Here is a 55,945-nt window from a genome sequence, read left to right on the forward strand (position 1 = left end):
CGTGCGCACGATCCTGGCGCTGGCCAAGAGCCTGGACCTGCAGGTGGTGGCCGAGGGGGTGGAGACCACCGGGCAGCTGAGCTTCTTGCGGCTGCACGGCTGCGAGGGGTTCCAGGGCTATCTGTTTGGCCGGCCCGGGCCGATCGAAGCCTTCGCGTTCGAACACGATCTGCCGCCCCCGGGCCGCGCCCCGGCCCCTGCGGGAGGCGAAGCGCCATGAGCACGGCCGCCGTGTTGTGGGTGGACAGCGATACCCAGCATGCAGCCGCCGCACGCCACTGGATGGCGCAGCGGCATCCCGGCTGGCGGGTGGTGCACAGCCCCACGCCCGAAGCCGCCGCGGCGCCGCTCGCGTCCGAGGCCTGGCGGGCCGTGGTGCTGTGCTTGCGGCCCGGGGCGCTGGAGCTGCCCAGCATGCTGGAGCTGTGCGCGGGACGCCCCGTGCTGCTGTGCCTGGAGCCCGCCCAGGAAGCCCTGGCTGCACGCGCCTTTCGCTACGGCCTGGGGGACTACGTGCTGCGCGCGGCGGATGGCGTGTCGCACCTGGGAGAGTTGCTGCACCGGCTGGAGGCGCTGACGGGCCGCCCGCCGGCGGCTTCGGGGCAGGCCGGCGGCATGGTCGACGCGCGGATCTGGCACGAGGCCCTGAAGCTGTTCCAGGAACAGCGCGCAGCCCTGCAGGCCACGCTGGGCAGCATGAGCCAGGGAATTTTCAAGACCGGGCCGGACGGCCGCGTCACCGTGTACAACCCGCGCGTGCTGGAGTTGCTGGAGCTGCCCGAATCGCTGATGGCCACGCGGCCCACGCTGGCCGAACTCACGCGCTTCCAGGCGGAGCGGGGCGATTTCGGCGAAGGCTACCGCCTGGTGGACGCGCGCGGACACGACTACGTGGCCGGCGGGGCCCGAGATCCGGCACCGGCCGTGTACTGGCGCACCACGCCGCAGGGCCACACGTTTGAAGTGCGCACCACCACGCTGCCCGAGGGCGGACTGGTGCGCACCTTCACCGATGTCACCGACTACGTGCGCGTGGAAGACGAGCTGCGCGAGAGCGAAGCGCGGTTTCGCTCGCTCTCCGACCTGTCATCCGACTGGTACTGGGAGCACGATGCCGAGGGGCGCTTCATGCAGCTGGCCGGCGACCTGAGCGTCAACGGCATCCCGCTGTCGAGCGTGATGGGCCGCACCCGCTGGGAGATCGGCGCCATGAACATGACCGAGGCCGACTGGGCCGCCCACCGTGCCGTGCTGCAGGCGCGCCAGCCGTTTCGCGACCTGGAGCTGCAGCGCCAGCGGCCCGACGGCAGCATGCACTGGATCTCGGTCAGCGGCGTGCCCGTGATCGCTGCGGACGGGACCTTGCGCGGTTACCGCGGGGTCGGCCGGGACATTACCGAGCGCAAGCAGGCGGAGAGCCAAATCGAGCGCCTGGCGTTCTACGACGCCCTCACCGGCCTGCCCAACCGGCGGCTGCTGGTGGACCGCCTGCAGCACGCCATGGCGGCCGCGGCGCGCTCGGGGGCGCAGGGCGCCCTGCTGTTCATCGACCTGGACAACTTCAAGGACCTGAACGACACCCTGGGCCACGACACCGGCGACAAGCTGCTGGTGCAGGCCGCCCAGCGCCTCAAGGGCTGCGTGCGCGAAAGCGACACGGTGGCCCGCTTTGGCGGCGACGAGTTCGTGGTGCTGGTGGAGGGCCTGAGCGGCGAAGACCCGCAGGCCAGCGCCGAGGCCGCGCTGGTGGCCAGCCACATCGCCACCATGCTGGGCAAGCCCTATGCCCTGGGCGATGCCAGCCACCACAGCACCCCCAGCATCGGCATCGCGCTGTTCGGCCAGCAGCTGTGCAGCGTGGACGAACTGCTCAAGCACGCCGATCTGGCGATGTACCAGGCCAAGGCGGCGGGCCGCAACACCCAGCGCTTCTTCGACCCCGACATGCAGGCCGCCGTGAGTGCGCGCTCCGCCCTGGAGGCCGATCTGCGCCGCGGCCTGCAGGAGCAGGAACTGGCCCTGTACTACCAGCCCGTGGTGGACGGCAAGGGCCGCTTGCTGGGCGCCGAGGCGCTGGTGCGCTGGATGCACCCGCGCCGCGGCATGGTGTCGCCCGCGGAGTTCATTCCGCTGGCCGAACAAACGGGGCTCATCCTGCCGCTGGGCCAGTGGGTGCTGGAGGCTGCTTGCCGGCAGCTGGTGGCCTGGTCGCGCAGCTCGCTCACGCGGCAGTTCTTCCTGTCGGTGAACGTGAGTGTGCGGCAGTTCCGCCAGCCCGACTTCGTGGAGCAGGTGCTGGGCACCCTGCACGCCAGCGGAGCCAACCCCGAGCGGCTGAAGCTGGAGCTGACCGAAAGCCTCCTGCTGGCCGATGTGGAGGACGTGATCTCGCGCATGGAGCACCTGGGGCGCTACGGCGTGGGCTTCTCGCTGGACGACTTCGGCACGGGCTACTCGTCGCTGAGCTACCTCAAACGCCTGCCGCTGCACCAGCTCAAGATCGACCAGAGCTTCGTGCGCGACCTGCAGACCGACCCCAACGACGCGGCCATCGTGCGCACCATCCTGGCCCTGGCCGACAGCCTGGACCTGGCCGTGGTGGCTGAAGGCGTGGAGACCACGGGCCAGCTCGACTTCCTCCAGCGGCATGGGTGCCAGGCGTTCCAGGGCTACCTGTTTGGGCGCCCCATGCCGGCCGACGTGCTGGAGCGTGCCTTGCGCCCGGCGCTGTAAGAGCCTGTTCACAATCTCGCAGGGGTCGCGTTGGAGCGCAATCGGGACGAGTGGATGCGGCGGACGCGCCGCATGGGCTCATGCCCATGCAAGCAGCCGGGGCGTCCAATCGCCCGATTTCGCTCCAACCCTTCGGGCAGTGGTCTTTGCGGGCGGTCTGCGGCGTTGCGGCGCTTGCCAATAGCCGAGCTATTGGCTGCGCACCGCGCCTTGCACGCCACCCGCAAAGACGGCTGCGCGACTCCTGGGAGATTGTGAACAGGCTCTAAGAGCCTGTTCAAGAATTGCCGCACTTGCTGCGCCATGGCAAAAAGCCCGGCACGCTGGCGCTGCACAATCGGCGCATGACGCTTCCCTGCCGCCGCTCCCTTGCCCTTCTCTTGTGCGTGCCGCCCCGACCGCCACGGCGACCTGGGGCTGCGGTGCGGCGCTTGCCGGCCCGCGCGCCGCGCGTCGCGGGGGGCCGGCCATGAAGAAGCAGGTGCTGATTGCCGGCGGCGGCATTGGCGGCTTGGCTGCCGCGCTGGGCGCGTCCCGGGCAGGGTGGGACGTGCGCCTGTATGAACGTGCCGCGGTCATCAGCGAAGTGGGGGCGGGCGTGCAGATCGGGCCGAACGTGGTGCGCCGGCTGCAGGCCTGGGGGTTGCAGCAGGCCTTGCAGGCCGTGGCGGCATTCCCCGGCCGGCTGCAGGTGCGCAACGCCGTCAGCGGCCGTGAGCTGGGTGTGCTCCCGCTGGGTTCCGCGGCGGTCGAGCGCTACGGCGCGGCCTACGCCACCATCCACCGCGCAGACCTGCAGGGGCTGCTGCTGCAAGCCGTGCGCGACGGCACTCAAACACAGCTGCACCTGGACCACACCCTGGAAGCATTTGCCGAAGACGACGGGGTCGTCACCGTGCGCACCAGCCGGGGCAAGGCGGTGGAGGGCGACGCGCTCATCGGTGCCGACGGGCTGTGGAGCCGCACGCGCACCCAGCTGCTGGGCGCGGTGCCCCCGCGCGTCTCGGGCCACCTGGCCTACCGCGCCATGGTGCCGCAGGCCGCGCTGCCCCAGGCCCTGCGCACCACCCAGGTCACCGCTTGGCTGGGGCCGCGCCTGCACGCGGTGCAATACCCCGTGCGACGGGGCGAGCTGCAGAACCTGGTGGTCATCGTGCAGGGCCCGGCGCCGCAGGACCTGCAGAACTGGGACCACAGCGCGAATGCCGCCGACCTGGAGCGGGCGCTGCAGGGCACCTGCGCGGCGCTGCAGGACGTCGTGCGCAGCGTGAACCCGGCGGCTGGCGGGCCGGGCTGGCGGCTGTGGCCGCTGTGCGACCGCTCGCCGGTGCGCAGCGCCGATGAGATGGCGCAGGGGCTGGTGGCCCTGCTGGGCGATGCGGCCCATCCCATGCGCCCCTACCTTGCGCAGGGCGCGGGCATGGCCATCGAGGACGCCGCCGAGCTGCAGCGGGCGCTGTCCATGCACGACCTGGAAGTGCCGCTGCGCCTGCGCCGCTATGCCCTCAACCGCTGGCAGCGCAATGCCCGCGTGCAGGCGCGCTCCATCCGCAACGGGCGCATCTTCCATGCCACCGGCCCCGTGCGGTGGGGGCGCGACGCGTCGCTGCGGGTGCTGGGCGAGCGGCTGCTGGATGTGCCGTGGCTGTACCGGGGCGACGGGGCCGCTGCCAGCGCGTTGTAGCAACGCATCGCTGCGACGTCTTTTTTTTGAGGCTGCGTTTTGCACCGGCGAACAGCCAAGCGCCGCGGCCGCCGGGGCCGGCGCGCGTGTGTGCAGCGCAGCATCGCGGCGTGGCGCCGTGGATTCCCGGTGTTTGAACTTGTGCAGTGTGCCACGCTCTACCTCCTTGTGTGCAATGCGCTGAAAAGGCCTCTGCAGCGCCCGCGATTTGGGCTGTTCAACCCGGGCCCGTGGTGCTACAAAAGCTGAACCGGTAGCGATTCCGAATGCAACGCCACGGCCTGTTCCCGGCATGTCCGGTCGGGCCGTTACAGGAGGTTGGTATGGATGCCATCAGCAACTTCGCTGCGCGCTACGCCCGCAGCCGCGAAGAGGAAATGTCGATCGACGAGTACCTCGCCGAGTGCAAGCGCGATCCGATGGCCTACGCCACGGCCGCCCAGCGCATGCTGGCCGCCATCGGCGAGCCCGAGGCGGTGGACACGCGCAACGACCCGCGCCTGTCGCGCATCTTTGCCAACAAGGTCATCAAGCGCTACCCGGCCTTCGCCGAGTTCTACGGCATGGAGGACTCCATCGAGCAGGTGGTGAGCTTCTTCCGCCACGCCGCCCAGGGGCTGGAGGAACGCAAGCAGATCCTCTACCTGCTGGGGCCCGTGGGCGGCGGCAAAAGCTCCATTGCCGAGCGGCTCAAGTACCTGATGCAGAAAGTGCCGTTTTATGCGCTCAAGGGCTCGCCGGTGAACGAATCGCCGCTGGGCCTGTTCGATGCCATCGAGGACGGCCCGGTGCTGGAGGAGCAGTTCGGCATTCCGCGCCGCTACCTGCAGCGCGTGCTCTCGCCCTGGGCCGTGAAACGGCTGGACGAGTTTGGCGGCGACATCCGGCAGTTCCGGGTGGTCAAGCGCTATCCCAGCGTGCTCAAGCAGGTTGGCATTGCCAAGACCGAGCCGGGCGATGAGAACAACCAGGACATCTCCAGCCTGGTGGGCAAGGTGGACATCCGCAAGCTAGAAAGCTTTGCGCAGGACGACACCGATGCTTACAGCTACAGCGGCGGCCTGTGCCTGGCCAACCAGGGGCTGCTGGAATTCGTGGAGATGTTCAAGGCGCCCATCAAGGTGCTGCACCCGCTGCTCACCGCTACGCAGGAGGGCAATTACAAGGGCACGGAGGGCTTTGGCGCCATTCCGTTCGACGGCGTGGTGCTGGCCCACAGCAACGAGAGCGAATGGAAGGCGTTTCGCAACAACAAGAACAACGAGGCGTTCCTGGACCGCATCTACATCGTCAAGGTGCCTTACTGCCTGCGCGTGAGCGAGGAAACCCGCATCTACGAGAAGCTGATCCGCGAATCGTCCCTGGGGGCGGCCAAGTGCGCGCCCGGCACGCTCACGATGATGGCCCAGTTCTCGGTGCTCACCCGCCTGAAGGAGCCCGAGAATTCCAGCATCTTCAGCAAGATGCAGGTGTACGACGGCGAAAGCCTGAAAGACACCGACCCGCGCGCCAAGAGCTACCAGGAGTACCGCGACTACGCGGGTGTGGATGAAGGCATGACGGGCATCTCGACCCGCTTTGCGTTCAAGATTTTGTCCAAGGTATTCAACTTCGACAGCGCCGAAGTAGCCGCCAACCCCGTGCACCTCATGTACGTGCTGGAGCAGCAGATCGAGCGCGAGCAGTTCCCCGCCGAGCTGGAGACCAAGTACACCAGTTTCATCAAGGAATACCTCTCGCCGCGCTACGCCGAGTTCATCGGCAAGGAAATCCAGACCGCCTACCTGGAGAGCTACAGCGAGTACGGGCAGAACATCTTCGACCGCTACGTGACGTATGCGGACTACTGGATCCAGGACAACGAGTACCGCGACACCGACACCGGCGAGGTGTTCGACCGCAGCGCGCTCAACGCCGAGCTGGAGAAGATCGAGAAACCCGCAGGCATTGCCAACCCCAAGGATTTCCGCAACGAGATCGTCAACTTCGTGCTGCGGGCGCGCGCCAACAACCAGGGCAAGAACCCGAGCTGGACCAGCTACGAGAAGCTGCGCCTGGTGATCGAGAAAAAGATGTTCTCCAACACCGAAGAGCTGCTGCCGGTCATCAGCTTCAACGCCAAGGCCAGCGCCGAAGAGGCGCGCAAGCACGAGGACTTTGTGACCCGCATGGTGGACAAGGGCTACACGCCCAAGCAGGTGCGCCTGCTCTCCGAGTGGTATCTGCGCGTGCGCAAGAGCAGCTAGAGATATGGTGCAACCCCCTGGGGCGCTGCGCGCCTCGGCACCGCCGCTGGAAGCGGCTGCTCTTCGGGCACGTCCAAGCCTGCGCAGGCAGGCTTGGAGCCGCGGCCCTCAGCCCCTTCTCTCGGATGGCTGCGCCATCCGGGAAGGGGGACGCAGCCGGCGCGGCGGGGCGGCCCTTGCGCGGCTGCCCGCACGGGGCCGGGGGGCGAGCGGCGGCAGAGGGGTGTGGCCACACGAGGGCTGAAAAATGGCATTGCAGATCATCGACCGCCGGCTCGCAGGCAAGAACAAATCGGTGGGCAACCGCGAGCGTTTTGTTCGGCGCTACAAGGAGCAGATCGCGGACGCGGTGCGCCGCGCGGTCTCGCAGCGCGATATCCGCAACATCGAGCAGGCCGAGAACATCACCATCCCCAAAAAGGACATCAGCGAGCCTTCGTTCCACCACGGCCAGGGCGGCATCCGCGACACGGTGCACCCGGGCAACACCGACCACGTGCGCGGGGACCGCATCCAGCGGCCGCAGGGCGGGGCAGGGGGGCGCGGCTCGCAGGCCAGCGACAGCGGCGAAGGGGAGGACGACTTCACCTTCACGCTGACCAAGGAAGAGTTCATGCAGATCTTCTTTGAGGACCTGGCGCTGCCGCACCTGCTGCGCACGCACATCGGCGAGAACCCGCAGTGGAAGTCGCGCCGCGCCGGCTACAGCCAGGACGGCACGCCCAACAACCTGGCGGTGGTGCGCACCATGCGCGGCGCGTTGGGGCGGCGCATTGCGCTGGGCAAGGCGCCGTTCCACGAACTGCAGGCATTGCAGGCCCAACTGGATGCGCTGCTGGCGCAGGATGACGGCACCAGCGAAGTGGTCGCGGAACTGCAGCGGCGCATTGCCCGCTTGCGCGAGCGCCTGGGCCGCATCCCGTTCCTCGACCCCATCGACCTGCGCTTTCGCGCCCGCACCGCTGTGCCGGTGCCCAGCAGCCAGGCGGTGATGTTCTGCGTGATGGACGTCTCAGGCTCCATGGACGAGGCGCGCAAGGACTTGGCCAAGCGCTTTTTCATCCTGCTGTACCTGTTCCTCACCCGGCACTACGAGACGATCGACATCGTGTTCATCCGGCACCACACGCAGGCCGCCGAAGTGAGCGAGGACCAGTTTTTCCACTCCACCGAAAGCGGCGGCACCGTGGTCAGCAGCGCGCTGGTGCTGCTGGACCAGGTCATCCGCGCGCGCTACCCCGTGGCCGACTGGAACATCTATGTCGCCCAGGCCAGCGACGGGGACAACTTCTCCAACGACAGCGGCAACTGCCGCAACCTGCTGGTGGACAAGATCCTGCCGCTGGTGCGCTACTTTGCTTATGTGCAGGTGGCCGAGGAGGAGCAGAACCTGTGGCAGGAATACGCCCAGCTGCTGCCGCTGCACCCGCACTTTGCCATGCGCAAGGTGGCGCAGCCCAGCGACATCTACCCGGTGTTCCGAGAGCTGTTCAAGAAGGAAGGGGTGCAGCCATGACCGACCCCAGGGCCCGCAGCATGGCCCACGACGCGGGCCACGACATGGTCCGTTATCCCGTGCTGGAGCGCCGCATCCGCGACAATCCCTGGAAAACCGCCGCCGTGGGCGAGCGCCGCCACCGCGCCGTGCCCATGCAGCCCCTGCCGGCCGGGCAGCGTCCCGCCGCGCCGTTGCCCGACCCGAGCGACTGGACCTTCGAGCTGATCGAGCGCTACCACGCCGCCATCGCTGCCACGGCAGAGCGCTTCGGCCTCGACACCTACCCCAACCAGCTGGAGATCATCACCGCCGAGCAGATGATGGACGCCTACGCCAGCGTGGGCATGCCGGTGAACTACCGGCACTGGAGCTACGGCAAGGAGTTTTTGGCCACCGAGCGGCGCTACCGGCGCGGGCACATGGGGCTGGCGTATGAAATCGTCATCAACGCCAACCCCTGCATCAGCTATCTGATGGAGGAAAACACCACGGCCATGCAGGCGCTGGTGATTGCCCACGCCGCCTACGGGCACAACAGCTTCTTCAAGGGCAACTACCTGTTCCGCATGTGGACGGACGCGTCCAGCATCATTGACTACCTGGTGTATGCCAAGGACTACATCGCCCAGTGCGAGGAGCGCCACGGCCTGGCCGAGGTGGAAAAGCTGCTCGACTCCTGCCACGCGCTGGCCAACTTTGGTGTGGACCGCTACCGCCGCCCGGCCAAGAAAAGCCTGGCCCGCGAGCGGCTGGAGCGTGCGCAGCGCGAGGCCTACGCGCAGCAGCAGGTGAACGAGTTGTGGCGCACGCTGCCCACCCGCCCCGGCAAGGAAGACGCGGCGCAGGAACTGGAGCGCTTTCCCAGGGAGCCGCAGGAAAACATCCTCTACTTCATCGAAAAAAACGCGCCCTTGCTGGAGCCGTGGCAGCGCGAGGTGGTGCGCATCGTGCGCAAGATTGCCCAGTATTTCTACCCCCAGCGCCAGACGCAGGTGATGAACGAGGGCTGGGCCACCTTCTGGCACTACACCTTGCTCAACACCCTGTACGACGATGGCTACCTGAGCGACGGGGCCATGATCGAATGGCTGGGCTCGCACACCAATGTCATCTACCAGCCGCCCGCGGGGCACCGGGCTTACAGCGGCATCAACCCCTACGCGCTGGGCTTTGCCATGTACCGCGACATCCAGCGTGTCTGCCAGAACCCCACGGCGGAAGACCGGCGCTGGTTCCCGGAGATTGCAGGCGCACCCTGGCTGCCCACCCTGGACCACGCCATGCGCAACTTCAAGGACGAGAGCTTCATCGGCCAGTACCTGAGCCCGCAGCTCATGCGCGACATGCGGCTGTTCGCCATCCATGACGACGTGGCCCGGCCGGACCTGCAGGTCAGCGCCATCCACGACGAGGACGGCTACCGCAGCCTGCGCCAGACCTTGTCGCAACAGTACGACCTGGGCACCCGCGAGCCCAACATCCAGGTGTGGAACGTGAATCTGCGCGGCGACCGCAGCCTGACCCTGCGCCACACGCAGTACCAGGGCCGCCCGCTGGCCGAGGACACGCTGGAAGTGCTCAGGCACGTGGCGCGCCTGTGGGGCTTTGGCGTGCAGATCGAGACGGTGGACGCCGATGACAACCATCCCGTGCTGCTGCACCAGGTGCCTGCTGCGGCAGGGTGATGCGGCGCCTTTGGTGGCTTTAAGTTTGCTACTATTTTGATAGCTGCTTGCTCTTTATCCATAAGCGCTTGCGGGCATTTTGATCCAAATTCAGCAGCTATCGCGGCGGCCAGGACTGTTTTCGCTGGGGGAGCGCTGGGAGGCGCCTGGCAGCGGTGGCCTTGGCCGTTGTGCCCGCCCCGCACCCGCATGCTGCCAAAGGCCGCCCTGCCAGATGGCCCGGCGGATGGGCAGGGACTCAGGGTATGTCCTGATCTGCACGCATGGGGTGCCCCACGCGTCGCGGTGGTCGGCCGCGCAGGCCCTTGTTGTGGGTTTTGCTGAGCGCAATCGCTGCCAAATTCTTGAATTCCATCTACCCACAGGTGCAATAACCCGCCCAGCTTGGGGCGTCGGGCCGTCATCACCCTGCCACCGGACGGCGGCACGATTTAGAGAGCGCTCTCAACGTGGGGATCACCCCAATCGACGCAGCCAGGGCCGTGGGGCACCCTGACGGACAGGGCCTTGCCAGCCGCTGTGACCGGTGTTTCGAAAGATGGCAAGGTTTGTGCTTTGAGCCTTGGCGGCCGCAGCCCCTGTCCCAGGGTGGTGCCCCGGGGCGGCGAGGGCTGTGAACAGCTAGGCAATTGGATGGGCCGCGATGCGGCGGCCCTCAGGAGTGACGGATGAAAACGACGTTTGGGCTGGTTTCCGGTGCGGTGGCAACGACGCTGTGGTTGACGGGCTGTGCCAGCCAGCCGCCTGTAATGCAATCCTTTGCCGAGCCGGCCGACCGCGCAAGCATGCAGTTCGCGTGCGGCAACGGTGAAAAGGTGGAGATGCAGTTCTATCCTGACCAGGGCCTGGGCGTGCTGCGCCGCCGCGGCTGGACGGTGGACCTGCCCAAGCGCACCGTGGACACCGGATATGCCTACAGCAACGGCCCGACCACCGTGGTGGGCAAGGGCAACGAGCTCACGATCCAGATTGGCCACCTGGCACCGATCTGGTGCCGCAGCAGCAGCCCCATGATGGTGGCGGGCGCGGTGCCCGCGCAGTAACCCGGCGCCCCCTTCGCCAGGCCCAGGCGCCCCTCAGTCGGGGCTGGCGAGTTGCCCTGCGGGCCGCGGCGCGCCCCACCGTAGTTGTTCTGAGTGGCCCCGGGCCGTTCACAGGTCCGTGCGCAACCGCCAGATCTCCGGGAACAGCACCACGTCCAGCATCTTGCGCAGGTAGCTCACGCCGCCGGTGCCGCCCGTGCCGCGCTTGAAGCCGATCACGCGCTCCACCGTGGTCACGTGGCGGAAGCGCCAGAGCCGGAAGGCGTCCTCCAGGTCGGTCAGCTCTTCGCCCAGCTGGTACAGGTCCCAGTGCTGCTCAGGGTTGCGGTACACCGTGAGCCAGGCCTGTTCCACCGCGTCGCTTTCCGCATAAGGCTGCGTCCAGTCGCGTTCGAGGTGCGACGCAGGCACGGGCAGGCCGCGCCGGGCCATCAGGCGCAGGGCCTCATCGTAGAGCGACGGCGCCTCATAGGCCGCCTGCACCTGGGCCAGCAGGTCCGCCCGATGCTCGTGCGGGCGCAGCATGGCGCGATTCTTGTTGCCCATCGAAAACTCGATGCAGCGGTACTGATAACTCTGGAAGCCGCTGGACTGCCCCAGGTACGGGCGCATGGCGCTGTACTCGGGGGGTGTCATGGTGGCCAGCACATCCCAGGCGTGCACCAGCTGCTCCATGATCTTGCTGACGCGCGCCAGCATCTTGAACGCGGGCGGCAGCTCGTCGCGTGCAATGTGGCCGATGGCCGCGCGCAGCTCATGCAGCATGAGCTTCATCCACAGCTCGCTGGTCTGGTGCTGCACGATGAACAACATCTCGTCGTGCGCGGGAGACAGCGCCTTCTGCGCGGTGAGGATCGCGTCGAGCTGCAGGTAGTCGCCGTAGCTCATGCTTTGGCTGAAGTCGAGCTGGGCGCGCTCCTCATGCACGATGGATTCGGGCAGGGCGGCAGATGCCGCGTTGTTGTTGTCACCCGCAGGGGTTTGCGAGAACGGGCACATGGTGGTTTGCCTTCCCGATCAGGTGACGGCGTGCGTCTGGTTGAACTCGGCCTTTTGCCACTCGCCACTCTCCAGTACCTGGCGCAGATGCTCCACGGCATTCCACACGTCTTCAAAGCCCAGGTACAGCGGCGTGAAGCCAAACCGCAGGATGTCGTTGTGGCGGCCCGTGCCGCCGTCGCCCTTGCGGAAGTCTCCGATCACGCCGCGCGCAATCAGCGCCTGCACGATGGCGTAGGCACCGCTGCCCTGGCCGTTCACGCCCGCGCCTTCGTCGCGGGTCAGGCAGACCTGCGAGCCGCGCTGGGCATGGTCCCGCGGCGTAGCCAGGCCCAGCCCGTGGCCGGCGCAACGTTCTTCCACCAGCGCGATGAACAGGTCGGTCAGCGCCAGCGACTTGGCGCGCAGCGCGGCCATGCCGCCCAGGCTTTGCGCAGCCGTGAACACATCCAGCCCGCACTGCAGCGCCGACAGGCTGATGATGGGCTGTGTGCCGCACAGGTAGCGCGTGATGCCGGGCGCGGGCTGGTAGTCGGGCGTGAAGGCAAATGGCGCGGCATGGCCCCACCAGCCCGACAGCGGCTGCCAGAAGCGATCGGCATGGCGCGGGTGCACCCACACAAAGGCCGGGGCGCCCGGGCCGCCGTTCAGGTACTTGTAGCCGCAGCCGATGGAAAAGTCTGCGCCCGCGCCGTTCAGATCGACCGGCACCGCACCCGCGCTGTGCGCCAGGTCCCACACCGTGAGGATGCCTGCCGCGTGTGCGGCGGCCGTGACGGCGGCCATGTCGTGCATGGCGCCGGTGCGGTAGTTCACGTGGGTGAGCATCAGCACGGCCACGTCGCTCGTGAGCGCAGCGGCAATCTCCTCAGGCTCCACCAGCACCAGCTCCAGGCCGCGCTCCTTGCACAGGCCTTCGGCAATGTAAAGATCGGTGGGGAAGTTGCTGCGCTCGCTCACCACGCGCTTGCGGGTGGGGCTGTCTTCACGCGCAATGTTCAGGGCCGCGCTGAGCACCTTGTAGAGGTTGATGGACGTGGTGTCGGTGCACACCACTTCGTTGGGGCCCGCGCCGATCAGCGGGGCCAGCTGGTTGCCCAGACGCTGGGGCAGGTCGAACCAGCTGGCGGTGTTCCAGGATTGGATGAGGTCCGTGGCCCATTCGCGGTTCACCACGTCGGCCACGCGCGCGGCGGCGGCCTTGGGCGCCACGCCCAGCGAATTCCCGTCCAGGTAGATCACGCCCGGCGGCAGGGCAAAGCGGTCGCGCAGGGCGCGCAGCGGGTCTTGGGCGTCGCGCGCCCGGCAGTCTTGCAAGGTGGTGGTCATGGTGAAATTGCTTCTGTTTTGATAGCTGCTTGCGCTTTCCAGATAAGCGCTAGAGGCCAAAAAGGCTTGAAAATTCAATGAGCTACAGTGCCCGCAGAACGGCCCGCACGGGCGAGGCGTCGGCGGTGGTCAGCTTCAGCGGAAGGGCGATCAGCTCGTAGTCGCCCTCGGGCACGGCGTCGAGCACCAGGTTTTCCAGCACGCGCAGGCCCCGGCGGCGGATGACCTGGTGGCTTTCCAGCGTCTTGCTCTCGGCCGGGTCGATGCTGGCGGTGTCAATGCCCACCAGCAGCACGCCGAGGTCGGCCAGGCGCTCGATGGTGTCCGGCGCGTAGGCGGCCAGCTGGGCGTCCCAGCGGTCCACGGGCATGCGTTCGTAGGTGCGCACCAGCACGCGCGGGGGCAGGGTGCCGTTTACGGCGTGGGCGATGTGCTCCCAGGTGATGAGCGGCCCGCGGCCGATGGCGTGGATCACGCGGCAGGGGCCCAGAAAGGCGTCCAGCGGCACGTCGCCAATCGTTGCGCCGTGCTCGTCGTAGTGCAGGGGCGCATCGGCATGCGCGCCCACGTGGGGTGACAGCGTGATGGCGCTCACGTTGACCGGGCAGCCCGGGCCGATGGTGGCGCACCACTGCTGGCGGTAGGCCGTGTCGCCGGGGAACACCGGGCTGCCCGCGTGCACGGGCGGCGAGATGTCCCACAGCGGGCGGGCGGTGGTGGAGGAAGGCGTTGACATGGGACAAAGTTTGCATGTCCCGAAAAAACCGTGGTGTCGGTTATTTCCAACAGGGCTCAAAAAATAGTTGAGGCCTAAACGATCAAGGGGCCCACCGCCGCTGGCGGTTGCCGATGCACCGCCAGCGCAGCCGGTGCGGCCGGTGGCGGCTTGTCACGCCGTCAGGTGCCCGGGGCGGACGGAATGTCCACGCCAAAGCCCACGCCCCGGCCGCCCAGCCCTGCGCAGACGCGGACCTGCCCACCCAGGCGCAACGCGGCCTGCCGCACGATGGCCAATCCCAGCCCGGACCCCGTGGCTGCCTGGCCTGCGCCCCGGTAGAAGCGTTCAAACACACGGTCGCGGTCAGCGGCAGGGATGCCGGGGCCATCGTCCTGCACCGACAGGTGGAGCAAGGCCCCCTCGCGCCGCAGCGCCACCGCCACGTTGCCGCCGGCCGGTGTGTAGCGCACCGCGTTGTCGATGAGGTTGTGGGCGATGGACTCCAGTGCGGGCAGGTCCAGCCGAGCGGGCAGGCTGTCCGGCGCGTCCAGCGACAGCTCGATCTGCCGGGCCATCGCCTCGGGCGCGGCCTGGGCCAGCACGCCCCGCAGCCACTGCGCTACGTCCAGCTCGCGCGGGGCAGGGCGCTGGGCGTCGTCCAGCGCCGCCAGGTCCAGCAGCTGCTGGGCCAGGTGCGAGGTGCGGGCGATGGCCTGCTCCAAATGCGCCTGGGCCTGCGTGCGCTCGGCCGCGCTCTGCGACCGTGCCATCACATGGGCCTGCGCGTTGATGACCGCCAGCGGCGTGCGGATCTCGTGCGCGGCGTCTTGCACAAAGGCACGCTCGCGCTCCACTTTCTGGCGCAGCTGGGCCAGAAAGTGGTCGAGCGACTGCTCCAGCGGCTTGAGCTCACGGTGGCGGGCGTGGAAGCCCACGGGCTGCAGATCATCCTTGCCCCGCTGCGCGATGCGGCTGGCCAGCTGCTGCAGCGGGCGCAGGCCGTTGCGCACCGACAGCCACACGGGCAGCAGCACAAAGGGGGCGGCCAGCAGCAGGTAGGGCAGCAGGTAGCGGCCGTTGTAGGTCAAGTAATCCGCGTCTGTCCGCTTGTTATCGACAATGCGCAGTGTCCAGCGGGCGTTGCGGCCGGCGTAGATCCGATAGGGTTTGCCTTGCACGACGGACTCCGAGAGGGCAGAGCCTTCCCGCAGCGGAGGCAGTGGAATGTCCAGCTCTTCAAGACCTGCGGGGGCATAGACCACCTGCCCTGTGGCGCTGTCGCGCAGCTCATGCATCGACGCGCCCGGCAGCAGGCCGATCTGGCGACGGCGGATGTTGGTCCAGTGGTTGGTGGCCGCTACGGCCGCAGCGGCCTGCGCCGGGTCCGTGATCGGGGTGAGCGACTCAAGCAGCGCGTCGCCGTACTTCAGCAGCCCCGGGTCGTTGGTGATGGCCTGCTTGTAGTTGAAGAAGTTGTAGCCCAGCAGCACCGCCCACACCAGCACAAACGCCGCGGTGACCGACACCACGCTGCGTCGCACCAGCGTGGGCTCAGCCAGTCGGCGCAATGCCGTCTGCAGCCGCGCCGACGGAGGCACTGCGGAAGGAGTTGCAAGTGCAGAGCGCTTGGTCATGCTTGCAGCAAGTACCCCACACCCCGCACGGTGCGGATCAGCTCCGCCCCGATCTTGCGGCGCAGGTTGGACACATGCACCTCAATGGCCGCAAAGTCCACCGGCTCGCCCAGCGGGTCCAGCCGCTGCGACAGCACGCTCTTGGACACCACCACCCCCGGCTCGCGCGCCAGCTCCAGCAGCAGCTGGAACTCGCGTGGCGACAGGTCCAGCGGCACACCGCCGCGCTGCACCGCGTGCCGCCGCGGCTCCACCACCAGCTCGCCCAGCACCCAGCGCTCGCTCGCCTGCCGGGCGCTGCGGCGCAGCACCGCGCGGATGCGCGACATCAGCTCGGCCGTGGCAAAGGGCTTGACCACGAAGTCGTCCGCCCCGCCGTCCAGGCCCGCCAGCCGGTCTTCCACGGCCGAGCGCGCGGTGATGACGATGATCGGTACCTGTCCGCCGACACCCGTCTGCGCCCGCCAGCGCGCCAGCAGGTCGAAGCCGCTGCCATCGGGCAGCGTCAGGTCCAGCAGCACGCAGTCCACCGTGGTGGCGTCCACCGTGGCAGGCGCGTCCACGGCGCGGCGCAGCCATTCGCTGGTGAGGCCTTCGACCTTCAGTGCCGACTGCAGCGCGCGCCCCAGGTCCAGGTCGTCTTCGATGAGCAGGATGTGCATGGAGTCATTGTGGAGCGTTGCGGCTTAAGGACCGCCAAATTCCGCAGGCCGAGCGGATGGGTTTGGGAAGACGCTGAAAGCGGCGGGGCGCATTGTTGGGTAGAGTGGGCGCGGCGCCGGCCTCATGCGCCCCACCAGGGCGCTCCGGGCTCGTGCCGCGCAGCAGTAACCCACCCGCTGAAAGAAAGGCACCACCATGCAGATTGGCTTTATCGGACTGGGCGTCATGGGGCTTCCCATGGCGCTGAACCTGGCGCGCGCCGGCACCCCGCTGTGGGTGTGGAACCGGTCGCCCGAGAAATGCGAGACCCTGCGCGCCGCTGGCGCGCAAGTGGCCGCAACACCCGCGCAGGTCTGCGCGCAGGCGCAAGTGGTCATCCTCATGCTGGCCAACGAACAGGCCATGGACGAGGCGCTGCAGCGCGGCACGGCGTCTTTTGCCAGCCAGGTGCGGGACCGCACCATCGTCCACATGGGCACCACCTCGCCGGAATATTCCAAGGCGCTGGAGCAGGACATCCTGGCGGCCGGCGGCCGCTATGTGGAGGCCCCGGTCTCCGGCTCGCGCAAGCCGGCTGAGGCCGGGCAGCTCGTCGGCATGCTGGCGGGCGACCCGGCCAGTGTGCAGGCGGTGCAGCCGCTGCTGGCGCCCGTGTGCCGCACCACCTTCGTGTGCGGGGCGGTGCCCTCGGCGCTGCTGATGAAGCTGTCGGTCAACCTGTTTCTCATCACCATGGTGACCGGCTTGTGCGAAGCCGCGCACTTTGCCGACCGCAACGGGCTGGACATAGAGCTGTTCCGCTCGGTGCTGGATGCGGGCCCCATGGCCAGCAGCGTGTCGCAGGTGAAGCTGGCCAAGCTGGTCGCCCGCGACTTCGAGGTGCAGGCCGCCATCCACGACGTGCTCAAGAACAACCAACTCGTGGCCCAGGCCGCGCGCAGTGCGCAGCTGGCGTCGCCGCTGCTGGATGCGTGCCACGCGCTGTTCGCGCAGACTGCCGAGATGGGCCTGGGCCAGGCCGACATGGTGGCGGTGGTGCGCGCGCTGGAGGCGCGCACCGCGGCGCTGTAGCGCGCACGGACGGCCCTCCTGGTGCAAGCGCACTCCGGGGCCGCCGTCGGTCTTTGGCGTGGCTTAAGAACCTGTTCAAGATCTTTTCGGGGTCGCACAAGCACCTTGCCGGGATGGGATGCAAGGCGCGGTGCGCAGTGGATAGCCCGGCTATCCACAAGCGCCGCAACGCCGCAGACCGCCCGGCAAGGCGCTTGCCCGAAGGGTTGGAGTGAAATCGGGCGGCTGGACGCCCCGGCTGCTTGCATGGGCATGAGCCCATGCGGCGCACCCGGAGCATCCCCCCATCCCGATTGCACTCCAATGCGATCCCCGAAAAGATCTTGAACAGGTTCTAAGGGCTGGCTCCGCACAATCCTCGCGAATCTACCCAACGAGATGAGGAGGAGCCCCATGAAAGCCAGATGGATGTGGTGGTGCGCAGCGTTGTCGGGCGTGCTGCTGGCAGGCTGCGCCAGCGGCCCGACGCACCCGGCATTGACCGGTGCGCAACTGCCCGAGCTGATCCCCGTGCGCGACTTCGTGGCCAGCCGACAGTCCACAGGCGGCTACCGCGTGTCGCCGGACGGAAAGCGCATCGCTTGGTTTGGCACGGACGGCGTGGTGCCGGCCATCTGGGTGCAGCCCATCGACGGCGGCGACGCCAAGGCCTTCCGCATCCGCGCGCGTGCCATCCGCTTCAGCGCCGACAGCCGCTGGCTCGGCATCACCGCCGACCCCACGGGCGACGAAAACACGCGCATCTATGCCGGCGCGGTCGATGGACCGGGCACCGACTTGCGGGAGCTGATGCCCGCGCCGCGCTCGGTGGCGCATTTTGCCGAGACGGTGGAGGGCTCGTCCGATTTCATCGTCACCTCCAACCAGCGCGACAAGAAGGTATTCGACCTGTACCGCGTGAACCCGGCGGGCGGCGCGCCGGTGCTGCTGGCCGCCAACCCCGGCAACGTGAGCTGGTGGGGTGTGGACACCGCGGGCCAGCTGCGGGCCCGGGCGCAGCTGCAGGGCGAGCGCGTGCTGTTGGAGCGCCCTGGCGACGGGCCAGACCGGTGGGTGGCCGTGGCCGAACGCAGCCGGTGGGACACGCTGAACATCTTTGGCCTGCACGACGAGGGCCGCAAGGCCTGGGCACTGTCCAACCGGGGGCGCGACAAGCTGGCGCTGGTGCGGCTGGACCTGCTCACGGGTGCCGAGGAAGAATGGTTTGCAGCCCCTGAGGTGGACCTGGACAGCGTGACGCTCAGCCGCAGCACCCGCCAGCCGCTGGTGGCCCACTACATGCCCGGCTACCCCGCGCGCAAGGTGTTCAATGCTGCGCTGGACGCCCGCCTGTCGGCGCTGGCGGGTGACAAGCCCGCGGAGGTGCTGGTCACCAGCCTGGACCAGACCGACAAGGTGCTCACGGTGGCGGTGGCCACCGACCGGGGCACGCGCAGCTACCTGCTGCGTGATGGGCAGGAGCCCCGCTTCTTGGGCGAAAACCGCCTGAGCCTGATTGCCAAGGACCTGGCACCCACCCAGCCCATCACCTACAGGGCGCGTGACGGCCTCACCATCCATGGCTACCTCACGCTGCCCGTGGGGGCCGCGCCGCAGCGCCTGCCCACCGTGCTGCTGGTGCATGGCGGCCCCTGGCGGCGCGACCGCTGGGGCGATGGCGCCACCAGCCGCGCCATGCAGCAGTTCCTGGCCAACCGCGGCTATGCCGTGCTGCAGGTGAACTACCGCGGCTCCAGCGGCTATGGCCGCACGCACATGGACAAGGCCATGGGCGAGTTCGCGGGCCGCATGCACGACGACCTGGTCGATGGCGTGCGCTGGGCCGTGGAGCAGGGCGTGGCCGACCCCGAGCGCGTGGCGATCTATGGCGCCAGCTACGGCGGCTACTCTGCGCTGGTGGGCGCCACCTTCACGCCCGAGGTGTTTGCCTGCGCCGTGGACGTGGTGGGCGTGACAGACATCGCGCGCCTGCTGGAGGCCGCGCCGCCCTACTGGGAGCTGGGCCTGCCCTGGTGGCACCGCTTCGTGGGCAACCCGGCCGTGCCGGCGGACCGCGCGCGCATGGATGCCCAATCGCCCCTGTACCGCGCCGAGCATGCGCAAAAGCCCATCCTCATCATGCACGGCGTGAACGACCCGCGCGTGAAGCTGGAGCAGTCCGAATGGATGGTGGCCGCGCTGCGCAAGGCGGGCAAGGCAGTGGACTACGTGACCTTCATGGGCGACGGCCACGGCAACCAGAAGTGGACCAACAACCTCACCATGTACCGCAAGACCGAGGACTTCCTGGCCCGGTGCCTGGGCGGGCGTACCAGCGGGTTTGACTACTACCAGCTGGGTGCGTGGGCGTTCTGATGCGTACGTCATCCTGCTACCGGGCTCCGTCGGCCTGGCTCCTGGGGGCTGTGCTGGCGCTGGCGGGGCAGGGCTGCCACGCCCAGGCATCGCAGCCGCCACGGCCTGCGGCGGCGGCAGGGCGTGCATCTGACGCGCCTGTGGTCTACACGCGGGCCCGCCTGGTGTCTTTCCAGAAAGAAGCGGCGACTGGAAAGGCCTATGTGCGCCTCAAGCTGCTTCCCCGGTCCAAGATTCCGTTCACGGTCCAGACCTTCCGCGTGCTGGAGCCTGAGATGCTGCAGGGCATTGCGCCGGGTAGCTGGGTGCAGTTCACCGCACAGCACATCGCGGGGGAAAACACCCTCACGGGCATCCGCGTGACGGAAGCGTGCCGGCGGTTCGAGCCTTGCGATTGACGACAGGGCGCGCAAAGCGCCAGCGCTTGCGCTAGGTCAAGCCCCTGGAGGCGGGGTGGATGGTATGGTCGGGATGTTGATAGAATGAGAATCACTATTATTCATACCGAGGCCAGTCACCATGAAAACCATGGACGATGGCGCTGCGGCGCGGTTGTCTCCGCGCACGGGGCCGACCCCTTCCACCGGGCTGGAACAACTGCCGCTGCACGCCCAGGCGCGGGTGACCGGGCTGCTGCCCGCCCGCGATGCGCAGGAACACAGCGTGCTGCTGCGCCTGCTGGAGATCGGCTTTCTGCCCGGTGAGACCGTGCGCGTGGTGGCGCGCGGCGGCGTGGGGGGCGACCCCGTGGCGGTGCGCGTGGGACAGGTGACGTTTGCGCTGCGCCGGCAGGAGGCCTCCATGGTGCAGGTGCAGAGGCTGGACCCGGCGGCGCAAGCCTCGTTGCAGGAGGCCGCATGAACGCAGCGGCCTCCACGGTGGCGCCTGCCGCCGACGCGCCGCTGCGCGTGGCGCTGCTGGGCAACCCCAATTGCGGCAAGACCGCGCTGTTCAACCTGCTCACCGGCGCACGCCAGAAGGTGGCCAACTACGCAGGTGTGACCGTGGAGCGCAAGGAGGGCCTGCTGCAGACGGCCGCCGGCCGCCGCGTGCGCGTGCTGGACCTGCCGGGCGCCTACAGCCTGCATGCCCACAGCCTGGACGAGGCCATCACCCGCGACATCGTGCGGGGCCGGCGTGCCGGCGAGCCGGTGCCCGATCTGCTGGTGTGCGTGACGGACGCCACCCACCTGCGCCTGAACCTGCGCCTGGTGCTGGAGGCCCGGGCCCTGGGGCTGCCCATGGTGCTGGTGCTCAACATGATGGACGTGGCGCAGCGCCAAGGCATCGAGATCGACCGCGAAGCGCTGGCGCGCGAGCTGGGCATGCCGGTGCTGGCCACCGTGGGCGTGCGCGGCGATGGCGCGCGCGAGCTGGTGCAGTGGCTGGACACCGTTTCGCCGCCCAGCCTGCCGCGGCCTGCACCGCAGCCCGGCGCGGCGCAGCGGCTGGACGCGGGCGACCTGGAGGCCCAGGCCGACGTCATCCGCACGCACCAGGAGGTGCGGCGCGTCATGGACCTGGCCGTGCGCGTGCCCGCCGTCAGCCTGCGCGCCGACGACCGCATCGATGCGGTGGTGCTGCATCCGGTGTGGGGGCTGCTGATTCTGGCGGCCACGCTGTTCCTGATGTTCCAGGCGGTATTCAGCTGGGCCGAACTGCCCAAGTCATGGATCGAAGACGGCGTGGCCGGACTGACGGCGCTGGTCAACAGCCACATGGCGGACGGCCCGCTGCGCAGCCTGCTGACCGACGGCGTGCTGGCCGGCGCGGGCGGGGTGCTGGTGTTCCTGCCGCAGATCCTGTTTCTGTTCTTGTTCATCCTGGCGCTGGAAGACTCGGGCTACCTGCCGCGGGCGGCCTTCCTGCTGGACCGCGTGATGGGCACCGTGGGCCTGTCCGGCCGCTCGTTCATCCCCCTGCTGTCGAGCTTTGCCTGCGCGGTGCCGGGCGTGATGGCCACGCGCTCCATCACGCACTGGCGCGACCGGCTGGTGACCATCATGATCGCGCCGCTCATGACCTGCTCGGCGCGCCTGCCGGTGTATGCGCTGCTGATCGCGGCGTTCATTCCCGAGCGCACGGTGGCGGGCGTGTTCAACCTGCAAGGGGTGGTGCTGTTCGCCCTGTACGTGGCGGGCATCGCCAGCGCCATGGCCGTGGCGGCCGTGGCCAAGCTGGCGCGCAGCGACACGCGGCCCACGCCGCTGATGATGGAGCTGCCCGCCTACCGCTGGCCCAGCGTGCGCGGCCTGGCCTTCGGCCTGTACGAGCGGGCCGTGATCTTCATCAAGCGCGTGGGCGGCATCATCCTGGCCGTCACGGTGCTGCTGTGGTTCTTGTCCACCTACCCGGGCGCGCCCGAGGGCGCAACGCAGCCCGCCATCACCTACAGCCTGGCGGGCCAGCTGGGGCGCCTGCTGGAAGTGATCGTGGCGCCCATCGGCTTCAACTGGCAGATCGCCATCGCCCTGGTGCCCGGCATGGCCGCGCGCGAGGTGGCGGTGAGCGCGCTGGGCACGGTGTATGCGCTGTCCGCCACAGGGGAGGAGGCCGCGAGCCAGCTGGGGCCGCTGATCGCCGGCTCCTGGTCGCTGGCCACGGCCTTTTCGCTGATGGCGTGGTACGTGTTCGCGCCCCAGTGCATCTCCACCATCGCGGCCGTGCGCCGCGAGACCAACGGCTGGCGCTATCCGCTGCTCATGGTGGGCTATCTGTTCGCGCTGGCCTATGCCGCCAGCTTCGTGACCTACCGCGTGGCGCTGGCGCTGGGCGGGGGCTGAGAGGAAACCGGTCTTATGGCTCAGCAACTCATCGTCGGTCTGATCGTCCTGGCTGCAGCGCTGTATGTGCTCTGGCGTTATCTGCCCGGGCGCTGGCGCCAAGGGTTGGGCAAGGTCCACCCCGGGCTGGCCCAGTCGCCGGGCTGCGGCGGGGGCGACGGAGGCTGCAGCAGCTGCGGCAGTTGTGCAACGCCCTCCGACGCGGCCGCTGAAAAGCCCGTGGCCATGCCAGCCCGCCGCGGGTCTGTCTCTTGATGGGTGCTATTTTATTTATAGCTGCCTGCGCTTGATTCGCCAGCGCTACAGGCCATTTGGGCGCATATCGCCTACGGGTACAGCTTGCCCTGGCCCAGCGCGCTCAAAGCCTGCTGCAGGTTGGCGCGGGCCTGGGTCTCATAGCGCTGCGCAAAGTAGGCTGTGCCATAGATGTGCGGGCGGTCCAGAAAGCCTTGCAACACCGCGCTGCGGCCCGCCACATAGCGCGGCCAGCGCACAAAAAAGTATTCGCGCCGCACGTTGTGCTCGAACTGCCGGTACACCGCCTCGCTTTGGCCCAGGATGGCGAGGTCGATGTCCACCACCCACAGCGCATCGCCCGTGAGCGGGCCGGGGGTGTGGCGGGTGTCCATCACATGCTGGTGCACGGCCTCGGCCAGCGCGGGGTGAAGACCTTGGCTTAGCAGGAACTGGCGCGCCCAGTCGGCGCTGCGCGCTTCGTTGTGCCCGCTCCACGGCCAGTAGATCGCGTCGTGGTACCACAGGGCCAGCGCCACGGCATGGGGATTGTGGAGCGCGCCGGGGTGCTCGTCCTGCACGGCCTGCAGGTGCCGCAGGCAGGCCCGCAGGTGCGTGGCGTCGTGGTAGGCGCGGGGCCAGCGGGCCCAGCTGCGCAGCAGGCGCCGGCCCTCGGCGCGCCAGGCGGGCGTGTCCCGCCCCAGCGCTTGGCCCAGGGCCTGCCAGTGCGCCTGCAATTCGGCGCTGTGGGCGGGCTGGCGGCGCCAGGGCATGGGACTGTCAGGCCAGTTTGCCCAAGAGCAGATATTCCATCAGTGCTTTTTGTACATGCATGCGGTTCTCTGCCTCATCCCACACCACCGACTGCGGCCCGTCGATCACGTCGGCCTCGACCTCTTCGCCCCGATGCGCAGGCAGGCAGTGCATGAACAGGGCATCGGGCTGGGCGACGGCCATCATCTCGGCATCCACGCACCAGTCGGCAAAGGCCTTTTTGCGCGCCTCGTTCTCGGCCTCGTAGCCCATGCTGGTCCACACGTCGGTGGTGACCAGGTCTGCGCCCCGGCAGGCTTCCATGGGGTTGCTAAAAAATTGATAGCTGCCAGCGCTGATTCCGTGCGCCCCAGCGGCCAATTTCTCATCAATCTCGTAGCCGCGCGGCGTGCTCACGTGCACCTTGAAGCCCAAGAGCGACGCGGCCTGCACCCAGGTGTTGGCCATGTTGTTGCCGTCGCCCACCCAGGCCACCGTCTTGCCTTGGATTGAGCCGCGGTGCTCGATGTAGGTGAAGAGGTCCGCCAGGATCTGGCAGGGGTGGTATTCGTTGGTCAGGCCGTTGATGACGGGCACGCGCGAGTTGGCGGCAAAGCGTTCGATCTTGCTTTGCTCATACGTGCGGATCATCACCAGGTCCGTCATGCGGCTGATGACCTTGGCGCTGTCTTCAATCGGCTCGGCGCGGCCCAGCTGGCTGTCGCCGGTGGTCAGGTGCACCACGCTGCCGCCCAGCTGGTACATGCCGGCTTCGAAGCTCACGCGCGTGCGGGTGCTGGCCTTCTCGAAGATCATGGCCAGCGTGCGGTCGGCCAGCGGGTGGTACTTCTCGTAGGCCTTGAACTTCTTCTTGATGACGGCGGCGCGCTCGAACAGGTAGGCGTATTCGTCGGCAGAGAGGTCGGTGAACTGCAGGTAATGTTTCAGCGTCATGGCGGTATTGTTGTTCATTCGGCCAGGATGGCTTGCACCAGCGGCTTCAGCTTGGCCACGATCTCGTCGGCCTCGGCGGTGGTCAGGATCAGCGGCGGCACCAGGCGGATCACGCTGTCGGCCGTCACCGACAGCAGGAGGCCCGCTTCGGCCGCGCGGGCGATCAGGGCGCCGCAGGGCTTGGCCAGTTCGATGCCCAGCATCAGGCCCTGGCCGCGGATGTCCTTCACACCCGGCAGACTGCCCAGCTCGCGCTGCAGCGTGGCCTTCAGGTGGGTGCCCACCTGGGCGGCGTTTTGCAGCAGGCCTTCTTCTTCCATGATGCGCAGGGTTTCCACCCCCGCCCGCATGGCCAGCGGGTTGCCGCCAAAGGTGGTGCCGTGGTTGCCGGGCTGCAGCACGTTGGCGGCCTTGGGGCCGGCCACCACCGCGCCAATCGGCACGCCCGAGCCCAGGCCCTTGGCCAGGGGCATCACGTCGGGCACGATGCCGGCCCACTGGTGCGCAAACCACTTGCCGGTGCGGCCCACGCCGCACTGCACTTCGTCGATCATCATCAGCCAGCCGCGCTCGTCGCACAGCTTGCGCAGCTGCTGCAGGTATTCGGCGCGCATGGGGTTGATGCCGCCTTCGCCCTGGATGGTCTCGAAGAACACGGCCACCACATTGGGGTTGCCTTCGGTGGCCTTCTGGATGGCTTCGATGTCGTTCATCGGCACGCGGATGAAGCCTTCCACCAGCGGGCCGAAGCCATTGTGGATCTTGGGGTTGCCCGTGGCCGACATGGTGGCGATGGAGCGGCCGTGGAAGGCCTTTTCGTACACCACGATCTCGGGCTTGGCGATGCCCTTGTCCACGCCGAACTTGCGGGCGATCTTGAGGGCGGCCTCGTTGGCCTCCAGGCCCGAGTTGCAGAAGAACACGTTCTGCATGCCCGACAGCTCCACCAGCTTGGCGGCCAGCTGCTCCTGCAGGGGCACGTGGTAGTAGTTGGAGGTGTGGATCAGCTTGGTGATCTGGTCCTGCAGCGCGGGTACCAGCTTGGGGTGGTTGTGGCCCAGCGTGTTGACGGCGATGCCGCCCAGGCCGTCCAGGTATTCCTTGCCGTTCACATCCCACACGCGGCTGCCCTGACCACGGGCCAGCGCGATGGGTACGCGGCCATAGGTGTTCATCACGTGGGGCGAGGCAGCCTCAATGAAAGCGGTCATGCAAGATCTCCAGACAGTGCGGTGGTGGGCGGGCCTGGAGCGGTTCCAGTGCCCGTGGCCCGAAAAAACGAAACACGATTCTAGGGGGAGCCCGGTGCGCGGATGTTGACGATTGCGCATCACTGCAATGCCCTCGCTACCACGGCGGCGCAAGGGATTCCAGCCGCCGCAGGCGGATTAGGGACCCAGCTCTTATATAAGAGTTAGAATCGCACGCTGCGCTGCAGCATGCAGTGACCCTGCGACTGGCGCACTCACTACCACTCCTATCCCCGATGGTTTCCCCCTCCTCCAAAGAAGTCTTCATCCAGGGCATTACCCAAGACGGGAAGACCTTTCGTCCCAGCGACTGGGCGGAACGTCTGGCGGGGGTGATGAGCAGCTTCCGCCCCGGGGGAGCGCGGCCGGGCAGCCACCTGAGCTACTCGCCCTGGTGCATTCCCACCACGCTCAATGGCGTGAAGTGCGTGGTGGTCCACAGCGACCTGCGCGACCACGAGCCCATGGCCTGGGATTTCGTCATCAACTTCGCGCGGGACAACAACCTGCAGGTGGCCGAGGCCTGCCTGCTGCCGGACGCGCCCGCATCACCCCCCCGCGCCTGAAGCGGGCGCGGCATCGCTCCCGGCAGGGGCGGCCGCAAGCGGCGGCGCGGAGCCCGAGCGCAGCAGTTGCCCGGCCTGCTGCTTGGCCTGCCAGGCTTTTTCCACAAACGGATCGGTCACGCCGTAGTGGCCGTGGCGCACGCGCATGAGCAGGTTGGCCGCGGTCATGGCGCCGATGATGCCCTGCACCTCCTGCGCTGACACCTCACGGCCGATCTGGGCGGCATAGGCCTTGAGGGCTTCGCCGGTGAACACGCCTTTCACGTCGCCGCCAATGCTGCAGATGCGCGAGAACACCGCCTCGGCCAGCGGGCCCATGGCTTCCACCTTCTGCAATTCCACGTCGGCCGCGGCCGCGCCCAGCGACTGGGCAATGGTGGGCAGGTGCTCGTCCGGCTGCGCGTCCGGCGGCAGGCTGCGCAGGATGGTGAGGGCCTTCATCAGCTCCTCCGGGCGGCTGCCCATGCTGCGAAAGGCGGCCTCCGTCACCTCGGGCGACGGCAGCATGCCGCCCAGCTGGGGACGCACCTGCTCCAGCACATAGTCGATGAAATCGCGGCCCAGCACCGGGAACTCGGTGGTCACGGCGCCATTGAACGCCTGGTTGCCCTTGAGCGTGAGTTCCTGCACCCGGGCGCGGTGCGACCCCGTGCCCACGAAGAGAAAGTAGCCGGGCGTGCCGGGGCGGGTGTTGATGGCGTCGCGCGCCGCCTTCAGCGCGTGCAGCAGGTGGTCGCCGTCGGCGCTGCCCAGCGCATGCTGCACCTCGTCAACGATGAGCACGACGTCCGTGCGCGCCTGGTCGATCAGCTCGGTGAACGCCTGGGCCAGGGTGGCGCCCTGGTCCTTGCCCACATCCGCCAGCTTGAAGCCGAACTTGAAGCCCGCCACGCCGGCGTCCACGCTGGTCACCCGCTGGAGCCGCCGCAGCAGCCCCGAGCCCGGCGTCTGCAGCTCCCGGAGCGTCTTGCGGATGGCCTCGTGCACCAGTTCGGCCGGGTTGGCCTGGGGCTGGCTCCACAGGTCCACGTACACCACCACGGCACCCAACGCCTCCAGCGCCGGGATGAGGTCGGTGGCGAGGAAGGTGGTCTTGCCCACGCGCCGCTGGCCCGACAGGAACAGGCCGGAGCGCAGCGAGGTGTCCAGAAACGAAGGCCGGAGCAGCTGCGCAGCCATCTGCTCGGCCAGGGCGGTGCGGCGGAAGGTCATGGTTTAGGTATTTTTATGAAATTCGCATAATTATGCTTTTTCCATAATTTCCCGTAAAGCTCGGCCGGGAAGGGCCGCCGGGCCGCCTCCGCAAATTCCCGATTCCGTCCAGAAACGAAAAAACCGCCCGAAGGCGGTTGGTTCGTTTTTCTTTTGCTGGCAGCGCACCCGTTACAAACGGCGAACGGCGGAGCCGTCCGGGCTGGTTGCCTGCCGAAGCAGGCAGGATGGTTTAAGCGGCCGCGAGGGCCAGGGCTTTCACCTTGGAAGACAGGCGGCTCTTGTCGCGGGCAGCCTTGTTCTTGTGGAAGATGCCCTTGTCGGCCACGGTGTCGACCACCGATTGCATCTTGGCAAAGGCTTCAGCAGCCTTGGTCTTGTCGCCCGCCAGAACAGCCTTTTCGACGTTCTTGACAGCGGTGCGGTATTTGGAGCGCAGCGAGGTGTTCGCGGCGTTGATCTTGGTGTCCTGGCGGACGCGCTTGCGGCCCGAAGCGAGGCGGGGGTTCTTTTTCTTGGGCTTGGTGGATGCCATGGTGTATTCCTAAGAGTCTGTGGATGTTGCCAGCAAAGCCCGCGATTATAGCCCAGAGGGTTTGATGCATCCAGCCCTGCGCCCGCAGCGGGTGCAGCGCCGTCGCGATCGCCGCCAGGGAGCGGGCTCCGCCGGGCCGGTGGCGGGGCGCGGTGGCGCGCCGGGCCGGCGGGCTACACTTCTCGCGGTGTCGTTATTCAAAGCCGCCTCCACCGTCTCCCTTCTGACCCTGGCCTCCCGCATTACCGGGCTGGTGCGCGAGTTGCTCATGGCTTCCGTGTTCGGGGTCAGCGCCATGACCGACGCCTTCAACGTGGCGTTCCGCATTCCCAACCTGTTCCGCCGCGTGCTGGGCGAGGGCGCTTTCAGCCAGGCCTTCGTGCCCGTGCTGGCCGCCACCCGCGCGCAGGAGGGCGACGACGGCGCCCGCACGCTCATCGACCATGTGGGCACGCTGCTGGCGTGGACGCTGGTGCTGCTGTGCGTCGCCGGCGTGCTGGCCGCGCCGTGGATGGTCTGGGGCATGGCCAGCGGGCTCAAGCAGTCGCCCCAGGGGTTTGAGGCCGCCATCACCATGACGCGCTGGATGTTCCCCTACATCGGTTTCATGTCGCTGGTGGCGCTGGCGGGCGGCATTCTCAACACCTGGAAGAAGTTTGCGGTGCCCGCGGCCTCGCCCGTGCTGCTCAACCTGTCGCTGATCCTGTCCATCACGCTGGGTGCGCCCTGGTTTGCCCGGCGCGGCATCGAGCCCATCTATGCGCAGGCCGCGGGGGTGATGCTGGGCGGCCTGCTGCAACTGGCCATTCAGGTGCCGGCCCTGGCGCGCCTGGGGCTGGTGCCGCGCATCGGCGTGCGCTGGGCCGCCGTGCGCGCCGCGTGGGCCGACCCCACCACGCGCAAGGTGGCCCGCCTGATGCTGCCCGCCCTGCTGGGCGTGAGCGTGGCGCAGATATCGCTGCTCATCAATACGCAGATCGCCTCGCACCTGGCCACGGGCAGCGTGAGCTGGATCACCTATGCCGACCGCCTGATGGAGCTGCCCACCGCGCTGCTGGGCGTGGCGCTGGGCGTGGTGCTGATGCCGCAGCTGGCCAGCGCCCGCGCCAAGCAGGACGACGAACGCTACTCAGCCATGCTGGACTGGGGCCTGCGGCTGGTGGTGCTGCTGTCGGTGCCTTGCATGGTGGCGCTGCTGGTGTTTTCCGAACCGCTGGTGGCGGTGCTGTACCACTACGGCGCCTTTGGCGACCAGGACGTGCGGCAGACCACCTTTGCGCTCACGGGCTATGGCGCCGGGCTGGTGGGCATCGTGGCCATCAAGGTGCTGGCGCCGGGCTTCTATGCCAAGCACGACATGCGCACGCCCATGCTGATTGCCGTGGCGGTGCTGGTGCTCACGCAGCTGATGAACCTGGTGCTGGTGCCCTACCTGCAGCATGCGGCGCTGACGCTGACCATCGGCATCGGCGCCCTGATCAATGCCGCCTGGCTGCTGGCCGGCCTGCTGCGGCGCGGCAGCTACCGGCCCCAGCCGGGCTGGGGCCGGTTCGCGCTGCAGGTGGTGGCGGCCAGCGCGCTGCTGGCGGTGCTGCTGGTGTGGGGCGCGGAGCATTTCGACTGGGTGGCGATGAAAGGCCGCACGCTGCTGCGCATCGGCCTGATGGCCCTGCTGATGGGCGCGGCGGCCGTGCTGTACTTCGGCGCCCTGTGGGCTGCGGGCCTGAAGCTGCGCCAGATGCTGCGCCGCTGAGCGGCCGGCGCCTTCTCCAACGCTGCAAAAAGCCCTGCCAAGCAGGGCTTTTTTGTCGCTTGACGCAGGCCGGGGCGGCCCTTACAACTGGCGCATGCCCCTGAGCCTTTCCGTCCCCACCTCGCTCGAGTACTTTGCATCGCTGGTGCAAAGCGATGACCACTTCCCCCTGCTGGAGGCTGCGGCCAGCCTGGCGCAGGACGAATACCCCGAGCTGGACGTGCAGCAGCTGCTGGGCGACGTGGACCAACTGCTCGCGCGCCTGCAGCGCCGGCTGCCCACCGATGCCCCCGCGCTGCAGCGCCTGCGCACGCTCAACCAGTTCTTCTTTGCCGACCTGGGCTTTGGCGGCAACATCAACAACTACTACGACCCCGAAAACAGCTACCTCAACGCCGTGCTGCGCACGCGCCGCGGCATCCCGATCAGCCTGGCCGTGCTGTGGATGGAGCTGGCCCAGGGCCTGGGCCTGCATGTGCGGGGCATTGCTTTCCCGGGGCACTTCATGGTCAAGGTGCTGCTGCCCAAGGGCCAGGTGGTGCTGGACCCGACCAGCGGCCAGTCGCTCAGCCGCGAGGAACTGGCCGAGCGGCTGGAGCCCTACAAGCGCCAGAGCGGCCTGGTGGACGACTACGACGTGCCGCTGGGCCTGTACCTGCAGGCGGCCACGCCGCGCGACATCATTGCGCGCATGCTGCGCAACCTGAAAGAAGTGCACCGCACACAGCACGACTGGCAGCGCCTGGTGTCCGTGCAGGACCGGCTCATCGTGCTGCTGCCCCAGGCCTGGGGCGAATGGCGCGACCGAGGCCTGGCCCACGCCGAACGCGGCAACACCGCCGAGGCCGTGGCCGACCTGGAAACCTACCTGGCCCATGCCGAGGACGGGCTGGACATCGACCTGATTGCCGAGCGGCTGAGCGCACTGCGCCCAAACCGTGACTGAATTGCATCAGCGTTCGGTCCACCACGGTTCGGGCTGAGCTTGCCGAAGCCTTGCGCAGCGCTTGGACAAGCTCAGCGTGAACGGTCGGTCGGATTTTTCTTCACGACTTGAGAAGGAAGCGCCGTCAGAACGGTGCGCTGTCTCCCGGCAGGGCCGCCTGCAGCTGTGCCACCTGCTTGCGCAGCTCGCTGTTCTCTGCCGTGAGTTCTGCCACGCGGGCGCGCAAACGGTGCAGTTCGTCGGCACTTTCGCTGCCGCCTGCGGTCGCGGTGTCCTCGCTTGCTTTCTCGTCGCCCGGCGTTTCCTCGCGCGGTTTGCGCTTGTTGAGTTCGCGCACCCGCTTGGCCGCCTGCTTGAGCTCGTCCTTGCCGGCGGCCACGGCGGCCACCTGCTCTTCGGCTGGCAGCGTGGCCACGGCGGCGGCGGCGTTGATGGAAATGGTGCCGGACTTCACCGCCGCCACCAGTTCGGGCGCTGCCTGTTTCTGGATCTTTTCGATCATCACCACCTGGCTGCTGCTCAGGCGCGCGGCCTTGGCAATGGCCTCGCGGCTGTTGAGCGGCTCGGGCGCCGGCAGCGTGGCCAGCGCCTCGGGGGCCGCGGCGGTTTCGGCGCCGGGGGCGGTGGCTTGCGCCTCGGCAGACTCGCCATGGGCCAGGGCCGCGCGTGCCTTGCGCTCCGCGATGATCTCGCGCTTGCGCAGGGCCAGCACGCCGCGCTGGAAGTCCGACACGCTGCGCCGGCCCAGGTGCTGGTCGATCATCCACAGGTGCACGTCCTCCAGCGACTGAAAGCGCGGGTTCTGCACCGTCTGGAAGGGCAGGCCGTGCTTCTGGCAGATGCCGTAGCGGTTGTGCCCGTCCACCAGCACGTCGCCCCACAGCACCAGCGCATCCCGGCAGCCTTCGGCCAGGATGCTGCGCTCCAGCGCGTCGTGCTCGTCGGGGGTGAGGGGTTCGATGTAGGCTTTGAGTTCTTCGTTGACGACGATGTTCATGGGGCAGGCGGCTCGGCGCGGGGGATCAGGGCAAGGGGCGGCATTGTAGACAGGCCGCAGCGCCCGCTTCGCTCGCGCGTCAGTCCCGCGGGCTGCGCAGCGCCAGCCAGCCGGCCACGGCCGTGAAGGCCAGCACCACGGCCACGATGATCCAGAAGCCGCGCGGGTCGTTCGCCAGCGGCACGCCGCCCACGTTCATGCCGAACAGGCCCGCCAGGATGTTGATGGGCAGGGCCAGCACGGTCACCACGGTCAGCACGAACAGGCTGCGGCTGTTGGACTCCTGCACGGCCGCGGCGATTTCTTCCTGCAGCAGCTTGATGCGCTCCTGCAGGCCCTGCATGTCGCGCAGCACCACCGAGAACTCCTCGGTGGAGTCGCGCAGCTCCTGCACGTCGTCGGGCCGCATCCAGGCCGGCGGGTGCTGCAGCAGCCGGAACAGCGCCGCCGGCTCGGGCGCCAGCAGGCGCTGCAGGCGCACCAGCAGCCGGCGCAGCACGCCCAGGCGGGCGCGCTTGTGGTCCAGGCGGCCCGCCAGCAGCGCGTCTTCCACGCTGTCGATGCGCTGGGTCACGCCGCGCACGATGTCCACCAGGCCCGAGGCCTGCGTGCGCATCAGCTCGGCCAGCAGCGCCACGCTGGAGCGCGGGGCGTGGCCGCCGCGCACGGCGGTGCGCAGGGCGTCCACCGAGCGCAGCGCGCGCGTGCGGCCGGTCACCATCAGGCGCGGCGCCACGCCGGTCCACAGCGTGGCGATGTCCGACGGCTCGAAGGCAAAGTCGAAATGCGCGTCGTTGAGCACGGCGATCAGCGTGTCGTCGTCGCGCTCGATGCGGGTGGAGACCGAGCGGTCCTTCAGTGCGTCGAAGAAGGCCTCGGGCAGGCCGGCGTGCCGTTCCATCCAGCGCACGGCCTGGGCGTGGCTGAGGTTGAAGTGCAGCCACACGAAGCGCTCGTCGCCCGCGACCGGCGCGGCCAGCCACTCGGCCGCCTGCGCTGTGTCCACCTCCTGGGGCGGGTCATCGCCGCCCAGCAGGTAGCCGCAGATCAGCCCGGCCGAGTCGCCGCCGTAGTGCTGTGGCGCGTGCGGCAGCGCCGGCCTGGCAGCAGGCGCGGCAGGGGCGTCGGGATCGGGGAGAAGGTCGGGCGGGGATGGGGGCACGGCCGTGCATGGTGGCGCCCGGGTGTGACGGGCGCGTGACAGACATGGCGTTGTCACAGCTTTGTCACCGCAGGGCGCGAGCATGCGGCTTCTTGTCTTGAACCTTGCTGCCATGCTTTACCCCCAACACCTCGACGCCCAGGACCTGATGCAGCGCATCGCCAACGACCTGATCGACAGCTACGACGAAGAGCTGGAGCTGGAAATCGAGGACCGCAACGTGGACGACAGCGGCGCCCTGCAGCCCACCGACAAGCTGGCGCGCCAGCGGTACTTCACGGAGCTGTTCCGCCTGCAGGGCGAGTTGGTCAAGCTGCAGGACTGGGTGCAGCACACGCGCCAGAAGGTGGTGATCCTGTTCGAGGGGCGCGACGCAGCCGGCAAGGGTGGCGTGATCAAGCGCATCACCCAGCGGCTGAACCCGCGCGTGGTGCGCGTGGCGGCGCTGCCCGCGCCCAACGACCGCGAGCGCACGCAGTGGTACTTCCAGCGCTATGTGGCACACCTGCCGGCGGCGGGCGAGATGGTGCTGTTCGACCGCAGCTGGTACAACCGCGCGGGCGTCGAGCGGGTGATGGGCTTTTGCACCGACGACGAGTACGAGGAGTTCTTCCGCACCGTGCCCGAGTTTGAAAAGATGCTGGTGCGCTCGGGCATCACGCTGGTCAAGTACTGGTTCTCCATCACCGACGAAGAGCAGCACCTGCGCTTTCTGGGCCGCATCCACGACCCGCTCAAGCAGTGGAAGTTGAGCCCCATGGACCTGGAAAGCCGCGTGCGCTGGGAGGCCTACACCAAGGCCAAGGAGACGATGCTGGAGCGCACCCACATCCCCGAGGCGCCGTGGTGGGTGGTGCAGGCCGTGGACAAGAAAAAGGCGCGCCTGAACTGCATCGCCCACCTGCTGTCGCAGCTGCCCTACGAAGAGGTTCCCCACCCCACCGTGGTGCTGCCCGAGCGCGTGCGCAACCCCGAATACCTGCGCCAGCCCGTGCCGGCGTCGATGTACGTGCCCGAGGTGTACTGAGAGCGGCGCGTGTGCGCGCCTGAATGCTATTGTTATGATAGCTGCTAGCGCTTATCCAGCAAGCGCTAAAGGGCGATTTCATCAATATTCCGCGTTCTGCGCCGGGCCCCGCTGGCGGCCCGGAGCCTGCCGCGACGGCGTGCCTCCCCGGCCGAACTGGTGCCAGGCGCGCCGCAGCTGGGTGTCGGAGCTGAAGCCGGCCATGTGCGCGGCCTGCGTCACGTTGCGCCCCGATTGCAGCGCCGCCTCGGCTGTGGCCAGGCGGATGCGGCGCAGGTACTGCAGCGGCGCGATGCCGGCGTGCTCCAGGAACAGCCGCGTCAGGTGCCGGGGCGAGGTGTGGGCCACCTGCGCCATGGCGGGAACGCTCCAGTCCGCCTGGGGCTGCTGGCCCACGGCATCCTGCACGCGGTGCAGCGCGGCGTGCAGGTGGTCGCGGTGCTGCAGAAAGGGCGAAAACTCCGGCGCGTCCGGCCCGCGGCGCAGGGCCACCACCATGGCCTGCGCCACCTGGGCGGCCAGCGCGGGGCCGCAGATCGCGGCGATGCGGTGCAGCACCAGGTCGATGCCGGTGGTCACGCCGGCGCTGCTGTAGACGGCGCCATCGGACACGAACACCCGGTTGGCCACCACGTCGCAGCGCGGGTCTGCCGCGGCCAGCTCCTCCAGGTGCTGGTGGTGGGTGGTGGCACGGCGGCCGGTCAGCAGACCCGCGTGGGCGGCCAGCACGGCGCCGGCGCACACGGTCACAAGCTCCAGCGTGCCCGCCGCCGGCCGCAGGCCGCGCAACCAGTGCAGCAGCGCCCGCGCCTCCTCGCTGTCCACGCGGATGTGCTGCCCGGCCAGCCCCACCAGCACCACCCAGGCGGGCCGCGGCAGGGTGGCGGGCAGCGGCTCCAGCCCGGCCACCACCGCGCCCACCGAGGTCACCGACTGGGGCGTGGGGCTCACGAAGTGCTGCACAAACCGCTCGGGCAGGCCCTGGGCGGCCAGGGCCTGGTTGGCAATGCGCAGCGCCTCCGCCGGGCCGGCCCAGTCCAGCACCAGGCTGCCCGGCAGCAGGGCGAAGTAGACGTGGATGGGGGCGGGCGGCGCGGCGGTCATCGAGCGTGGTCCTGGGGAATCCCCGGAAGGGTTAAGGGTGCGGGTTCCAAGGGGTGTCCATCTGCCGGGCGGTGCGCTCGGCCAGCGCAGCGCCCGCCAGCCGTGCGACCAAGTGCAGGCTCATGTCGATGCCTGCGCTGATGCCGGCGGACGTGACCCGTGCGCCCCGGTCCACCCAGCGCACATTTTCCTGCACGCTCAGCGCGGGATACCGTGCGCGCAGGTCGGCCACGTCTTCCCAGTGCGTGGTGACCGGCCCTTCGGTGACGACGCCGGCCGCGGCCAGCAGAAAAGCGCCCGTGCAGACCGATGCGGTGATCTGCGCGCCGGCCGCGGCCTGGGCGATCCAGGCCAGGGTGCGGGGGCACGCAGCGGCCGCGTCCACGACGCCGCCCGGCACGATGAGCACATCCGGCGGCGCGGCGTTGTCGAAATGGGCGTCCGGCAGCACGCGCAGGCCGGCGCGGGCGCGCACGGGGCTGCTGTCGCGGGCCACGCATTGCACGCTGAACAGATCGTGGGCCGCGCCCGGCTGCAGCCGGTGGTGCATGCGGCTGGCGGTGGTGAAGACTTCGTACGGGCCGCCCAGGTCCAGGGCTTCCACGTCGTCGAACACCAGGATGGCGATGCGCAGGGGCGCGGCTGCGGCGCTCATGCGGCCACCGCCCGCTGCAGGGCCTGGGCAACGGTGCAGAGCGTGGCAAACCGGCCTTGCAGCACCGTGGCCGTGCGGGCCTTGATGTCGGCCGCGGTCAGGGGCTGGCCGTCTGGCTGCACCATGTCCCAGGTCAGGGTGGCGTCGGGTACGAAGTCCACCGTCCAGCCCAGGTCCGAGGCGTGGCGGGTGGTGGTCTCGCAGCACTGCTCGGTGCGGATGCCGCTCACGATCAGGCGCTGGATGCCGTGCCGCGTGAGCCACACGTCCAGCCCCGTACCTACCAGCGCGCTGTGGCGCGACTTGGTGAAGGTGGCGGCCGCGGTGAAAGGTGCCAGCCCTTCCAGCGGGCGCACCTGGCCCGAGGCCTGTGCGAACGGGTTGTCCGGCTGCTCGGGCCCATCGCTGTGGAAGACGCGCACGATGGGCACCTGCGCCGCAGCGCAGCCCTCGATCAGCGCGTTCTGTGCCGCGAGGTAGGCGGGCAGGTCCTGGGCCGTGAAAAAGGGGCGGTGGCGAAACGACTCCTGGACATCGATCACTATCAGACAGGTTTTCATGGGGTGCCTCAAGGCGTGCAGTGGTTGATGCCGCTGATGGTGCCTTTGCCGGGGATCCGAAGCCGGATCGCAAAGGACAAATACCGATCAATTTACGCCAAGATGGACGCCGCGGTGCGCAAGGCCCTGGAGCGGGCTGCGTTCGAGCGAGAGCGCCCGCCGCCAGAAGCTGGTATGGTGGTCAGGGTTTTCCCTGATTTTTCCTCCCACACCCCATTCCCTGCCCCTGCCCATGCCACGCCGCTCCCGGCTCTTCTCCTTGTCCGCGTGGACCCGCACCTACCAGCGCAGCCTCAAGGCCTTTGCCCAGGCGGCCCGGGCTGCGCGGCCGGCACCCGCCAAGGTGGCCGCCCCGCGCCGCGCTGCGGCCGTGGCATCGGCGGCGGCAGCGGCGGCGGCAGCGGGCGCGCGGCGCAGGCCGGGCCGCCCGGCCCCGGCGCGCGGGGAATGGCTGTCGGGCATTGCGCCGGGGCCGGCCGGCGCGCGGCGCTACCAGCTCTACATTCCCCCCGCGCTGGGGCTGCGCCCGGGCGAGACCTTGCCCTTGCTTGTCATGCTGCACGGCTGCGGGCAGACGGCGCGCGACCTGGCGGCCGCCACGCGCATGAACCGGCTGGCGGCCCGGGAGCGGTTCCTGGTGCTCTACCCCGAGCAGGAGCGCGTGGCCAACGCCCACGGCTGCTGGAACTGGTTCGAGCGCCGCAATGGCAAGGCCGAGGCCGAAGCTGCCACGCTGCTGGCGGCCGTGGACCAGGTGGCGCGCCGCCATCCGGTGGACCCGTCCCGTGTGGCCGTGGCCGGCCTGTCCGCGGGCGGCAGCATGGCCGTGCTGATGGCCGCGCTGTACCCGCAGCGGTTCTGCGCCGTGGCCATGCATTCGGGCGTGGCGCCCGGCACGGCGGAATCCGCCGCCACCGCTCTCGCGGCGATGAACGGGCGGCGTGCCGCGCACCTGCCGGACCCGGTGGCCGCGCCGCGCAAGGCCGACGCGGGTGCGATGGCGAACGGGAGCGACGGCGTGGCGTTGCCGCCGCTGCTGGTGGTGCATGGCGATGCCGACGGCGTTGTCTCGGTGCGCAACGCGGCCGACACCGCCACGCTGTGGGCCCAGGCGCTGGGCGCACGGCCCGGGGCGCTGCGCACGCTGCAGCGCGGCCGGCGCTATGCGACACGGGTCACGGAGTTCAAGGCGCGGGGCCGGGCGGTGGTGGTGCTGCGCGAAGTCGTGGGGCTGGCGCACGCCTGGAGCGGCGGCGCCCCGCGGCGCCCCTACAGCGACCCGGCCGGCCCCGACGCCTCGGCCCTGGTGTGGGCCTTTGTGGCGCGCCACTTCGCCAAAGTCCGGTAAAAACACGTTGCAGCGCCCGGCTGGTGGGCGCTGGCAGCTATGAAAAACATAGCTTGCTAGACCAGCCGCGCCGCCACCAGCTCCTTCTTCAGGTAGGCATAGAACAGCGGCGCCGCCACCAGACCGGCGGGCCCGAACACCGCCTCGGCCACGAACATCACGGACAGCAGCTCCCACACGCCCATCTGCGTGCGGCGGCCGACGACCTTGGCGTTGATCACGTACTCGGCCTTGTGGATCAGGATCAGAAAGCCCAGGCAGGCGGCCGCGGCCAGCGGCGACACCGACAGCCCCACGATGGTCAGCACCGCGTTGCACACCAGGTTGCCCACGATGGGCACCAGCCCCGCCACAAAGGTGAAGGTGATCAGCACCGGCGTGTAGGGCAGCTCGACCCCCCACCACGGCAGCACGAACAGCAGGAAGAGGGCGGTGAGCAGCGTGTTGAAGGCAGCGATCCAGAACTGCGCCGCCACGATCTGGCGGAAGGCCTCGCCGAACAGCAGAATGCGCTGGCGCAGCTGCTCTGCCAGCGGCCCGAGCGGGCCGCCCAGCGGGCGCACGGCGGCCAGGGCCCCGATCAGCAGCCCGACATAGGCAAACAGCACCCCGGCCAGCCAGGCGCGTCCGGCCATGGCCAGCGCCCCGGCCTTGGCGCCCAGGTAGCTGGCCAGCACGCGCTGCAGTTCGGCGGCGCCGTCGGGCAGGTGGCTGGCCATGTCGGCGGGCAGCTTCTGGCGCAGCTCGAGCACCGTGCGGGCCATGTAGGTGAGCAGCTCCTGGTACTGGTGCGGTGCGGCAACCAGGTAGCCCCGGGAATGGGTCAGCCCCAGCCCCAGCAGCACCAGCGGCAGCAGCATGACGAGGGCGGCGGCCATGATTTGCGCCAGCCGGAGGGTGCGGGGCGCCGGGGCCGGCTGCCGCACCATGGGGGCCGCCAGGGACGCAAACCACCGCGTCAGCGCGCGGGTCAGCAGAAAACCCAGGCACACGCACAGCAGGCCGGGCAGCAGCCCGCGCCACATCACCAGCAGCAGCGTGCCGGCCATCAGCCCGTAGCTGGCGATCTCCACGCCACGGTGGGCGCGCTCCGTGTCCGCGGCGCCGTCAAGCACTGCGGGGTGCGGGCCGCTTTCGCCGGGCGTGGGCGGCACGGGTTCTGCCGCGGAAGGCAGGGCGGGCTGGGCGGGCAGGGGGGAGCGTGATGCCATGCGCTGTCACCAACATTCAAGACAGGCCGCCGCCCGCCGCTGCAGGTCCGGGCCGGTGCGCGGCACGGTGCGGCGGGGTGGGCGCCGGGCCGTCAGGCCACCACCACGGCCGCGCCTTCGCCGCGCGGCGCAATCGTGCCGATGGTGTACACCTGCTCGCCCGCAGCACGCAGCGTGGCGGCCGTGGCCTCGGCGGCGGCAGCGTCCACCACCACCACCATGCCGATGCCGTTGTTGAACGTGCGGTTCATCTCGATGTCGTCGATGCCGGCGGTCTTTTGCAGCCAGGCAAACAGCTCGGTCTGGGGCCAGCTGCCCTTCTTCAGGTGGGCGGCCGTGCCCTCGGGCAGCACGCGGGGAATGTTCTCCAGCAGGCCGCCGCCGGTGATGTGCGCCAGGGCCTTGATCGGGTGTTGTGCCAGCGCGGCCAGCACGTTCTTCACGTACAGGCGGGTGGGTTCCATGATGGCCTGCTTGAAGGGCTTGCCGTCCAGCGTGGCGGGAGCGCTGCTGCCGGCGCGCTCGATGCACTTGCGCACCAGGCTGAAGCCGTTGGAGTGCACACCGGCCGAGGCCAGGCCCAGCACCACGTCGCCGGGCTTCACATCCTTGCCGGTGAGGATCTTGCTCTTTTCGACCGCGCCCACGGCAAAGCCGGCCAGGTCGTATTCGCCCGCAGGGTACATGCCGGGCATCTCGGCCGTTTCGCCGCCGATGAGGGCGCAGCCCGACAGCTCGCAGCCCTTGGCGATGCCGCCGACCACGGCGGCGGCCGTGTTCACGTCGAGCTTGCCGCAGGCGAAGTAGTCCAGGAAGAACAGGGGCTCGGCGCCTTGCACCAGCACGTCGTTCACGCTCATGGCCACCAGGTCGATGCCCACGGTGTCGTGCATGTTCCATTCAAACGCCAGCTTGAGCTTGGTGCCCACGCCGTCGGTGCCCGACACCAGCACCGGCTCCTGGTAGCGCTTGGGCACTTCGAACAGCGCGCCAAAACCGCCGATGCCCGCCAGCACGCCTTCGCGCATCGTCTTCTTGGCCAGCGGCTTGATGCGCTCGACCAGTGCGTCGCCCGCGTCGATGTCAACGCCGGCGTCTTTGTAGGAAATGGGGGTGGAGGCGGAGGAAGAGCTCATGGATGGTTCGTGCTGGTGGGCCCGCGTGCCGGGCTGTAAGCTGGGGATTTTAAGGGCCGCGGTCCCCACAGGGCCAAAGTCCCCATGGGCGCACCGCCTCAGCCAGGCCTCCGGCCGGGGCGCCGCAGGCGGCCACTGGCGGCAGACTAAAATCGTGCGCTGTCGCTTCCCTCCCACCGCAGTCACCTCCGGCTGGCGCCTTTCAGACTCCCGTGATGCCGTTCCCTTTCCTGTTGTTTGCCGCCGCTCCCGCTCCGTCCGCCGCAGGCCCGCACGGGCTGCCTGGGTGCCGCGCATGAAGCAGCTGGCCCTGGACATCGGCCTGGCCACCGGCCCCACGCTGGAGCGGTTTTTCGCCGGGCCCAACGAGGCCGCGTTGCAGCACTTGCGCCTGGCCGTGGGCAGTGGCGACCCCGGCGCCGCACCCCGCTCGCCGGTGCCCACCTACCTCTGGGGCGAGCCCGGCAGCGGCAAAAGCCATTTGCTGCGGGCCGTGCGGCAGGCCTTGCGCGAGCAGGGCACGGCCGTGGGCTGGCTGGACCCCAGCGTGTCCGAGCCGCCCGAGTTTGACGAGCGCTGGGGCGCCGTGGTGATGGACGACACGCACCTGTACAGCACCGCCCAGCAGGCCACGGCCTTCAACTGGTTCGTCAACGCCCTGAACCCCGCCACCGGACCCCAGCGCTGGGTGCTGGCCGCCGGCAATGTGCCGCCGGCCGACCTGCCGCTGCGCGACGACCTGCGCAGCCGCCTGGGCTGGGGCCACGTGTTCCAGCTGCAGCTGCTGGGCGAGCCCGAACGCCGCGCCGTGCTGCGCCAGGAGGCCGATGCGCGCGGCGTGTTCCTGGGCGACGACGTGATGGACTACATGCTCAAGCGCTTTTCGCGTGACCTGGGCAGCCTGATGCAGTTGCTGGACCAGCTCGACGCCTTTGCGCTGCGCACCCAGCGGGCCATCACGATCCCCCTGCTCAAGACCATGCTGGAAACGCAATGACACGGTGCTCCGGCCGAGCCGCTTCGGCCGTTTTTTTGTTCCTACTGCTTGAATGACCCCTGATCCACGCCCTCTGCGGCTTGCGCTGTTCGACCTGGACCACACGCTGCTGCCCCTGGACTCCGACTACGAATGGGGCGAGTTCACCATCCGCATCGGCTGGAACGACCCTGTCGAGTTCGCGCGCCGCAACGACGAGTTCTATGCCCACTACCAGGCCGGCACGCTGGACGTGCACGACTATGTGCGCTTTGCCACCGAGGCCGTGCGCGAGCGCGGCCCCGAGGCCGCGGCCGCGGCCCATGCGCAGTTCATGCGTGAGGTGATCGGCCCGGCCATCCGCCCGCAGGCACTGGACCTCATCCGCCAGCACCAGGCCGCGGGCGACACGGTGCTCATCGTCACCGCCACCAATGAATTCGTGACCCGCCCCATCGCCCGGGCCCTGGGCGTGGGCGATGAAGCGCTGCTGGCCGTGCAGCTGGTGCGCGACCCGCACACCGGCTGGTACACCGGCGAGATCGACGGCGTGCCCACCATGCGCGAGGGCAAGGTGCGCCGCATGGAGCAGTGGCTGGCCGAGCGCCAGCGCAGCTGGGCCGACGTGCAGAGCACGTTCTACAGCGACTCCATGAACGACGTGCCCCTGCTCGAAAAAGTCAACCACCCCGTGGCCACCAACCCCGACCCGCGCCTGCGCGCGCTGGCCCAGGAGCGCGGCTGGCGCATACTGGACCTGTTCAACACCCACCCATGATCAAGAAGTTCATCGACAAACTGCTGGCCAAGACGACCGGCGCAGGCAGCCGCAAGCCCCGCTTCGGCAAGCGCGAGGAGGTGCCCGCGGCAGTGCACGGCATCAACCCCGAGCTGGTGGACCGCCGCGCCGTGGAGGTCGTGCAGACGCTGCAGCAGGCGGGCTTCGAGGCCTACATCGTGGGCGGCGCCGTGCGCGACCTGCTGCTGGGCCTGCGCCCCAAGGACTTCGACGTGGCCACCAACGCCACGCCCGAGCAGGTCAAGGGGCTGTTCCGCCGCGCCTTCATCATCGGCAAGCGCTTTCGCATCGTGCACGTGGTGCACGGCCGGGGCCGCGAGCACGAGGTGATCGAGGTCTCCACCTTCCGCGCCTACATGGACAACGCTGCGGCCGAGCAGGTCAGCGGCAACGAGAAGACCAGCAAGCACCAGCTTGCCGGCATGCAGCACGCGGTGGACGCCAGCGGCCGCGTGCTGCGCGACAACGTCTGGGGTCCGCAGGACGAGGACGCCACGCGCCGCGACTTCACCGTCAACGCCATGTACTACGACCCGGCCAGCCAGGTGGTGGTGGACTACCACAAGGGCATCCAGGACGCGCGCAAGAAAGTGCTGCGCATGATTGGCGACCCGGCCACCCGCTACCGCGAAGACCCGGTGCGCATCATCCGTGCCGTGCGCTTTGCCGCCAAGCTCAGCGGCCTGGGCTTTGCGCTGGAGCCCAAGACCGCCGCGCCCCTGGTGCAGTCGCAGGCGCTGCTGGCCGACGTGCCGCAAAGCCGCATGTTTGACGAAATGCTCAAGCTGCTGCAGACGGGCCATGCCATCGCCACCATCGAACAGCTGCGCAAGCTGGGCCTGGCCAAGGGCATCTACCCGCTGCTGGACGTGGCGGTGGAACGCGCCGACACGCCGTTCGTAAAAGCCGCGCTGGCCGACACCGACCGCCGCGTGCAGGAGGGCAAGCCCGTGGCGCCCAGCTTCCTGCTGGCCTGCGTGCTGTGGGCCGACGTGCGCGAGGGCTGGGAGGCGCGCCTGGCGCGGCGCGAGCACCCGTTCCCGGCGCTGCAGGAGGCGATTGACGAGGTGTTCGACCGCCGCATCGGCGACGTGTCGGGCCGTGGCAAGCTGGCCGCCGACATGCGCGAGATCTGGGTCATGCAGCCGCGCTTTGAAAAGCGCGTGGGCAGCACCCCGTTTGGCATGGTGCTGCAGCCGCGCTTCCGTGCAGGCTTCGACTTCCTGCGGCTGCGCGCCGACGTGGGGGAAATCAACGAGGCGCTGGCCGAATGGTGGCAGGACTTCCAGGCCGCCGATGACGAGCGCCGTGAAGACCTGATGGACCAGGCCAAGGAAGAGCAGCGCTCGCGCCAAAAGGCGCAGCAGCCCGTGGTCAAGCGCGTGCCGCGCGCCACCCCGGCCGCCGATCCGCGCAGGCTGCCCCGCGGTGAAGACTCCACGGCGGACGCCGGCTCCGGGGCCGGCCCGGCCGATGGTGACGATGCTGAATTCCCCGCTGACAGCGGCGCTCCCAAGAAGCGCCGCCGCCGTCGCCGCAAGCCCGGTGGTGGCGCTGGCGGCAGCGGTGGAGAGGGTGGCGATGCGCCCGGCGTGGCCGCGGATGCCTAACCACACGGCGTACATCGGCCTGGGTGCCAACCTGGGCGACGCGCCCGCGGCCTTGCGTGCCGCCGTGCAGGCCCTGGCCGCGCTGCCAAGCACGCAGCGGCTGCAGTGCTCGGCGCTGTACCGCAGCGCCCCGGTGGACGCCACGGGACCTGATTTCTACAACGCCGTGGTGGCCCTGCGCACCAGCCTGCCACCGCAGGAGCTGCTCGCGGCCCTGCAGTCCATCGAGGCCGCCGCGGGCCGCGAACGCCCCTACCGCAACGCCCCGCGCACGCTAGACCTGGACATCCTGCTCATCGATGACCAGGTCATCCACACCCCCACGCTGACCGTGCCGCACCCGCGCATGCGCGAGCGGGCCTTTGTGCTGCTGCCGCTGGCGGAAATTGCGCCCGCACGGGTGCGCGCCGAGTGGCTGCAGGCCGTGCGCGACCAGCGCATTGAGCGCCTGGAAGCCGTCTGAGGAAATAGCGGGCCATGCCGCCACTCTGCGTGGGGGCGGGGCGGCACACCCCTGGTTTCCATGACTGTTTCGCTATTCTTTTAATAGCTGCCTGCGCTTATTCCATAAGCGCCAGGGGCGAAAATGCTCAGTGGCAGCCTACCCCGGCATTCCCCATCGTTTTTGCTCAGGCGAGTGATGTGAACTCCGGCAGGGTACGCCCTGTCTCCAGCATGGCGATGATGCGATCCACCTGACCGCTCAGGTTCTTTTCCCTTTTGAACTCCTTGGTATGGCGCGCCACATCCAGCAGGGTTTTGTCTTTAGACACCGGCGTGGAGGGGTCTGCGCCCCGCGCCAGCAGCGCACCCACGGCCAGGTCGCTGCCGGAGGTGACCGCCGTCCGCAACGGTGTGAGGCGCAGCGCGCTGGTATCGGGCGTGTTGACGTCGCGTGACAGGCGGATCAGCTCGGGCACATAGCGGTTGTTGCCCATGCAGATGATGTGCAGTATCCGCAAGGAGTCGTCCCAGGGCGCGTCCACGTCGACCACGCCAGCGTCCAGAATGCGCCGGAACAGGGCGTCGGATCGCGCATCCAGCTCGCGCTCATGCAGCTGCGTCAGGCGCAGCACCGGCATGTGGTCCTTGGTGGTGGAGTGGATGGCCGCGCCCAGGTCCAGCGCGGCCATCACGGCCTCGTGGCAGCCGGGCCGCCACAGCGCAGCCACCGTCAGCGGCTCGACCGAACCGTAGGTCTTCTGTGCCACCAGGGCGTTGTGGTACAGCGGCATGCCCGCTTCGGCCAGCAGGTGCACCATCTCCAGGTCATTCCCTTCGACGGCCAGAACCATCGGGTAGGTGTCTTCCCAGCGCTCGCCCTGCCACAGGGCCTTGGGATCGCCGCCGCCCGCCAGCCAGCGGCGCACGGCAGCGTAGTCCCTGGCCTGTACGGCGGCCTGCAGCGCGCGCTGCGAGGTGAGCAGGGCCAATCGTTCGTTTCTTTTCATGGTGATGTGCAGTCCCTTCGAGCAGGCTCTTGGAAGGACCAGGGGCCTGTCGCGTTGTCAGAGCCGCCATTTTGCAAGCGCAACGCCGGTTGGCGGCTGACAACTTGTCCACCGCGAGAGGTCTGGAATGGGCGCATTTCTCCGTATATTCCCTGGGGCCTGAGCCGGCGGCAAAAAGCGTGACTTCACACGCCGCATCACGGGCCGGAAATCGCAATATCCAGGAAGGAAACCATGCTGTTCGCCAGCTTGTGCACGCTGCTGTGGCACGTTGATGAGGGCGGCGCTCGCTGCTACACAGAGACCGACGTTGCCCATGCCTTCACCGAAGGGCGTCTGCAGATCGCGGACCCTCTCCAGTGGCCCGGCACCGGCGGCGCGTGGGGGGATGGCGTGCCAGTGCGGCGCATCGGCCCGGTGGGTGAGACCATGGACTATCGCGTGGGCGAAGGCGATGGGGCGAGGGACTTCCTTCGCTGCGCGAAGGCCTCGTGGTCCGATGGCTGGTTTGTCGCCCACCGCACGGATGCAAACGGCAACCTGTCGGGGTTTGCCTCCCACCCTGCCAGCGGGCGCATGCTCGACTGGCCGCAGTCCCGGCACGTGCATCGCCTGGGCGGGTGCTTCTACACCGGCAATCGGCGTGGCTGGCAGGTCATCGACGACGAAGGGCAGGTGCTGCATGTGCTGCCACGCACGCCTGACGGCGATAGTCCCTTTGAGTTGGTCAATATCTTCATGCTGGGCGGCAGCGTGTACCTGAGCACCGGCGGCGCGGCGGGACAATCGTTCTGGGCTCGGTGCGACGCCGCCACGGGTGCCTTGCAGGGCACGCTGACTTGGCCCCGGGGCTACCCGCGTGGCTGGAGCCAGTTGGGCAACGCATGGTTCTTTGTGGACGAGCACCACCTCTACCGCGCCAACACCGAGGACTTGGTGGCCAGCACTGCGCTGGCCACCTTGCCCGAGGACACCGTAGGCGGCACGCGCTGGCTGTGGTCTGATGGCACCTGCCTGTATCTGGTCTCGGTGGCGGGCCATCACCTGCTGTGTTTTGATGCAGAGGGCCGCCCCGCAGCTCCCGCGCAGCCACTGCCTGAAGGCTGGCGGGCGATGGGCGTGAGCACACCCGTCGAGGGCTGGAGCCAGGTGTGGCTGGTGCCCTCCGACCGGCATGGCGATTGGGGAAGTGCCCAACTGCTCACTTGGCCGCCAGCCTCCGCGGCACTGCCCACGCTGTTCGAGGCAGAACCCGTACAGGCCAGCGAGCCCGAGCCGCTACCCGGGGCCGATGGCCGGCATGGCCTGCGCATCCGCGTGGCCGCACCTTCGGCTGAGCAGGCCGCGCGCCATGGCGCGCACCACCTCATGCGCTGGGCCTTCCATGTGGCGCGCGGCATCATCCAGCGTGGCGCGCGCAGCGACCCGCAGTTCAACGGCGTGTTCGAGCTGGTGTGCACCACCCCGGAGCACATGGCCCCCCGGGGCTTGCCGGTGCGCCATCTGCAGGCCCTGCTGGGCCGCATGCGCGCCACACCCATGGGCTACACCGCCGGCGACGGCAAAGGACTGCTGCACCTGCGCGTGCTGTGGCGTGCTGGTGCCGACGCGCCCGCAGAGTGCGTCTATTCCAGCCTGGACGAAACGGAAAGGAGCTTTTCTTGACGCATGCATTGACCCGGGAGCAGCTGTGGAGTCGCTTGGAGGCGGTCGATTATTTTGATTGGTGTGAGGAGGCGGAACACGCCGCGCTGCGCGCGCTGTTCTTTGACGGAGTGTTGTGGCCGCCAGGGCCGGCGCCCACCTGGATGGCATGCCGCGAGCTGTTCTTTCATCCCGAACAGACACCCGCCCAATGGGCGCGCACCGTGGAGTTGCGGTCGCGCTATGTTGACGATGAGGACGTCGTGCACACATCGCCCCGGCTGGCCGATGAATACCGCGCCGAAGCGCTGTCCATGCTGCTGGCTTCCGACCACCTGTACAGCGGCATGGGCATTCCCGAGCAGCTGGCGTTGCTGGACTGGCTGGGCTGGATGGATGCGCCCCCGTCGGCTGCGGCACTGGATGCCTGGATGTACGGCATCAATGGATGGATCGAGGCCAAGCCCCGGGAACCCTGGCTGCTGGCCGATGCCGACGACAGCCGCCACGCGCACGCCCTGCCATGGCTTTACTGCACGCTGGATGCGTCGCCGCTGGTGATGCAGGGCCGCTGGATGGCCTCCACGCAGGACGGCTGGTGCTACGAGCGCTTTCCACGCAATTTTCTCGGCTCTTTGCAATCACTGATGCGCATGGCCGAGAAAGGCAAGGTGCCGCACCGGCCGGGTACCGACCCCGGTCTGCGGCAGGATTTTTTGCGCCAGCTGCGTGACGATCTGGTGGCCGACGCGGTGCCCGTATTGCTGCAGCAAGTCTGGGCGATGACCCGAAAGGCCTGATGGACATGGAACGGGTGACGTCACCCCAAGGAACACCATGCTGATCAACATCGTCGGCAACTTCACTTTCGAGCAGCGCGGGGATGCGTTGTTCATTGGCACCGAAGAATCGGCGGCGCTGATCTGCAACGGCCACGCCCGGCTGGTGCCCCCGGGGCCGACCTTCCTGCGTTTCAGCCGCGCACGGCTTGCGCCGCTGGCAATGACCTGGACCCTCCACGAGACCCTGTGCAAAAAGTAGCCCCTGGCGCTTGCGAGAGGGCGCAGCGACGCTGATTTCAATGACCCAAACGTCCCAAACCATTGCTGCCATCCTCAAAAAGGCAGGCATCGCCTTTCAGCCCCTGCCCCAAGATTGGGACAGCTCCCACCTGGGCCAGATCTTCCATCACCTGGTGCCTGAGCGGATCTGCGAATTTGACCCCAAGTGCATCGCCGAGGCGGGCGACTACGTGGGGGTGCTCCAGGAATTCGCACAGGCCACCCAGGGAGAGTTCGCCCCCGAAAGCCCGCGGGCCGAGGGGAGCGCCGGCGGCAAGGTGGTGCTGGAGTTCTTGCATGCCGGAAAGGCCATTCGCTTCCAATTCACGCAGGAAGGCCGCTGGGTGGCCGACGGCTTTTACGAGCAACTGCGCAAGTTCTGCAAGAAGCACCTCAGCGGCAGCTACCTGAGCGTGGGCAGCGACTGGGCCACCGAGGTCTACCTGCCGCACAAGGTGGTTGCGCAGATCCAGAAGAAGACGCGCACCTTCGACAGCGTCGAGGCGCTGGTGCAGTTCGTGGTGGAAGGCGCGTCCCAGGGCGACCTGATCAAGGCGGGAGAGAGCCTGCCCTGGCAGCTGAAGGCGGGCTACACCCGCGACGGAGACAGCCTGCTGACCGCGCTGCTCAAGTCTGGCGCGGACATGGACCGATGCATGGCGGCCTATGAGTTGCTCGGCGCTCCGGCACTGCCCAGCCGCTATGGCGAATCGCCCCTGGAACTGGCGCAGCGCCTGCGGGGGGTGGATCTGAGAGGCGAGTACGGCGGCGAGCCCAAAGCCACGCTGGGCTATGCCGAAATCCGCGAGAAGTGGAGCCAGCGGCTCTGGCACAGCTATCGCCCCGAGTACATGCGCATCGTCGATGCGCTGGAGGCGGACCTCGCATCCATGCGCTTCTCCGAAGCCGGCAATTTGTACGGCATCGCCATGTGCCACGCGCCGCTGCTGGACTGCGGGGCCGAAGTCGCGCAAGTGCACTATTACGAATACAACGGCGCCTACACCCTGAATTTGCTCACCCAGGGACCTGGAGGCGGCGCCCTGCACCTGCAGGTGCCCCTGGACCAGGTCGACACGGTGATCGACCTGCTGCGCCGCTATTGCCGCCGCACCTTGTGGGCAACGCCCGGGCACGACGGCGCCTGGCTAGCCGCTCAAAAATAGCCTGCGGACACGGGCGCAAAGCCGGCGCGCGGCGAGCGACACGGGGATGTCGCTCGGCTGGCTCAGGCGGCGAGCACCCGTTGAAAGAGTGCTATGAAAAAAATAGCTGCTTGCGCTTTATGGGAGCGCGCTAGAGGCCGATTGGGCTTGGATTTTTTTAATCCACCTTCGCGCCCGACGCCTTCACCACCTGCTGGTACTTGGCGCGCTCGGCCGCCATGAAGCTGTCGAACTGCGCGGGCGTCGAGGCCACCGGTTCGGCCAGCAGGGCGGCGAAGCGGGTCTTGGTTTCGGGGGCGTTCAGCGCCGCGACGAAGGCCTTGTTCAGCTTTTCGATCACCGGCTTGGGCGTGGCGGCCGGCGCCACCAGGCCCCACCAGGTGTCGATGGAAAAGCCCTTGAACGTGGCGGACAGCGGCGGCACGCCGGGCAGTGAGGGCGAGGCGTCGAGCGAGGTGACGGCCAGGGCCTTGAGCTTGCCGGCACGGATGTTGGGCGCGGCGGCGGCCAGGTTGTCGATGTTGAAATCCACCTCGCCCGCCAGCAGGGCCAGCTGCGCGGGGTTGGCGCCGCGGTACGGGATGTGCAGCGCGAAGATGCCGGCGCGCTGCTTGAACATTTCGCCCGCCAGGTGCCCGGCGCTGCCGTTGCCGCCGCTGCCGTAGTTGAGCTTGGCGGGGTTGGCCTTGGCGTAGGCGATCAGGTCGGCCACGGTGTGGATCTTGAGCTGCTCGGCCTTGGCCGCGTTCATGACCAGCACGTTGGGCACGCGCACCATCTGTGTGATGCCCGCGAAGTCCTTGCCCGCGTCATACGGCATCTTGGCGTACAGCCAGGGGTTGACCGCGTGCGTGGCGGTGGCGGCGATGCCGATGGTCAGGCCGTCCGGGGCGGCCTTGGCAATCGCGTCGGCGCCAATGTTGCCGCCCGCGCCGCCCTTGTTGTCGATGATGACCGTGCCCAGAGACTCCCGCACCCGCTCGGCCAGCGCACGGGCCGTCACGTCGATGGGGCCGCCCGGGGCGTAGGGCACGATCAGGCGGATCGGCTGCCCCGATTCCTGCGCCAACGCGGCAGGGGAGGAAAAAGCCGCTGCGGTGGCTGCGGCGCCGGCAAGGAGGAGGATGTTTCTGCGGTTCATGGCTGCATTGTGCAAAAAAATCGTAAGAAGGCTTACGAAAACCCTGTAACAGGCGGGCGGGATTCGTTGCGCAGGATCAGGGCGCGCGCAGTGGGTCGTCCGGCCGGCCCAGGCCTTCCACCAGCAGACCCAGTTCGTGGGACGAGCGAATGTCCAGCTTCAGGAAGATGGCCGAGCGGTGCGTGTCCACGGTGCGGGGGTCGATGGGGCGTTCGGGGTTGCGCAGCGCCAGCGTGCGGGCGGCTTCCTTGCTGCTCACGCCAGTGGCCAGCACCCGGGCGACTTCCTGCTGGCGGGGGCTCAGGCTGTTCCAGCGCTCCAGCAGCAGCTTGTGCCGCTGGGTGCGCTCGGCCAGCGCGTGCGACAGCTGGGCGGCCTTGGTCACGGCGGCGAGCAGCGTGGCTTCGTCGCAGGGCTTTTCCAGCCAGTCCACCGCGCCCTGTTTCACGGCGGCCACGGCGGAGGCGACCTCGCCATGGGCCGACAGGAACACGGTCTTGAGCACGGTGCCGCGCTGCTGCAGGGCTTCAAACACCTGCAGGCCGCTCATGCCGTCCATGCGCAGGTCCAGCAGCACGCAGCCCGGGTGGTCCAGGTCAGCTTGCGCGAGGAACTCCGCGCCGCTGGCCAGCGGATGGGCGTCGTGCCCGCCCGCCAGCAGCAGGGCCGCCAGCGAGTGGCGCACGCCCTCGTCATCGTCAACGATGTAGACGCGCAGGGGTTCGGGGGGCAGGTGGCTGTCGGTCATGGCGAGGAAGCAAGGCTGGGAAGCCGGATTTCAAACACCGCGCCACCTCCGTCCCGGTTGCGGGCCAGCAGTTCGCCGCCCATGCTTTCCACGATGGAGCGGCAGATGTTCAGGCCCAGGCCCAGGCCGTCGGAGCGAGTGGTGAAGAACGGCTCGAAGAGGCGTTCGGCGATTTCGGGCGGCAGGCCCGGGCCCCGGTCCAGCACCTGCAGGGATGCGCGGCCGGCCTCGGTGGCCGTGCGCAGGAGCAGTTCGCGCCCCGGGGCGGGCGGCTGCTGCGACTGCATGGCCTGCAGCGCGTTGAGCCCCAGGTTCAGCACCACCTGCTCCAGCAGCACCCGGTCGGCGCTGACGCGCACGGGTTCGGCGGCCAGCGCCAGCCGCACGGGCACGCCGTGGCGCCGGGCCTCGGCCCGCAGGAGCAGGCTGAGCGATTGCTCCACGGTGGCATTGAGGTCGCAGGGTTCGCGGGACGCGGGCTGCTGGCGCACCCAGTGGCGGATGCGGCCCACGATGTCGGCCGCGCGCAAAGCCTGGGCCGAGAGGGCGGCCAGCGTGTCCTGCAGCAGCTGTGGCTGCGCCTGCACGGACACGGCACGGGCCGCCGCCGCGTAGTTGACCAGCGCGGCCAGGGGCTGGTTGAGCTCGTGCGCCAGGGTGGAGGCCATCTCGCCCACGGTGATCACCCGCTGCACCCGCTGCAGCTGGGCCTCGCGCTGCTGCTGCAGTTCCTCGGCGCGCTTTTGCGCGGTGATGTCCACCACCGAACTCATCCAGCCAATGTGCTGGCCGTGTCCGTCGATGAGGCGGGCGGTGTAGAACATCGTGTACACGTCCGAGCCATTGCGGTGCCGCAGCCGGTTCTCCCGGCCCTGCGGCGAGGCCTTGCCGGCCTGCACGGTGTCCACATCGCTCCAGTGCCGCTCCAGGTCGTCAGGATGCCAGTAGGGATAGGGCGGCAGGCAGCCGATGAGTTCGGCCGCCGTGTAGCCCACCATCTCGCACATCGCGGCGTTCACGTAGACGATGCGGCCCTCCAGGTCGCGCGCGCGCATGCCCACCAGCAGCGAATCTTCCATCGACTGCCGGAACGCGTGGGCTTGCTGCAGCGCGTGGGTGCGCTCCTGCACGCGCTGCTCCAGCTCGATGCGGGCCTGCCGGTTTTCCTGCAGGCGCCGCTCGCGCAGCTGCCAGTAGAGCGCGCCGAGCACCAGCAGCCCCGAGGCCAGGCTGGCCAGCGCCCAGGCCTGCTGCTGCGCCGCCGCGACGGCCCGGCTGTCGGCTGTGAGGGTCAATGTCCAGCCCAGGTCGGGCAGCGGCTCTTCCAGCGCCAGGTAGCGCTTGCCGCTGGGCGCCAGGGTGATTTCGCCACCTGGCGGGTCTTGCTGCGGTTGGGTCTTCCAGGGGACGGGCTGCGGCGTCCACTGCGGGCCGTACTGCTCGTCAAACTGCACCTGGCGCACGGCCTGGCCGGGCACGGGGCGGGTGGTCTTGTAGAGCCAGGCGGGCACGGAGCCCAGGAAGACGATGCCCCGCGCGTCCGTCACGAAGATCGGATCGCGCAGCTGGGTCCAGGTGTCGACGATCGGCTGCATCCGCACCTTCACCGCCACCACGCCCACGACCTTGCCGTTCTCCACCACCGGCGCCGAGGCGAAAAGCCCCGGCTCTCCGGTCGTCTTGCCCACGCCGTAGAAGCGGCCGGACTGCCCCTGCATCGCGTCACGGAAATAGGGGCGGTTGTGGTAGTTCTGGTGGACGAAGCTGGCGGGCGTGTTCCAGTTGCTCGACGCCACCGTGAGCCCGCTGGTGTCCATGACGTACAAGGTGTCGGAGCCCGCGTTGGCATTGACGGTTTCCAGGTACGCATTGGCGGCGCTGCGCAGCAGCTCGGCACGGGGGTTGTGCAGCAGCGTGGCAATGAGCGGCTGCTGGGCGGCGGTGAACGGCAGGTAGCTGTAGCGGGTGGCCACGCCGCGCAGCGCCAGGGCCTGGACTTCGCCCGAGCGGCGCAGGTTGTCCCACTGGTTGTCGAGCTCGCTGCGGGCGGCCCATTCGCCTGCGCCAAGCACCAGTGCCACGGCCACGCCCAGCACCGCAGCCATCGGGCCCGCGCCCCGCAGGGCCTGGCGCAGCCGGGTCATGCCAGCGTTCCGCCTTGCTGTGCGTCATCCGCACCAGTGGAAACTGGCGCGAACCCGGCCTGGACGACCCGAAGAGTCGCCGCCTCAGGTGGCGGCATGGAAGCCCGCAGGGCCTCAGGGGGGTGTCCCATGCTTGTCGGCCTCGGAAGTGAACGAGTCCGCGTAGAACTCTTCGGGCGGCAGGCCGCGCTGTGCGCTGTAGGCGGTGCGGGCGGAGTCCACCACGATGGGCGCGCCGCAGGCGTACACCTGGTGGCCCGACAGGTCCGCGAAGTCGTCCAGCACCGCCTGGTGCACAAAGCCGGTGCGGCCGGTCCAGCCGTCCTCGGGCAGGGCGTTGGACACCACCGGCACGTAGCGCAGGTGGGGCATGTCGGCGGCGCGGGCCTGCAGCCAGTCGTGCATGTACAGGTCCGCGGGCCGCCGCCCGCCCCAGTACAGCGCCGTGGGGCGCGCGATGCCCTTGAACTGCATGTGCTCGATGAGTGCCTTGATGGGCGCGAAGCCCGTGCCGGAGGCCAGCAGGATGATGGGCTTGTCGGTGTCTTCGCGCAGGAAGAAGCTGCCAAACGGCCCTTCCACCCGCAGGATTTCCTTTTCCTTCATGGCGCCAAACACATGGTCCGTGAACTTGCCGCCCGGCATGTGGCGGATGTGCAGTTCCAGCCCCGGCGCCTCCGTCTGGGTGTGGGGGGCGTTGGCCATGGAGTAGGCGCGGCGTGCGCCGTCGCGCAGGATGAACTCCACATACTGCCCCGCGTGGTAGCGGAAGGTGTCGGCCGCCGGCAGTTGCAGGCGCACCTGCATCACGTCGTGCGAGACACGGGTGAGCGAGGCCACCCGCACGGGCATCTTCTTGACGGGATAGGCGCTTTCATCCGTCACCTGGCGCGACTCCAGCACCACGTCGGACAGCGGCTGCGCGCAGCAGGTCAGCACCAGCCCGGCGGCCTCCTCGTCGGCGGACAGGGCCTTGGACTGGTGGGCGGTGTGCAGCACGGTGCCGCTGAGCTTCTTGCACTTGCACGAGCCGCAGGCGCCGTCCTTGCAGCCGTACGGAAGCCCCACGCCATTGCGGATGGCGGCGGCCAGGAGGGCTTCGCCCGCCCCGGCGCTGAACGAGCGGCCGCTGGGCTGCACGGTGATCTGGAACGCTGCGGTGGTGGCGGTGGCAGCCTCGGCGCTGGTCATGTTGTGGGTATCCTTGGAGTCGTCTATCAAAACAAGCAAACGGACCCGATTTTGCCCTCAATCGCCACCCCCCTCGGAGCCCTGCCCGCGCGCTTTCGCCGTGAACGCCTGCTGATCGTGGGGTGCGGTGACGTGGGTCAACGCGTGCTGCGCCTCCTGCAATCCGGGCCGGGCGCGGGCCGCCTGCAGGTGCTGGCGCTGACCTCCAGCGCGCAGCGCAGGCCGCAGCTGCGCGCCCAGGGCGCGCGGCCGCTGGTGGGCAATCTTGACGATGCCAGCACGCTGCGCAGGCTCTCGGGCGTGGCCACCCGGGTGCTGCATCTGGCGCCACCGCCGGGCGAGGGCGCCGGGGGCAGCGCGTGGTGGCTGGATCCGCGCACCGTGGCGCTGGCGCGGGCGCTGCGCCTGCGCAGCCTGCCGCTATCGCTGGCGTATGCCTCCACCAGCGGCGTGTACGGCGACTGCCAGGGGGCCTGGGTGCCGGAAACCCGGGCCGTGGCGCCCGCCACGCCCCGGGCCCAGCGCCGCGTGAATGCCGAGGCCGCCGTGCGGCACCTGGGCCGCGCAGGCGTGCGCGCCAGCGTGCTGCGCATTCCCGGCATCTATGCGCCCGACCGCGAAGGCGGCACGCCCGAGGCGCGCCTGCGCCGTGGCACGCCCGTGCTGACCGCCGAGGATGACGTGTTCACGAACCACATCCACGCGGACGACCTGGCCCGTGCCTGCCTGGCCGCACTGTGGCGCGGCCGGCCGCAGCGGGCGTACAACGTCAGCGACGCCACCGAGCTGAAGATGGGCGACTATTTCGATCTGGCGGCGGACTTGTACGGGCTGCCCCGGCCGCCCCGGGTGCCGCGCAGCGAGGCGCACCGCCAGCTGTCGCTGATGCTGCTGAGCTTCATGAGCGAATCACGCCGGCTGGACACCCGGCGGCTGCAGCAGGAGCTGCGCGTGCCCCTGCGCTACCCCACCGTGCGAGAAGGCCTGTCGAGCGCGGCTCAGCAGGGGGCCTGCCCGCCGTTGGAGCGGCACACGCCACCAGGGCCGGGGAACCGCCCCGGGCCCGTGCGGGGGTAGGTGTTGCCCTGGTTGTCGGTGCATCGGAAGTCCCCGCATTCGACCAGGCGCGGCGGGGCAGGGCGCGGGCCCGGCGGCGGAAACGCTTCGGGAAACAGCGGCGAACGCCGCGACGGGGGCACGACCACCACCCGCGGCTGCAGGGCGCGGGCCTTTTCGACCTCGGCATAGCCTTGCGGTCCCAGGCAGTCCAGGTCCATCTGCCGCTGGGCGGCTTCCAGGCGCTGCTGCTGCTCGTAGGTGGAGCGTGACGAGTCCGCCGCCAGCAAGTCCAGGTTGCGCCGCGACCGGGCGCACTCCGGCGAGCGGGCGTAGTCCTGGGCTGCGGGCGTGGCTGCGGCACGTGCCCGCTCGGCATCCCGGCGGGCCTGGGCGTCTGCGGCCGCGGTTTCGGCCTGCAGCCGTTCCTGCTTGCGCTCCAGGGCCTGCGCCGCCAGCTCACGTTCCTGCTGGACTTCTTCGGGCGTCTTGCGGGCTTCCACCTCGTGCGCGGCGGCCCCGGCCGCGCACTGGCCGTCGGTGTAAGTCACCTTGCCGGTGCGCGCATCGGTGCAGCGCACCACCTGGGCGTGGCCGGCGGCCGGCAGGGCGGCCAGCGTGCAGGCCAGCAGGCCTGCGGACGCAACAAGCCAGCGGCGTGGCAACGGTGTGCGCATCTCCCTCGTCTCCTCCGGCGGCGGGCCGGATCAGGGCTTGTCCGGGCTGTTGGATTGCTGGCGCGAACGCCAGTCGTAGGGGCTGGGCGTGTAGCTGTCGGGCGCGAGGCGGCCGGGCCGGTTGTCGCGCTGGAACCGGTCCCGCTCGGCCTGCTCGCGCAAAGCCTGGGCGCGGTCGCGCTGGCGCCGTTCGGCCTCGCGTGCCTCCTGGTCCCGGCGCGCGCGGTCGCGGTCCCGGGCTTCCCGTTCACGCTCGCGTTCCCGGGCCTGGCGCTCCCGTTCCCGTTCCCAGCGTTCGCGTTCGCGCCAGTCGTTGCGGTTGCGGTCGCGTTCCCAGCGGTCGTCTCCCCGGTCACGTCCGCCAAAGTAAATGGTGGCCGGCGGCGGGGCGCCGTAGACGGGCGGAGCGGAGTACACCGGGGGAGCGTTGTAGATGT

General features: G+C 69.0%; 51 protein-coding genes (1 of these 51 cut by a window edge). 27 read left to right on the forward strand and 24 right to left on the reverse strand.

Annotated elements, in window-relative coordinates; all coding sequences use genetic code 11:
* The 7 genes from LWW96_RS11960 to LWW96_RS11990 form a co-directional block, all read left to right on the forward strand.
* On the forward strand, positions 1 to 220 hold a 220-nt coding region (locus LWW96_RS11960), incomplete at its 5' end, for an EAL domain-containing protein (RefSeq protein WP_291487256.1).
* Complete coding sequence (locus LWW96_RS11965; RefSeq protein WP_291487258.1) at positions 217 to 2,733, forward strand: EAL domain-containing protein; 2,517 nt, start codon at positions 217 to 219, stop codon at positions 2,731 to 2,733. The genes LWW96_RS11960 and LWW96_RS11965, both read left to right, overlap by 4 nt.
* Before the next feature lie 469 nt (positions 2,734 to 3,202).
* Positions 3,203 to 4,417: an FAD-dependent monooxygenase gene (locus LWW96_RS11970; RefSeq protein WP_291487260.1), complete on the forward strand. Its 1,215-nt coding sequence runs from the start codon at positions 3,203 to 3,205 to the stop codon at positions 4,415 to 4,417.
* A gap of 323 nt (positions 4,418 to 4,740) precedes the next feature.
* Positions 4,741 to 6,663: a PrkA family serine protein kinase gene (locus tag LWW96_RS11975; protein ID WP_291487261.1), complete on the forward strand. Its 1,923-nt coding sequence runs from the start codon at positions 4,741 to 4,743 to the stop codon at positions 6,661 to 6,663.
* A 247-nt stretch (positions 6,664 to 6,910) separates the two neighbouring features.
* Positions 6,911 to 8,179, forward strand: a complete 1,269-nt coding sequence (locus LWW96_RS11980) for a YeaH/YhbH family protein (RefSeq protein WP_291487263.1) — start codon at positions 6,911 to 6,913, stop codon at positions 8,177 to 8,179.
* Positions 8,180 to 8,313: 134 nt separating this feature from the next.
* Positions 8,314 to 9,846 carry a SpoVR family protein gene (locus LWW96_RS11985; protein ID WP_291487428.1) on the forward strand — a complete coding sequence of 511 codons (1,533 nt, stop codon included), beginning with the start codon at positions 8,314 to 8,316 and terminating at the stop codon, positions 9,844 to 9,846.
* A gap of 668 nt (positions 9,847 to 10,514) precedes the next feature.
* Positions 10,515 to 10,889: a hypothetical protein gene (locus LWW96_RS11990; RefSeq protein WP_291487265.1), complete on the forward strand. Its 375-nt coding sequence runs from the start codon at positions 10,515 to 10,517 to the stop codon at positions 10,887 to 10,889.
* Between the two features lie 108 nt (positions 10,890 to 10,997).
* Here the strand turns inward: LWW96_RS11990 and kynA are convergent, their stop codons facing one another.
* The 5 genes from kynA to LWW96_RS12015 form a co-directional block, all read right to left on the reverse strand.
* A complete protein-coding gene (gene kynA / locus LWW96_RS11995) occupies positions 10,998 to 11,888 on the reverse strand; it encodes a tryptophan 2,3-dioxygenase (protein ID WP_291487267.1) in 891 nt (296 codons plus the stop codon).
* A gap of 18 nt (positions 11,889 to 11,906) precedes the next feature.
* Complete coding sequence (gene kynU, locus LWW96_RS12000) at positions 11,907 to 13,217, reverse strand: kynureninase (RefSeq protein WP_291487270.1); 1,311 nt, start codon at positions 13,215 to 13,217, stop codon at positions 11,907 to 11,909.
* Between the two features lie 82 nt (positions 13,218 to 13,299).
* The gene (gene kynB, locus LWW96_RS12005; RefSeq protein ID WP_291487272.1) at positions 13,300 to 13,953 is read right to left on the reverse strand and encodes an arylformamidase; all 654 of its coding nucleotides are present in this window, start codon (positions 13,951 to 13,953) and stop codon (positions 13,300 to 13,302) included.
* Positions 13,954 to 14,114: 161 nt separating this feature from the next.
* A complete protein-coding gene (locus LWW96_RS12010; protein WP_291487274.1) occupies positions 14,115 to 15,503 on the reverse strand; it encodes an ATP-binding protein in 1,389 nt (462 codons plus the stop codon).
* A gap of 62 nt (positions 15,504 to 15,565) precedes the next feature.
* The gene (locus LWW96_RS12015) at positions 15,566 to 16,231 is read right to left on the reverse strand and encodes a response regulator transcription factor (RefSeq protein WP_291487276.1); all 666 of its coding nucleotides are present in this window, start codon (positions 16,229 to 16,231) and stop codon (positions 15,566 to 15,568) included.
* Positions 16,232 to 16,427: 196 nt separating this feature from the next.
* Between LWW96_RS12015 and LWW96_RS12020 the strand changes: the two genes are divergently transcribed.
* The 6 genes from LWW96_RS12020 (at position 16,428) to LWW96_RS12045 (ending at position 22,696) form a co-directional block, all read left to right on the forward strand.
* Positions 16,428 to 17,303, forward strand: coding sequence for an NAD(P)-dependent oxidoreductase (locus tag LWW96_RS12020; RefSeq protein ID WP_291487278.1), 876 nt, complete (start codon positions 16,428 to 16,430; stop codon positions 17,301 to 17,303).
* Between the two features lie 393 nt (positions 17,304 to 17,696).
* Positions 17,697 to 19,658: a S9 family peptidase gene (locus tag LWW96_RS12025; protein ID WP_291487280.1), complete on the forward strand. Its 1,962-nt coding sequence runs from the start codon at positions 17,697 to 17,699 to the stop codon at positions 19,656 to 19,658.
* Complete coding sequence (locus LWW96_RS12030; RefSeq protein ID WP_291487281.1) at positions 19,658 to 20,056, forward strand: hypothetical protein; 399 nt, start codon at positions 19,658 to 19,660, stop codon at positions 20,054 to 20,056. The genes LWW96_RS12025 and LWW96_RS12030 overlap by 1 nt, the downstream gene beginning before the upstream one ends.
* A 130-nt stretch (positions 20,057 to 20,186) precedes the next feature.
* Positions 20,187 to 20,519 (forward strand): FeoA family protein, encoded by a 333-nt coding sequence (locus LWW96_RS12035; protein WP_291487430.1) that lies wholly within the window; start codon positions 20,187 to 20,189, stop codon positions 20,517 to 20,519.
* A complete protein-coding gene (locus LWW96_RS12040) occupies positions 20,516 to 22,441 on the forward strand; it encodes a ferrous iron transporter B (protein ID WP_291487284.1) in 1,926 nt (641 codons plus the stop codon). Before LWW96_RS12035 ends, LWW96_RS12040 begins: the two co-directional genes overlap by 4 nt.
* A gap of 15 nt (positions 22,442 to 22,456) precedes the next feature.
* Positions 22,457 to 22,696, forward strand: a complete 240-nt coding sequence (locus LWW96_RS12045; RefSeq protein WP_291487285.1) for a hypothetical protein — start codon at positions 22,457 to 22,459, stop codon at positions 22,694 to 22,696.
* 71 nt (positions 22,697 to 22,767) lie between these two features.
* On the opposite strand, the gene LWW96_RS12050 is transcribed toward LWW96_RS12045, so the two are convergent.
* The 3 genes from LWW96_RS12050 to LWW96_RS12060 are packed head-to-tail and all read right to left on the reverse strand — an operon-like array spanning position 22,768 to position 25,593.
* A complete protein-coding gene (locus tag LWW96_RS12050; protein ID WP_291487287.1) occupies positions 22,768 to 23,448 on the reverse strand; it encodes a hypothetical protein in 681 nt (226 codons plus the stop codon).
* 7 nt (positions 23,449 to 23,455) lie between these two features.
* Positions 23,456 to 24,376, reverse strand: coding sequence for an ornithine carbamoyltransferase (gene argF / locus LWW96_RS12055; protein WP_291487432.1), 921 nt, complete (start codon positions 24,374 to 24,376; stop codon positions 23,456 to 23,458).
* A 20-nt stretch (positions 24,377 to 24,396) separates the two neighbouring features.
* A complete protein-coding gene (locus LWW96_RS12060; protein WP_291487289.1) occupies positions 24,397 to 25,593 on the reverse strand; it encodes an aspartate aminotransferase family protein in 1,197 nt (398 codons plus the stop codon).
* A 275-nt stretch (positions 25,594 to 25,868) separates the two neighbouring features.
* Here LWW96_RS12060 and LWW96_RS12065 point away from each other — a divergent pair, with 275 nt between their 5' ends.
* Positions 25,869 to 26,198 (forward strand): DUF3579 domain-containing protein, encoded by a 330-nt coding sequence (locus LWW96_RS12065; protein WP_291487291.1) that lies wholly within the window; start codon positions 25,869 to 25,871, stop codon positions 26,196 to 26,198.
* On the opposite strand, the gene LWW96_RS12070 is transcribed toward LWW96_RS12065, so the two are convergent.
* Positions 26,181 to 27,410: an AAA family ATPase gene (locus LWW96_RS12070; RefSeq protein ID WP_291487293.1), complete on the reverse strand. Its 1,230-nt coding sequence runs from the start codon at positions 27,408 to 27,410 to the stop codon at positions 26,181 to 26,183. The genes LWW96_RS12065 and LWW96_RS12070 overlap by 18 nt on opposite strands.
* Positions 27,411 to 27,642: 232 nt before the next feature.
* Positions 27,643 to 27,945, reverse strand: a complete 303-nt coding sequence (gene rpsT, locus LWW96_RS12075; RefSeq protein WP_291487295.1) for a 30S ribosomal protein S20 — start codon at positions 27,943 to 27,945, stop codon at positions 27,643 to 27,645.
* Between the two features lie 187 nt (positions 27,946 to 28,132).
* Here rpsT and murJ point away from each other — a divergent pair, with 187 nt between their 5' ends.
* Together murJ and LWW96_RS12085 are read left to right on the forward strand one after the other, a co-directional pair.
* Positions 28,133 to 29,698: a murein biosynthesis integral membrane protein MurJ gene (murJ, locus tag LWW96_RS12080; RefSeq protein ID WP_291487297.1), complete on the forward strand. Its 1,566-nt coding sequence runs from the start codon at positions 28,133 to 28,135 to the stop codon at positions 29,696 to 29,698.
* A 94-nt stretch (positions 29,699 to 29,792) separates the two neighbouring features.
* The gene (locus tag LWW96_RS12085) at positions 29,793 to 30,644 is read left to right on the forward strand and encodes a transglutaminase-like domain-containing protein (protein ID WP_291487299.1); all 852 of its coding nucleotides are present in this window, start codon (positions 29,793 to 29,795) and stop codon (positions 30,642 to 30,644) included.
* Positions 30,645 to 30,768: 124 nt separating this feature from the next.
* Here LWW96_RS12085 and LWW96_RS12090 read toward each other — a convergent pair whose 3' ends face one another.
* The gene (locus LWW96_RS12090) at positions 30,769 to 31,641 is read right to left on the reverse strand and encodes a plasmid replication/partition related protein (protein ID WP_291487301.1); all 873 of its coding nucleotides are present in this window, start codon (positions 31,639 to 31,641) and stop codon (positions 30,769 to 30,771) included.
* A gap of 79 nt (positions 31,642 to 31,720) precedes the next feature.
* Positions 31,721 to 32,734 carry a transporter gene (locus tag LWW96_RS12095; protein ID WP_291487434.1) on the reverse strand — a complete coding sequence of 338 codons (1,014 nt, stop codon included), beginning with the start codon at positions 32,732 to 32,734 and terminating at the stop codon, positions 31,721 to 31,723.
* 181 nt (positions 32,735 to 32,915) lie between these two features.
* Between LWW96_RS12095 and ppk2 the strand changes: the two genes are divergently transcribed.
* Positions 32,916 to 33,830: a polyphosphate kinase 2 gene (gene ppk2 / locus LWW96_RS12100; RefSeq protein ID WP_291487303.1), complete on the forward strand. Its 915-nt coding sequence runs from the start codon at positions 32,916 to 32,918 to the stop codon at positions 33,828 to 33,830.
* Positions 33,831 to 33,911: 81 nt separating this feature from the next.
* Here the strand turns inward: ppk2 and LWW96_RS12105 are convergent, their stop codons facing one another.
* Genes LWW96_RS12105 through LWW96_RS12115 form a run of 3 tightly spaced genes read right to left on the reverse strand, consistent with a single transcriptional unit; the run spans position 33,912 to position 36,149 of the window.
* Positions 33,912 to 34,934, reverse strand: coding sequence for a helix-turn-helix domain-containing protein (locus LWW96_RS12105; RefSeq protein WP_291487305.1), 1,023 nt, complete (start codon positions 34,932 to 34,934; stop codon positions 33,912 to 33,914).
* Between the two features lie 31 nt (positions 34,935 to 34,965).
* Positions 34,966 to 35,589, reverse strand: coding sequence for a DJ-1/PfpI family protein (locus LWW96_RS12110; protein ID WP_291487307.1), 624 nt, complete (start codon positions 35,587 to 35,589; stop codon positions 34,966 to 34,968).
* Positions 35,586 to 36,149, reverse strand: a complete 564-nt coding sequence (locus tag LWW96_RS12115; protein ID WP_291487309.1) for an isochorismatase family protein — start codon at positions 36,147 to 36,149, stop codon at positions 35,586 to 35,588. The genes LWW96_RS12110 and LWW96_RS12115 overlap by 4 nt, the downstream gene beginning before the upstream one ends.
* A 232-nt stretch (positions 36,150 to 36,381) precedes the next feature.
* On the opposite strand from LWW96_RS12115, the gene LWW96_RS12120 reads away from it, so the two are divergent.
* Positions 36,382 to 37,497, forward strand: coding sequence for a PHB depolymerase family esterase (locus LWW96_RS12120; protein ID WP_291487311.1), 1,116 nt, complete (start codon positions 36,382 to 36,384; stop codon positions 37,495 to 37,497).
* 56 nt (positions 37,498 to 37,553) lie between these two features.
* Here LWW96_RS12120 and LWW96_RS12125 read toward each other — a convergent pair whose 3' ends face one another.
* Both LWW96_RS12125 and purM read right to left on the reverse strand, forming a co-directional pair.
* Positions 37,554 to 38,708 (reverse strand): permease, encoded by a 1,155-nt coding sequence (locus LWW96_RS12125; RefSeq protein WP_291487313.1) that lies wholly within the window; start codon positions 38,706 to 38,708, stop codon positions 37,554 to 37,556.
* A gap of 92 nt (positions 38,709 to 38,800) precedes the next feature.
* A complete protein-coding gene (gene purM / locus LWW96_RS12130) occupies positions 38,801 to 39,844 on the reverse strand; it encodes a phosphoribosylformylglycinamidine cyclo-ligase (RefSeq protein WP_291487315.1) in 1,044 nt (347 codons plus the stop codon).
* A 295-nt stretch (positions 39,845 to 40,139) separates the two neighbouring features.
* On the opposite strand from purM, the gene hda reads away from it, so the two are divergent.
* Genes hda through folK form a run of 4 tightly spaced genes read left to right on the forward strand, consistent with a single transcriptional unit; the run spans position 40,140 to position 43,692 of the window.
* The gene (gene hda / locus LWW96_RS12135; RefSeq protein WP_291487317.1) at positions 40,140 to 40,841 is read left to right on the forward strand and encodes a DnaA regulatory inactivator Hda; all 702 of its coding nucleotides are present in this window, start codon (positions 40,140 to 40,142) and stop codon (positions 40,839 to 40,841) included.
* Positions 40,842 to 40,893: 52 nt separating this feature from the next.
* Positions 40,894 to 41,598 (forward strand): HAD family hydrolase, encoded by a 705-nt coding sequence (locus LWW96_RS12140; protein WP_291487319.1) that lies wholly within the window; start codon positions 40,894 to 40,896, stop codon positions 41,596 to 41,598.
* Positions 41,595 to 43,229, forward strand: coding sequence for a polynucleotide adenylyltransferase PcnB (gene pcnB / locus LWW96_RS12145; RefSeq protein ID WP_291487323.1), 1,635 nt, complete (start codon positions 41,595 to 41,597; stop codon positions 43,227 to 43,229). The genes LWW96_RS12140 and pcnB overlap by 4 nt, the downstream gene beginning before the upstream one ends.
* On the forward strand, positions 43,222 to 43,692 hold the full coding sequence (gene folK / locus LWW96_RS12150) for a 2-amino-4-hydroxy-6-hydroxymethyldihydropteridine diphosphokinase (protein WP_291487325.1): 471 nt from the start codon (positions 43,222 to 43,224) through the stop codon (positions 43,690 to 43,692). The genes pcnB and folK overlap by 8 nt, the downstream gene beginning before the upstream one ends.
* Before the next feature lie 166 nt (positions 43,693 to 43,858).
* Here folK and LWW96_RS12155 read toward each other — a convergent pair whose 3' ends face one another.
* Entirely contained in the window at positions 43,859 to 44,680 is an 822-nt protein-coding gene (locus LWW96_RS12155) for an ankyrin repeat domain-containing protein (RefSeq protein ID WP_291487326.1), read from the reverse strand.
* A 234-nt stretch (positions 44,681 to 44,914) separates the two neighbouring features.
* On the opposite strand from LWW96_RS12155, the gene LWW96_RS12160 reads away from it, so the two are divergent.
* Genes LWW96_RS12160 through LWW96_RS12175 form a run of 4 tightly spaced genes read left to right on the forward strand, consistent with a single transcriptional unit; the run spans position 44,915 to position 48,551 of the window.
* Entirely contained in the window at positions 44,915 to 46,345 is a 1,431-nt protein-coding gene (locus LWW96_RS12160) for a hypothetical protein (protein WP_291487327.1), read from the forward strand.
* Positions 46,342 to 47,124: a hypothetical protein gene (locus tag LWW96_RS12165; RefSeq protein ID WP_291487328.1), complete on the forward strand. Its 783-nt coding sequence runs from the start codon at positions 46,342 to 46,344 to the stop codon at positions 47,122 to 47,124. Before LWW96_RS12160 ends, LWW96_RS12165 begins: the two co-directional genes overlap by 4 nt.
* Positions 47,125 to 47,161: 37 nt before the next feature.
* Positions 47,162 to 47,365 (forward strand): hypothetical protein, encoded by a 204-nt coding sequence (locus tag LWW96_RS12170; protein WP_291487329.1) that lies wholly within the window; start codon positions 47,162 to 47,164, stop codon positions 47,363 to 47,365.
* 40 nt (positions 47,366 to 47,405) lie between these two features.
* The gene (locus tag LWW96_RS12175; protein ID WP_291487331.1) at positions 47,406 to 48,551 is read left to right on the forward strand and encodes a hypothetical protein; all 1,146 of its coding nucleotides are present in this window, start codon (positions 47,406 to 47,408) and stop codon (positions 48,549 to 48,551) included.
* Positions 48,552 to 48,708: 157 nt separating this feature from the next.
* Here LWW96_RS12175 and LWW96_RS12180 read toward each other — a convergent pair whose 3' ends face one another.
* The 4 genes from LWW96_RS12180 to LWW96_RS12195 form a co-directional block, all read right to left on the reverse strand.
* Complete coding sequence (locus tag LWW96_RS12180) at positions 48,709 to 49,692, reverse strand: tripartite tricarboxylate transporter substrate binding protein (protein WP_291487333.1); 984 nt, start codon at positions 49,690 to 49,692, stop codon at positions 48,709 to 48,711.
* Between the two features lie 76 nt (positions 49,693 to 49,768).
* Positions 49,769 to 50,440: a response regulator gene (locus tag LWW96_RS12185; protein ID WP_291487335.1), complete on the reverse strand. Its 672-nt coding sequence runs from the start codon at positions 50,438 to 50,440 to the stop codon at positions 49,769 to 49,771.
* A complete protein-coding gene (locus LWW96_RS12190) occupies positions 50,437 to 52,584 on the reverse strand; it encodes an ATP-binding protein (RefSeq protein WP_291487337.1) in 2,148 nt (715 codons plus the stop codon). The genes LWW96_RS12185 and LWW96_RS12190 overlap by 4 nt, the downstream gene beginning before the upstream one ends.
* A gap of 114 nt (positions 52,585 to 52,698) precedes the next feature.
* Positions 52,699 to 53,775 carry a CDP-6-deoxy-delta-3,4-glucoseen reductase gene (locus LWW96_RS12195; protein ID WP_291487339.1) on the reverse strand — a complete coding sequence of 359 codons (1,077 nt, stop codon included), beginning with the start codon at positions 53,773 to 53,775 and terminating at the stop codon, positions 52,699 to 52,701.
* A 51-nt stretch (positions 53,776 to 53,826) separates the two neighbouring features.
* Between LWW96_RS12195 and LWW96_RS12200 the strand changes: the two genes are divergently transcribed.
* On the forward strand, positions 53,827 to 54,852 hold the full coding sequence (locus LWW96_RS12200; protein WP_291487341.1) for an NAD-dependent epimerase/dehydratase family protein: 1,026 nt from the start codon (positions 53,827 to 53,829) through the stop codon (positions 54,850 to 54,852).
* On the opposite strand, the gene LWW96_RS12205 is transcribed toward LWW96_RS12200, so the two are convergent.
* Together LWW96_RS12205 and LWW96_RS12210 are read right to left on the reverse strand one after the other, a co-directional pair.
* Positions 54,774 to 55,508, reverse strand: a complete 735-nt coding sequence (locus LWW96_RS12205; protein ID WP_291487343.1) for a DUF4124 domain-containing protein — start codon at positions 55,506 to 55,508, stop codon at positions 54,774 to 54,776. The genes LWW96_RS12200 and LWW96_RS12205 overlap by 79 nt on opposite strands.
* A 30-nt stretch (positions 55,509 to 55,538) precedes the next feature.
* A protein-coding gene (locus tag LWW96_RS12210; protein ID WP_291487345.1) for a hypothetical protein crosses the window boundary here: on the reverse strand, positions 55,539 to 55,945 show its 3' portion. It continues 127 nt past the right edge of the window; the window shows 407 of its 534 coding nt (coding positions 128-534); its start codon lies beyond the right edge, outside the window — the gene reads right to left on this strand; its stop codon occupies positions 55,539 to 55,541.

The organism is Acidovorax sp. (genome assembly GCF_021287135.1).
Lineage (GTDB): Bacteria > Pseudomonadota > Gammaproteobacteria > Burkholderiales > Burkholderiaceae_C > Acidovorax.

Coding starts and splice junctions, on each gene's coding strand:
- LWW96_RS11965 (WP_291487258.1), top strand. CDS start 217: ATGAGCACGGCCGCCGTGTTGTGGGTGGACAGCGATACCCAGCATGCA.
- LWW96_RS11970 (WP_291487260.1), top strand. CDS start 3,203: ATGAAGAAGCAGGTGCTGATTGCCGGCGGCGGCATTGGCGGCTTGGCT.
- LWW96_RS11975 (WP_291487261.1), top strand. CDS start 4,741: ATGGATGCCATCAGCAACTTCGCTGCGCGCTACGCCCGCAGCCGCGAA.
- LWW96_RS11980 (WP_291487263.1), top strand. CDS start 6,911: ATGGCATTGCAGATCATCGACCGCCGGCTCGCAGGCAAGAACAAATCG.
- LWW96_RS11985 (WP_291487428.1), top strand. CDS start 8,314: ATGCAGCCCCTGCCGGCCGGGCAGCGTCCCGCCGCGCCGTTGCCCGAC.
- LWW96_RS11990 (WP_291487265.1), top strand. CDS start 10,515: ATGAAAACGACGTTTGGGCTGGTTTCCGGTGCGGTGGCAACGACGCTG.
- kynA (WP_291487267.1), bottom strand. CDS start 11,888: ATGTGCCCGTTCTCGCAAACCCCTGCGGGTGACAACAACAACGCGGCA.
- kynU (WP_291487270.1), bottom strand. CDS start 13,217: ATGACCACCACCTTGCAAGACTGCCGGGCGCGCGACGCCCAAGACCCG.
- kynB (WP_291487272.1), bottom strand. CDS start 13,953: ATGTCAACGCCTTCCTCCACCACCGCCCGCCCGCTGTGGGACATCTCG.
- LWW96_RS12015 (WP_291487276.1), bottom strand. CDS start 16,231: ATGCACATCCTGCTCATCGAAGACGACCTGGACCTGGGGCGCGCGCTG.
- LWW96_RS12020 (WP_291487278.1), top strand. CDS start 16,428: ATGCAGATTGGCTTTATCGGACTGGGCGTCATGGGGCTTCCCATGGCG.
- LWW96_RS12025 (WP_291487280.1), top strand. CDS start 17,697: ATGAAAGCCAGATGGATGTGGTGGTGCGCAGCGTTGTCGGGCGTGCTG.
- LWW96_RS12030 (WP_291487281.1), top strand. CDS start 19,658: ATGCGTACGTCATCCTGCTACCGGGCTCCGTCGGCCTGGCTCCTGGGG.
- LWW96_RS12035 (WP_291487430.1), top strand. CDS start 20,187: ATGGACGATGGCGCTGCGGCGCGGTTGTCTCCGCGCACGGGGCCGACC.
- LWW96_RS12040 (WP_291487284.1), top strand. CDS start 20,516: ATGAACGCAGCGGCCTCCACGGTGGCGCCTGCCGCCGACGCGCCGCTG.
- LWW96_RS12045 (WP_291487285.1), top strand. CDS start 22,457: ATGGCTCAGCAACTCATCGTCGGTCTGATCGTCCTGGCTGCAGCGCTG.
- LWW96_RS12050 (WP_291487287.1), bottom strand. CDS start 23,448: ATGCCCTGGCGCCGCCAGCCCGCCCACAGCGCCGAATTGCAGGCGCAC.
- LWW96_RS12060 (WP_291487289.1), bottom strand. CDS start 25,593: ATGACCGCTTTCATTGAGGCTGCCTCGCCCCACGTGATGAACACCTAT.
- LWW96_RS12065 (WP_291487291.1), top strand. CDS start 25,869: ATGGTTTCCCCCTCCTCCAAAGAAGTCTTCATCCAGGGCATTACCCAA.
- LWW96_RS12070 (WP_291487293.1), bottom strand. CDS start 27,410: ATGACCTTCCGCCGCACCGCCCTGGCCGAGCAGATGGCTGCGCAGCTG.
- rpsT (WP_291487295.1), bottom strand. CDS start 27,945: ATGGCATCCACCAAGCCCAAGAAAAAGAACCCCCGCCTCGCTTCGGGC.
- LWW96_RS12085 (WP_291487299.1), top strand. CDS start 29,793: ATGCCCCTGAGCCTTTCCGTCCCCACCTCGCTCGAGTACTTTGCATCG.
- LWW96_RS12090 (WP_291487301.1), bottom strand. CDS start 31,641: ATGAACATCGTCGTCAACGAAGAACTCAAAGCCTACATCGAACCCCTC.
- ppk2 (WP_291487303.1), top strand. CDS start 32,916: ATGCTTTACCCCCAACACCTCGACGCCCAGGACCTGATGCAGCGCATC.
- LWW96_RS12105 (WP_291487305.1), bottom strand. CDS start 34,934: ATGACCGCCGCGCCGCCCGCCCCCATCCACGTCTACTTCGCCCTGCTG.
- LWW96_RS12110 (WP_291487307.1), bottom strand. CDS start 35,589: ATGAGCGCCGCAGCCGCGCCCCTGCGCATCGCCATCCTGGTGTTCGAC.
- LWW96_RS12115 (WP_291487309.1), bottom strand. CDS start 36,149: ATGAAAACCTGTCTGATAGTGATCGATGTCCAGGAGTCGTTTCGCCAC.
- LWW96_RS12120 (WP_291487311.1), top strand. CDS start 36,382: ATGCCACGCCGCTCCCGGCTCTTCTCCTTGTCCGCGTGGACCCGCACC.
- LWW96_RS12125 (WP_291487313.1), bottom strand. CDS start 38,708: ATGGCATCACGCTCCCCCCTGCCCGCCCAGCCCGCCCTGCCTTCCGCG.
- purM (WP_291487315.1), bottom strand. CDS start 39,844: ATGAGCTCTTCCTCCGCCTCCACCCCCATTTCCTACAAAGACGCCGGC.
- hda (WP_291487317.1), top strand. CDS start 40,140: ATGAAGCAGCTGGCCCTGGACATCGGCCTGGCCACCGGCCCCACGCTG.
- LWW96_RS12140 (WP_291487319.1), top strand. CDS start 40,894: ATGACCCCTGATCCACGCCCTCTGCGGCTTGCGCTGTTCGACCTGGAC.
- pcnB (WP_291487323.1), top strand. CDS start 41,595: ATGATCAAGAAGTTCATCGACAAACTGCTGGCCAAGACGACCGGCGCA.
- folK (WP_291487325.1), top strand. CDS start 43,222: ATGCCTAACCACACGGCGTACATCGGCCTGGGTGCCAACCTGGGCGAC.
- LWW96_RS12155 (WP_291487326.1), bottom strand. CDS start 44,680: ATGAAAAGAAACGAACGATTGGCCCTGCTCACCTCGCAGCGCGCGCTG.
- LWW96_RS12160 (WP_291487327.1), top strand. CDS start 44,915: ATGCTGTTCGCCAGCTTGTGCACGCTGCTGTGGCACGTTGATGAGGGC.
- LWW96_RS12170 (WP_291487329.1), top strand. CDS start 47,162: ATGCTGATCAACATCGTCGGCAACTTCACTTTCGAGCAGCGCGGGGAT.
- LWW96_RS12175 (WP_291487331.1), top strand. CDS start 47,406: ATGACCCAAACGTCCCAAACCATTGCTGCCATCCTCAAAAAGGCAGGC.
- LWW96_RS12180 (WP_291487333.1), bottom strand. CDS start 49,692: ATGAACCGCAGAAACATCCTCCTCCTTGCCGGCGCCGCAGCCACCGCA.
- LWW96_RS12185 (WP_291487335.1), bottom strand. CDS start 50,440: ATGACCGACAGCCACCTGCCCCCCGAACCCCTGCGCGTCTACATCGTT.
- LWW96_RS12190 (WP_291487337.1), bottom strand. CDS start 52,584: ATGACCCGGCTGCGCCAGGCCCTGCGGGGCGCGGGCCCGATGGCTGCG.
- LWW96_RS12195 (WP_291487339.1), bottom strand. CDS start 53,775: ATGACCAGCGCCGAGGCTGCCACCGCCACCACCGCAGCGTTCCAGATC.
- LWW96_RS12205 (WP_291487343.1), bottom strand. CDS start 55,508: ATGCGCACACCGTTGCCACGCCGCTGGCTTGTTGCGTCCGCAGGCCTG.